The organism is Paenibacillus sp. PSB04, assembly GCF_025809195.1.
Classification (GTDB): Bacteria; Bacillota; Bacilli; order Paenibacillales; family Paenibacillaceae; genus Paenibacillus_AQ; species Paenibacillus_AQ favisporus.
Genome location: NZ_CP081301.1, coordinates 510,817 through 552,500, shown reverse-complemented (window position 1 = coordinate 552,500; position 41,684 = coordinate 510,817). Strand labels below are relative to the sequence as shown.

Below are 41,684 nucleotides of genomic sequence, written 5' to 3'. Positions count from 1 at the left end.
ACGAGGGGGCCGCAGTGAAAAGGCCCAAGCGACTGTTTAGCAAAAACACAGGTCTGTGCGAAGCCGCAAGGCGAAGTATACGGGCTGACGCCTGCCCGGTGCTGGAAGGTTAAGGGGAGCGGTTAGGGAGTAATCCCGAAGCTGTGAACCGAAGCCCCAGTAAACGGCGGCCGTAACTATAACGGTCCTAAGGTAGCGAAATTCCTTGTCAGGTAAATTCTGACCCGCACGAATGGCGTAACGACTTGGGCGCTGTCTCAACGAGAGATCCGGTGAAATTTTAATACCTGTGAAGATGCAGGTTACCCGCGACAAGACGGAAAGACCCCATGGAGCTTTACTGCAGCTTGATATTGGATTTGGGTACGATCTGTACAGGATAGGTGGGAGCCTTTGAAACCTGAGCGCCAGCTTGGGTGGAGGCGCCGTTGGGATACCACCCTGATCGTATCTAGGTTCTAACCTGGTACCGTAATCCGGTATGGGGACAGTGTCAGGTGGGCAGTTTGACTGGGGCGGTCGCCTCCTAAAGAGTAACGGAGGCGCCCCAAGGTTCCCTCAGAATGGTTGGAAATCATTCGAAGAGTGCAAAGGCAGAAGGGAGCTTGACTGCGAGACCTACAAGTCGAGCAGGGACGAAAGTCGGGCTTAGTGATCCGGTGGTACCGCATGGAAGGGCCATCGCTCAACGGATAAAAGCTACCCTGGGGATAACAGGCTTATCTCCCCCAAGAGTCCACATCGACGGGGAGGTTTGGCACCTCGATGTCGGCTCATCGCATCCTGGGGCTGAAGTAGGTCCCAAGGGTTGGGCTGTTCGCCCATTAAAGCGGTACGCGAGCTGGGTTCAGAACGTCGTGAGACAGTTCGGTCCCTATCTGTCGTGGGCGTAGGAAATTTGAGAGGAGCTGTCCTTAGTACGAGAGGACCGGGATGGACGTACCGCTGGTGCACCAGTTGTTCCGCCAGGAGCATGGCTGGGTAGCTACGTACGGACGGGATAAGCGCTGAAAGCATCTAAGCGTGAAGCCCCCCTCAAGATGAGATTTCCCAGTATGTAAGACCCCTTGTAGACGACGAGGTAGATAGGTTGGAGGTGGAAGTGCAGCAATGCATGGAGCTGACCAATACTAATCGGTCGAGGGCTTATCCAAAATATAAAACACAGATTCGTTTCGTATCTAGTTTTCAAGTGATCAAACACTTGAATTAAATATTGTTCCCTGATAGCTCAGTTGGTAGAGCACTCGACTGTTAATCGAGTTGTCACAGGTTCGAGTCCTGTTCGGGGAGCCATTATGGAGAGGTGTCCGAGTTGGCCGAAGGAGCACGATTGGAAATCGTGTAGGCGCCAAAAGCGTCTCGAGGGTTCGAATCCCTCTCTCTCCGCCATTATAGTTTGGCCCGTTGGTCAAGGGGTTAAGACACCTCCCTTTCACGGAGGTAACATGGGTTCGAATCCCATACGGGTCACCACTTTTATTGCTTGCATCAGGGATGAGAATCCAAAAAGGGTTCGTCGGAGCGTTACTTCGATAGCATATGCATCGCAGTCTCGAACGAAGTGAGAGTATCCCATACGGGTCACCACTTTAATTATTAGCTTCAGGGATGAGAATCCAAAAGAAAAAATGCTTGCCTTTTTAGTGGTTTATCTGCTAAGATATTAAAAGTGTTTCTTATGGAGGCTTAGCTCAGCTGGGAGAGCATCTGCCTTACAAGCAGAGGGTCGGGGGTTCGATCCCCTCAGCCTCCACCATGTATACTTTAAAGAAAATAAATATTTTTTAATGACGCGGGGTGGAGCAGTCCGGTAGCTCGTCGGGCTCATAACCCGAAGGTCGCAGGTTCAAATCCTGCCCCCGCAATTTATCTCCTTATTTATGGAGATACATAATTGGCCGTGGAACCGTGGTGTAGAGGCCTAACATGCCTGCCTGTCACGCAGGAGATCGCGGGTTCGAATCCCGTCGGTTCCGCCATTTATTTTCTTGAGAGTTTAGTTTGTTGCAATAATACTCTTGATAGAAACAAAATTAGGCTCGGTAGCTCAGTCGGTAGAGCAGAGGACTGAAAATCCTCGTGTCGGCGGTTCGATTCCGTCCCGAGCCACCATGAATTTAATAATAAGCATAAAAGCCGGTGTAGCTCAATTGGTAGAGCAACTGACTTGTAATCAGTAGGTTGGGGGTTCAAGTCCTCTCGCCGGCACCATATGGAGGCTTAGCGAAGTGGCCAAACGCAGCAGACTGTAAATCTGTTCTCGTACGAGTTCGGTGGTTCGAATCCATCAGCCTCCACCAGTTTTATTATAGGGGCATAGTTTAAAGGTAGAACAGCGGTCTCCAAAACCGTTAGTGTGGGTTCAATTCCTGCTGCCCCTGCCATTCGAAATACAGCTTCATATCTTTTATTATGGCGGTCGTGGCGAAGGGGTTAACGCACCGGATTGTGGCTCCGGCATTCGTGGGTTCAAGTCCCATCGATCGCCCCATAACTTATAATGACAATCTTGTTGGGGATTAGCCAAGCGGTAAGGCAACGGACTTTGACTCCGTCATGCATAGGTTCGAATCCTATATCCCCAGCCAGTTTAAGCGGACGTGGCTCAGCGGTAGAGCATCGCCTTGCCAAGGCGAGGGTCGCGGGTTCGATTCCCGTCGTCCGCTCCATTTGATTTCGGCGCCATAGCCAAGTGGTAAGGCACAGCTCTGCAAAAGCTTTATCCCCAGTTCGAATCTGGGTGGCGCCTCCATTAACTTCATATGCGCCCTTAGCTCAGCTGGATAGAGCGTTTGACTACGAATCAAAAGGTCAGGAGTTCGAATCTCTTAGGGCGCGCCATTTTTTTTAACTGAATATGCCGGTGTGGCGGAATTGGCAGACGCGCGCGACTCAAAATCGTGAGGGAAACCGTGGGGGTTCGAGTCCCTTCACCGGCATCATAGAGAAAAGCCTTGGAAAATATCCAAGGCTTTTTCTTGTATAGACTAACATTGTACACCGAGCCATCGTTCGTCGTTCGTTAATCCCTCATCCTGCAGTACACTTGCACTTCTCCTTCCAATCAGCCACCTGATGATATCCCGCTGAAAGGCGGCCATGATAATTCGTATTGCGTTTATTTGTATGACTGTATGATATTTAAAGATCCTCTGATCAATCCGTTCGTTCTACCATTACTCCCTTTGAACGTTTTCCCCATCCTTGTTTAAAGTTGATAAACCATTCCAGCCGGCTTTACCTGGGCTAAACAGGCTCAATGTTTCTTTAGTTAAGTGCCAAATCCCTTGCTCAGAGCCTCCAACGATTTCCTATTCCAAGCATTGTATAAGTAAACTGCTCATTGAAGTTCCATAGCGTGCTGATCATGCCCTATAAACGGGCAATTGGAGCTGCCAGTGGAGGATGTGGCTGCCGCGTTACATGCAGAAAAAGCTTGCTTCGTCTAAGGTCCGAGCCTTCCCCCGACTTAGGTCTAGGATTAAAAACCGTCTGGGGTCCGTTTTGGAAATCCCGGATTGAACCTAAAATAGAGTCATAAGGTTGATACAAACGAAAGGCGGTGACAATGCATGAGAACAAATAAAACTTCTGGTTGGGCGATCGTATTGATCGCAATCGGGGCACTGATGCTCCTGGGAGTATTCGCTCCATTATTCGGCAGGCTGATCGGATTGATCTTCCCGATCCTGATGATCGTGCTCGGCTATTATGGAATTCGCAGAGGTAAGGTGGTCATCGGTACGATTATCCTCGCATTCGGTGTCATGGGACTTCTGGCGAAGCTGTCCTGGATCATCGGACCGCTGCTGGGAATTGCCCTGGTAGTGTTCGGGATTATGCTGCTGAAAGGTAAGAAGTCGTCGAAGTGGATGTAACGGTAACAAAGAATTACCTTCAATAAATACAATCAAACGAATAGGCGATCACAGCTTATAAGGAGGGAGCAAAAACAGATGAGCGTATTTCGCAGGGTACGGGATATCACCGTAGCGACATTAAATGAACGTTTGGAACAAAGTCAGGACCCGGTACGGTTGATCGATCAGTTTTTGGCATCAACGCGTGACGATATTATGGAAGCCGAGAAGCTCGTTCAGCAGTACTCCGCTCACGTGAGACAGCTGAAGCAGCAAGTGGATCAGGCATCCAACATGAAGGAAAAGCGTGAGGAGCAGGCGCTGCTGGCTCTGAAGGCCGGCGAGGATCATCTAGCCAAGCTCGCACTGCAGGAAAAAATAATCTATGAAGAAAAGCTCGAGCAATACGGAGGACTGCTGGATACAACCCGCCAGTCGCTCACCGAGCTGGAAAATCAACTGAACGACCTGAAATTGGAGTACCAAACTGTGTACAGCAAACGTCAATACTACGCGGCACGGATGGAAACCCTCAGACTTCAGCAGCGGATGAATCAGCGCATGGAAGGTTTTGGCGGACAGGATGTTCCCAAGATGTTCAACCGTCTGGAAGACCGCATTTCCGATTGGGAATTTGAAGCACGCAGTCTGCGCGACCTGCGCCGCGGCGGTCAGGAACTGTTCGAGCAAGCCAGCGGAACGGTATCCAGCGTGCTGGAAAGGGAGCTGGCCCGCCTGAAGGAAAAGCTGAACAACAGCGGAAAGGAGTAACGTCATGAGCAAGCTATACCGATCGACCCGCGATAAAATGGTCACCGGTTTGTGCGGCGGTCTGTCCGATACCTTTGGCATCGATTCCACGCTGCTGCGGATCCTGTTTTTGATCAGTATCCCATTTACCGGCGGGACCACGCTGTTCATCTACTTTATCGCGGCTTTGGTCATCCCTAAAGAACCTACGACACCTTTTAATCCATATGGACCGGGACCGGGGGCAGCTGGGGGCGGATACTACGGCAATAGTATGGGGTCCGGCAGCTACTACGGCAACGGTCAGCAAGGCAACGGCGCTTATGGTGCCCAATCTTTTGACCCTAGAGCCAAATACAACGGTTCGCCTTACGGCGGAGGCAGACCGGGCGGATACAGCTCGTCCGCATCCGACCTGGACGCCATGATGGAAGATATCGAGAAGAAAGCCATGAAGAAAGAGCTTGAGGAATTGAAAAAAAAATTATCTAAGTACGAGAAGGGAGAAGTGTAAAACATGGGAGTATTTAAAAGAATTAAGGATATGACGAAAGCATCGGTGAACGAGGTATTGGATAAAGTTGAAGATCCGGTAATTATGCTGAACCAGTATCTGCGCGATATGGAGGCAGAAATCCATGACGCGGAAGTTACAGTAGCGAAGCAAATGGCCAATGAACGCCGCATGAAGCAGCGCGTGGAAGAAGCCGTGAAGATGGCCGGCCAACGTGAGGCACAAGCTGAACTGGCACTTCGTAACGGCCAGGAAGAAGTAGCGCGCAAGCTGCTCGAGGAAAAGATTTATTTTGACCAAAAACTGTCCGAGTACCAAGAACTGCACGCTCAATCCGAGGCACAAGCTAAAGAACTGGTACAGCAGCTCCATGACATGAAAGACGAGTTCTACAAAATGCGCAACAAGCGCAATGAGCTCGTAGCCCGTGCGCAAATGGCGAAAGCCAAAAAGCAAATGTCTCAAATCAGCAGCCTGCATACGATCGAAAGCGGCAGCGCGTCCCTTGGATTCCACCGCATGGAAGAAAAGATCATGCAAATGGAAGCTGAAGCCGATGTGATGCGTGCCCCTTACCGTCCGGATACATCCGCTTTCACCAGCCCGGTCGATGCGGAGAAGCAGCTGAAGGTGGAAGAACAGCTCAGCGCGCTGAAAAGCAAGCTGAACCCGCCGGCTGCCGCTCCTTCCAAATCGAATAAAGAATAAGTATTCAATTCTGCGGACAATATGATATGCTAGGAAGAATGGAATAAGGGCGCGAGACCTCATTCACATCTTCCTGGATCCCGGTGAAGCCATAAGGAGTGTGCCCGTCACAACCCTATGGCTTTTCCGGTCTTACTTTTCCGATAAACCAAGACATCATAAGGAGGTGCGGCATGGAAAAAAGAAATCGCTTCATTGCGCTGATTCTCATCGGGATCGGCCTTCTCATGCTCTTCGGCAGGTGGGTCGGCTTTTTTACCATCGTCGCCCTCTTATTCATTCTTATGGGAATTTATACGATTCGCGGCGGAAAAGTGAAGAGGGGCTACCGTCTTGTGGCGGTGGGCGCCATCCTGCTGCTGATTGATCATTTGCTGATCGTGCTGGGGATTGCGCTGATCTCCCTGGGATGGTTTTTTGTAAAGGCAAGGAAGGTACAGAACCGGGATGGGTACCTGCAGAAGCAGGGTTTTTCGGGGCATTACAATTGGGACCAGGTCCCTTGGGCTATGAGAAGCCAGAGCGTCTGGCATGTCATCAACGAAGCCGATCTGGATTTGTCGCTTGCGATCCCCGAGGAACACCGTACGGTGATGATGTTTCAAGGCATCATGGGGGATACGGACATTAAAATTCCGGAGTATTACGGGGTGGAGCTTGAAGTGTTCGTCCTGTTCGGCGCGATCGATTTCAGAGGGCACCGGGATAACGGCTTGATGAACCGTTTGAACTGGAAATCCCCTAATTATGAGACCAGCGAATACAAAGTTAAATTCCATATTTCCTACCTGGTAGGAGATGTTGATATTGATCTGTCATAGGAGGTGGGTTCCCTGATGAAAACCAGAAAACCGGCTAATATGGTCTCCCGGAGCATGGGCGAGGGGGCCCTTCTTTCTTTTGTTATGCTCCTGATCATTTTTTACGTACTTTATACATATGGTTATTTGGCCCCGTTTGATTCTTGGCAAAAAACGCTGCAGGCCGGTGCTACGCTGATCCTGGTTCCGATCGGTCTGGGAGCTATCTTCGGGTTCTATCAGAGCTATCGGGTAAAATTGAAGCTGGAACGGCTGCGGGAAACGCTGCTCTCCTGGGAAAAAGGGAACGTCGCCCGCTCCGTACCGGAGCTTGGCAGCGACGAGGTCGGGCGCCTTGGCGAGCAGCTTGGGCGCATCAGCAAAAAGTGGGAGGAGCAGGTCAACTCCCTTCAGCGCTTATCCACGAACAATGCCCAGCTGGCCGAGCAGGCGCGGATATCGGCGATCGTAGAGGAGCGCCAGCGGCTGGCCCGGGAGCTGCATGATGCGGTATCCCAGCAGCTGTTTGCGATATCGATGACGGCGACGGCCGTGGGGAGGACGCTTGAGAAGGATTTTGACAAGGCTCAGCGCCAGGTCGCGCTCATCGAAGAAATGGCCGCCGTGGCCCAATCGGAAATGAGAGCGCTGCTGCTGCATCTCCGGCCGGTCTATCTGGAAGGCAAACCGCTGGAGCAAGGCCTCGGTGAGCTGATCAAAGAGCTCAAAGTGAAGGTTCCGATGGAAATCGTGTTTGAAATGGACAAAGGCATCCACCTGGTAAAAGGAATCGAAAATCACCTGTTCCGCATCATCCAAGAGGCGATGTCTAACACGCTCCGGCATGCCAAAGCGGATAAGATGGAAATCCGGATTCACCAAAAGAAAGACATGGTCTGGGTCATGCTCCGTGACGACGGCCAGGGCTTTGAACTAAACGAGACAAAACAGGCCTCTTACGGCCTTTCCAATATGCAGGAACGCGTCAACGAAATCGGCGGATCGATCCAAATTATTACGGCGCCCGGCAAGGGTACGCGAATCGAAATTACCGTGCCGATTGTATCTGAAGACAAAGCAGGGAGTGAGGATCTTGGAAATGGAAACACCCTTGATTAAAGTGCTGCTCGTCGATGACCACGAGATGGTGCGGATCGGTCTGGCAGCCGTGTTGGGGACCGAGGACGGCATCGAAGTCGTCGGCGAGGCAGGCAGCGGGGAGGAAGGCATCCGCCTTGCCCGGGAATACAAACCCGACGTCGTCCTGATGGACCTGGTGATGGAGGGCATGGACGGGATTGAGGCGACGCGGCAGCTGCTGAAGCTGTACCCGGACTGCAAGGTGATCGTGCTGACAAGCTATTTGGACGACGAGAAAATGTACCCGGTTATCGAGGCCGGCGCATTCAGCTACCTGCTGAAGACGTCGCGCGCAAGCGAAATCGCCGACGCCATCCGCGCCGCGGCTCGCGGCCAATCGGTCTTGGAATCGCAGGTCGCCTCCAAGATGATGAACCGGTTCCGCCATCCGGAGGTGGAGGCCCCGGCGCACAAGGAGCTGACCGACCGCGAAATGGATGTGCTCCGCCTATTGGCGCAGGGCAAGTCCAACCAGGAAATCGCCGATGACCTCATCATTGGAATCAAAACGGTCAAGTTCCATGTGACGAACATCCTGGCGAAACTGGGCGTAGACGACCGCACGCAGGCGGCGATCTACGCTTACAAGAACGGTCTGGCGGAATAGTTGGGTTGAATCCAAAGCAAATTAGTCCATAGCAGATGAAAAGCCCCTGAGGAGCGGATAGCTTCCAGGGGCTTTTTTGGATCATAATGTGTAAGTTTTGAAGACCGCTAAATCAAAAACAGCAGCCCGAGGGTGGCCAGACTCAGCGCCAGGCCAGCTCCAAAGCCGAATCCATAGCCATACGGATAATAAGGATAGAAGGCGCGGACGGTGGCTTTTTCCGGAGCTTTGGCTATAGGCCCCTTAGCGCGTTTTTTATGGCCGCCCTTTACTTTGGCGCCGTGCAGTTGGGTGCCTTCCGGCCCGTTCAGAATAATATGGCCGTCTTTGCACTCGGTCAGCTTTCCGGTATATACTCTGCCGTCATACATACAGGCAGCGACCATTTTGCCGCAGTGCTGCCGAATATTTTCTTCTGTTAATGGGTAAATAGGGATCATGGAAGTGTGCGAACCTCCCTTATCATTTTTATTAACCAGTGTATTCATGGCCTATGGACGCGGCTATGGTCATTCACCCAATTTCGCCTATCGTACGGCTTTAGGTATAATCGCCCCGGAAACGGACATCCTTTTAGTAGATTGATAGATTTCCTGGTGAAGGGATGTATGAGGGATGATGGCAGTCCGGAGATGGGCAGGTTTAGGTTTGGCGGTATGTGTAGCGGCTTTGGTATGGATGGGGTATTTGTGGTACAGCGCGAATCAGACGTCGGCGCCGTCCCATCAAGATCCGGAAGAATTGCGCACCCTCTTGAAGCTGGGAAATGAAGTGGTAGACGTGCCGCAGCGTCTGGTTGTGAAGTGGCAGGGAGACTGGGAAGCCAACGGAAATCAAGATGCGTACGAGGCGGCTGAGGGGCTGTCCCAATCGCTGAATCTGCCGGGAGTACAGCAGCTGACGGAAGGCGGTCACTTGACGTACCGGGTCGTGGATACGAAAAATGGCGTTAACGTGCGGTTTAACTGGCAGGAGATTTCAGAGGATCGCAGTTATATTATTATTCAACTGGAGGCGGCTGGTGATGAGCAGCTGAGCGCCTTGACTGAACTCCAGTCGGAATACGGACAGGCATTGCACGAAAACGGCATCGATGCTGAATGGAATGCTTCTTTGCAGGGAACGGTTAAAGGGGAGCATACTGCCGGTTCGACCATGAAAGCGGTAGAGGATGGCATTTTCAGAAATATGGCGGCGACAAAAGCGGAATCCTACGAGGATGCGACTACGGTCAGCAACGCTTACGAGGTGCCTTCATTGCGGTCCGGCATTCAAAGCGGAGGGAAGGTTCTGAACATGCAGGTGGCGGTTCATGAGGATCAATCGACCGGCAGCAGCCGGGTGACGATCGGGCTTCCGGTCATTACGATTGAGTATTAGACCTGCCTGGCACGCAGAAAGAAATTTTTGATTTACCACGAAGTTAAACGGATAGCATCATGCTGATGAATGTGCTAAAATGACATCAATCATTTTATGCCACCAAATTATGGTGTAAAATCGGGATTTTGAAGAGACCAAAATACGACATAGAAAGAATGAGGAGCCATGACTGAAAATCAAAATCTTGAAGCACTCAAAACACCTGGTGCTGTATTTTTTATTTTCGGGGCAACCGGGGATTTGGCCAAACGCAAACTGTTTCCTGCCATTTATAGTTTGTACCGTGAAGGTAAATTAGCCGAGGATTTTGCGGTCATCGGCGTCGCGCGGCGTCCGCGTACCCAGGAGGAGTTCCGTGAGGACATCTTCCAGTCGATTCAGGAATTTTGCCGTTACAAGGCGGAGGACAACGACAATTGGAAGACGTTTGCGCAGCATTTTGAATATAAGTCCCTCGATATTAACAATGTCGACGGATTCCGTGAATTAAACGAACAGACGGTGAAGCTGGAGAAGCAGTTCGGCATACCGGGCAACCGCCTGTTTTACCTGGCCCTGGCGCCGGAGCTGTTCGGCAGCGTATCGTTTAACCTGCAAAAGGGCGGCATGCTGGATGCCGAAGGCTGGAACCGTCTCGTCATCGAGAAGCCGTTCGGCTACGATCTGAAATCGGCTGAAGAGCTGAACGAACAGATTCGCCAGGTCTTTAAGGAAGAAGAGATTTACCGCATCGACCACTACCTGGGCAAGGAAATGGTGCAGAATATCGAAGTGATTCGCTTCGCCAACGCGTTCTTCGAGCCGCTGTGGAACAACAAGCATATTGCCAACGTGCAGATTACGCTGAGCGAAACCGTCGGCGTTGAAGAGCGCGGAGGGTACTATGACCATGCCGGTGCACTCCGGGATATGGGACAAAACCATATGCTGCAGATGCTGACGATGATCGCGATGGAGCCGCCGAGCCGCCTGCTGCCGGAGGACATTCGTGACGAGAAGGTGAAGGTGCTCCGTTCGCTCCGGCCTTACGAGACAGCGGAAGAAGTGAAGAAGAATGTCATCCGCGGCCAGTACATCAAGGGCTCTGCCCGTGGTAAGGACCTGCCAGCCTATCGTGAGGAGGACAAGGTCGACCCGAATTCCAATACGGAAACGTATTTTGCGGCACGGCTGTTCGTGGATAATTTCCGCTGGGCGGGCGTACCATTCTATATCCGGACAGGCAAACGCCTCCCGGTCAAAACGACGGAAATCGTCGTGGAATTCAAGAGCATGCCGAACAACGTGTATTTGGGTAAAAAATACAAGCTCGAACCGAACCTGCTGGTTATCCGGGTGAACCCGATGGAAGGCATCTACGTAAAGATCAACGCGAAGAAGCCGGGCTCCGAAAACGAAATCGAGCCGCTCGCGATGGACTTCTGCCAGAGCTGCATGGTCGGCATCAACTCGCCTGAAGCGTATGAGCGTCTGCTGCATGATGCAGCCCGCGGCGAATCGACGTATTTCACCCGCTGGGATGAAGTGGCGTCGGCCTGGTCCTTCGTCGATAAAATCGCCGAAGCCTGGGCGCAAAATCAGGGTGATATCTCTTATTATCCTGCCGGGTCCTGGGGACCGAAGGAAACGGACGAACTGCTGAAAGCGGACGGCTTCCACTGGTGGCCGGTGAACGGCCAGGAAGAGGACAACGTCGTGTGGCAGATTGGCAAATAAAACCGTTGTGCCGGTGCTTGCCTTATGTTTCACTAAAGACATAGCCTGAAATGAAATCATCCTCATGCAGCCTCTGCATGGGGGTGATTTGCGTAGAGAATGTGATACAATAATAGACATGACTTTAGTGATGAAGGGAATAGTGAAATGAGCAAAGCGATAGATGATACGCTGCAGCAGGAAGTGGAGAAGCGCCGGACGTTCGCGATTATCTCCCACCCGGACGCAGGTAAAACAACATTAACGGAGAAGCTGCTCCTGTTCGGCGGCGCGATCCGGCTGGCTGGTACGGTCAAAGCGCGCAAAGCGAGCAAGCACGCGACCAGTGACTGGATGGAAATCGAGAAGCAGCGGGGGATTTCGGTTACTTCGTCGGTGATGCAGTTCGACTATAACGGACACCGGGTCAACATTCTGGACACCCCGGGTCATCAGGACTTCAGTGAAGATACGTACCGTACGCTGACCGCTGCCGACAGCGCCGTCATGCTGATCGACGTGGCCAAAGGGGTCGAGGCCCAGACGATCAAGCTGTTCCAGGTTTGCGCGAAGCGGGGCATTCCGATTTTTACGTTTATTAACAAGCTCGATCGGGAAGGCCGGAGTCCGTTCGACCTGATGGAGGAGCTGGAGCAGGTGCTTGGCATCCGCTCCGTGCCGATGAACTGGCCGATCGGGACCGGACGCGAGCTGTGCGGTGTTTACGACCGCATGAAGAATCAGGTCGAGCTGTTCCAGGGGAACGACCACTCGACTATTCAGGTACAGAAGGTGGAGGACTATAACGACCCGGTTATCCGTGAGATGGCGGGGGATTACCTGCACGATCAGCTGTGCCAGGACCTGGAGCTGCTGGACGTAGCGGGGGACCAATTTGACCTGGAAAAGGTACAAAAGGGCGAACTGACGCCGCTGTTCTTCGGCAGTGCGATCAACAACTTCGGGGTGCAGACGTTCCTGGAGAACTTCCTGCAGCTTGCCCCGCCGCCGGAGCCGCGCCGCAGCACGGCTGGTTTGATCGAGCCGACGAACGAGAAGTTCTCGGGATACATTTTCAAAATCCAGGCGAACATGAACCCGGCGCACCGGGACCGCATCGCCTTCATGCGGATCGTGTCCGGCAAGTTCCAGCGCGGCATGACCGTCAAGCATGTGCGGGTCGGCAAGGACATCAAGCTGTCGCAGCCGCAGCAGTTCCTGGCACAGGACCGCGACATCGTCGATGAGGCGTATCCTGGCGATATCGTCGGGCTGTTTGATCCGGGCATTTTCCGGATCGGGGACTCGCTGAGCCAAGGCAGCGAAATCGTCTTTGACGAGCTGCCGACGTTCTCGCCGGAGATTTTCTCCAAGGTAACGGTCAAGAACGCCCTGAAGCACAAGCAGTACCAGAAGGGCATCGACCAGCTGACGGAGGAAGGGACCATTCAGGTGTTCCATACGGTCAGCTTCGACGATACGATTCTCGGCGTTGTCGGCCAGCTGCAGTTCGAAGTATTCGAATACCGGATGAAAGGCGAGTACGGCGTGGATGTGCAGCTGCAGCGGATGCCGTACCAGTTCGCCCGCTGGATCGTGGATGACCAGATCGATCCGAGCAAATTCCGCATCAACTCGACGCTGGTGAAGGATAAGAAGGGCAACTATGTCGTGCTGTTTGAAAACGAATATGCGATGCGGACCGCGATGGAAAAAAATCCGACCGCGAAGTTTTTGGAGACGGCCCCTTAAGTCTGCTGAAGCTTCTGTAATATAGGAAATACCCCTCCGCTGTTTCCCAGCGGAGGGGTATTTGTCGTTGCGGTAAAAGCACCGGCGTCTTTGTTAAGTCAGTGGACCCGGCTTAATCGTCTTGAGGTGCTCATGAGCCACATGGACGAGCTCGTTCTGCTGCTTCGTGTCGATATTTTTCCACATCATCTCAAAGATCGCTCCGAGGCCAGGGAGCGCCTGCTCCGGACCGTCGACGGATCCTTCAATCATTTCACGAAGCTCGGCTTCATTGGAATCATGGACCTTATGGACAATGGCTTGGCGCAGGTCGAGAAGAATTGACATGATCGTTTTCCCTCCAGGCTAAAAAGTATGAACCCTTCACGTCAGAGCCGCCCGCTCCATATATCGGTGCGAACGACGTCCCGCTTCACCAGGGCTCAGTCTGAATTGTAATGATATTCTTTAGTAATGTGCCCCGAGGCAGGTGGCAAAATTCAAGTTTTTCACCTGCTGTGATATAATAATCAGGATAGACTTCTTATAGTCGTGGAGGTTAACATATGGCAAAAAAGCAGTACGCCGTCATCGGTATGGGGCGCTTTGGCTCCAGTGTTGCAAACACACTGAGCGAGATGGGGTTTGACGTGCTTGCCATCGATTCGGATGAACAGCGCACCCAGGCGGTATCGAATATGGTTACGCATGCCGTATCAGCGGATTCAACGGATGAAGAGGCGCTTCGTGCCCTGGGCATCCGCAATTTTGACGTGGTGGTTGTCGCCATCGGCGAAGACATCCAATCCAGTATTTTGACGACGCTCATCCTGAAGGATCTTGGGGTCGGAACGATTATCGTCAAGGCGCAAAATGAACTGCACGGCAAGGTTTTGCAAAAGATCGGCGCCGATAAAGTGATTTTTCCGGAGCGGGATATGGGCATGCGCGTCGCCCACCATCTCACTTCGCCGAATATTTTGGATTACATCGAGATTTCCGAAGACTACAGCATTTTGGAATTAAAGGCTTCGCAGGACATGGTCGGCAAAAACTTGAGGGAGCTCGACATTCGCGCCCGCTTCGGCTGCAACGTCATGGCGATCAAGCACGGTACAAAGATGGATATTTCGCCGTATGCCGATGCCCCGCTGAGCGAAGACGACGTACTCGTTATCGTCGGCGAGAAAAGCGATTTGACCAAGCTGGAGCTGGCTTATCCGAAATGATCCGATCCTCAGCGCGGGAGGACCTGGTGCTGGGGCAGAGGAGCAGTTTGACAGATGAATCATGAGAAGGACGGTTAAGGATGGACATCATTTCACCGCAAAATCCCCGGGTCAAGGAATGGGCACAGCTGCTCGAGAAGAAGCACCGGGACAAGCAGCATAAATATATCATCGAGGGCATTCATCTCGTGCAGGAGGCGCTGACGGCCGGGGCAGACCTGGAATGCGTCGCGTTTGACCTGGAGCAGGGGATTCCGTCCGAGCTTGCCCACCTGGCCGGCGGGGAATCTGCGGAGTGGATCGGCGTATCGCCTGCGGTAATCGCGAAGTGTACGGATACCAAGACGCCGCAGCCGGTTTTTGCCGTTGCACGGAAGGCCAAGACCGCAGCAGGGCTTGACGCCCTGATGAGCCGGGAGGGCAGCCTGGTCATCGTCCTGGACGGCGTGCAGGACCCCGGCAATGTCGGGACAATCATCCGCAGTGCCGATGCGGCTGGAGCGGACGGGGTCATTCTGGGGCGCGGGTCGGCCGACCTGTACAACCCGAAGACGATCCGCTCGACCATGGGGTCGCTGTTCCATTTACCCGTGGTGGAGGGTGATTTGATGGAGATCCTGCCGGAGGCAAAGCGGAGCGGCGCGCGGGTGATCAGCACCAGCCTGCAGGCGCAGGACACGTGCTACAGCTACGATTTCCGGCAGGGCTCCTGCTGGCTGCTCGTCGGCAACGAAGCCAAAGGGGTGTCGGAGCAGGCGCAGCAGCTGGTGGATGACGCGCTCATCATTCCGATGCGGGGGCAGGCCGAGTCGCTGAACGTGGCGATGGCTTCGACGCTGATGCTGTTCGAGGCGATGCGGCAGCGGCATTTTGCTTGAAGCTGCCTGCTCGAGAATATCAAAATAAAAGGCAAATCCGATCGGTGTGCGATGCGGAGCTGCCTTTTTTGCGTTTCGTTATACGCCCGAATAGGCCATAAATCCGCCATCAACGGGCACCACCGTGCCGGTGACAAAGCCTGAGGTCGTGTCGTCCACCAGCCAGAGCAGGGTGCCCAGCAGGTCTTCCGGAACGCCGAACCGGCGCATCGGCGTGTGGCTGATGATTTTATGGGAACGTTCGGTCAGGGACCCGTCCTCGTTCGTCAGCAGTTTCCGGTTCTGTTCTGTCAGGAAAAAGCCGGGGGCAATAGCGTTGACCCGGATGCCCGATTCGGCAAGGTGAACCGCCAGCCATTGAGTAAAGTTGTTAATCGCGGCTTTGGCTGCGCTGTACGCCGGCACTTTGGTCATAGGACTGGGTGCGCTCATGGAGGATATGTTCAGCACAACCGCGCCGGGACGGCCGATCATCTGCCCCGCAAAGACCTGGGTCGGAATGAGGGTGCCGATCATATTGAGGCCAAGCACGTTCTGGAATCCCTGGATGCTGAGATCAAAAAACGTCGTGATCCCTGGCTGTCCAAGGTGCTCCGGCTTATAGATCTCTTCCGTCGTGTTAGCACTGGGATGATTTCCACCCGCTCCGTTAATCAGGATGTCGCACGGGCCGAAGGCCTCACGGACCTGGCGCTCCGCCGCCTGCACGCTGCCGGGCTCCATCACGTCGCAGGCTACGGCAAGCGCCAGACCGCCTGCCTCGCGGATTTGCCGGGCAACGGCTTCGCCCTTTTCCGCCGTCCGGTTCAAAATCGCGACCTTCACCCCTTGGCGTCCGAGCTCCAGCGCCATCGCGCTGCAGAGAACCCCGGATCCGCCGGTAACAACAGCTGTTTTTCCGTGCAGGGCAGGGTGGTTAGGCAATGCTTTCATGCGTATCCCTCTTTTCTGCGGTAGGTTGAAGCTTCTGGTAGGCGTCCCACAGCCCCCAGAGATACATAATACCCATGGCGCGGTCATACAGGCCGTATCCCGGCCGGCACTGCTCGCCCCATAAATGTCTGCCGTGGTCCGGGCGGGCGTAACCAGTAAATCCGGTGTCATGATATGCCTTGACGATGCCCGCGATATCGACGGTGCCGTCCTGCGTCCGGTGCGAAGTCTCGATAAAGTCGCCGTTCTCATACACGCGCACATTGCGGATATGGGCAAAAGGAATCCGGTCCGCAAACTCATGGATCATGGCGATGATGTCGTTGTCCGGATTGGCCCCAAGGGAGCCGCTGCACAGCGTAATGCCATTGGATGGGCTGTCCACAAGGGAGAGCAGACGCCGCAGGCTGTCCTGGCCGGTAATAATACGCGGCAGCCCGAAAATCGGCCATGGCGGATCGTCCGGGTGGATGGCCATCGTAATGCCGCAGCGCTCCGCGGTTGGAATGACTGCCTTCAGGAAATAGGCGAGATGGTCCCATAGGTCCTCTGAAGTCACATTCCGATAGGCCTCAAACAGGGAGGTCAGATGCGCAAGACGTTCGGGTTCCCAGCCGGGCATCGTCAGGGAGCTGTTCTGGTTGATCGTCTGCACAAGGTCGAACGGGTCAATGCCGTGGATTTTGGATTTTTCAAAAAAGAGTGCCGTGGAGCCGTCCTCCAGCCGCTTGTAGAGTTCCGTCCGGGCCCAGTCGAACACCGGCATAAAGTTGTAACAAATCACTTTCACGCCGGCCTGCGCCAGCTTTTCGATCGTTTTGACGTAATTGTCGATATACTTGTCCCGGGTCGGCAGGCCCAGCTTAATATCCTCATGGACGTTAACGCTTTCCACCACGTCAATATGAAGGTGATGTGCTGCAGCTTGATCCCGAACAGCGATGATCTTCTCCATCGGCCATTCGTCTCCGGCCGGGACGTCATGAAGCGCCCACACGATCCCTTCGACACCGGGAATTTGTTTGATATGATCCAGCGAAACCGTGTCATTGCCTTCGCCGAACCAACGGAATACCATACGCAATCCCATACACCGCCTTGTCATTATGTTGTTTTGCAGAAAGAAGCTGCTGCCATTTCATCGGCACCATTGCCGGTACCGGTATGGCATGCTCCGGCGGCCTTGCTACACAGGCCAGCATGACTTACTTGAAATATTCCGGGTAGCGCTGTTTCAGGACCGGGAGGTTCGAAATGCTGAGGGTTAGATGCTCCTTCATGATCCGTTCGGCGAGGTCCGCATTCCGGCTGCGGATGGCTTGGATCATTTCCCGGTGCTGCTCAAACAGGTTCCCCCAGTGCGGATCCAACGACAGCCATAACACGCGGGTGCGGTTCAGATGCGCGTTCATCTGCTGAATGACGTTCCATGTGCCCATTTTCCGGACGCCCTCAAACAGGATTCGGTGAAAAGCCTCGTCGAGCTCAAACATTCGCTTGCCGTCAAGCTGCTTCATGCTCTCCTGCTGCATCACGAGATTGTTCTCCATCTCCTGCAGCTTGTCTGCGGGAAAGGACTCGCAGGCGAGACGGATGACGGCCTTCTCCAGCTGCTCGCGCATGAACCGGGCTTCCTCTACCATGTCCGGATCGATCAGCGAGACACGGGTTCCCCTTTGAGGCAGCACCAGCAGCAGGCCTTCCTGGGCCAGGCGTACGAAGCTCTCCCGAACCGGCGTCCGGCTGACGTGGAAGGTCAGGGACGTTTCTTTCTCGGACAGGGCCGTACCCGGGGGAAGCTCCAGGCTGACAATTTGCTGCTTGAGCTGTTGGTACACGAGATTTCCGGCTGAACCGGATTGGAGCATAATTTCATCCATTTCATGGATACCTCCTGACACTTCCATACTACCATACAAGTATGGTAGACGAAATGAAAATTTGTGACTGACCGACCTGGATATTTGAATGAAAAGCCAATATAATGCAGGCCCATAGGATTCGGCAGGTTCTACAAGCTCTGAAAACCCGTCATGAAAAAGGGCGTACAGGTTTGAGAGCCGGGTATAGGACAGAAAAAAGCCGGCGGACAAGTCCGTCGGCTTTTTAATCTGGCAGAGCGCTGCAACGATCGTGCGGGCATGAATCTTCTGTGTACATGGTGGTAGTTCGGCTAGCCGCAGTTTTCCGGAGTTACAGCGTTCGGTTATTTTACCGGCTGCGTAATGATCCGGTCCACGATGCCGTATTCCAGCGCTTCCTGGGCGGTGAGGAAGAAGTCGCGATTGGTATCCTTCTCAATGCGTTCGAGCGGCTGTCCGGTTCTCTCCGCGATAAAATCGTTGATCTTGCTTCGCAGCTTCAATATCCGGCGCGCCGTGATATCGATATCGGCAGCGGGGCCTTGGGCTCCGCCGAGCGGCTGATGCAGCATGAACTCGCTGTTGGGGAGGGCATAACGCATGCCCTTTTCCCCGGCAAGGAAGAGCACCGCACCCATGGATGCGGCAAGGCCCATGCAGATCGTGGTGACCTTCGGCTTGATGTAGTCCATCGTGTCCAAAATGGCATAGCCTGCCGAGGTAGAGCCCCCTGGGCTGTTGATATACAGGGATATATCCTTCTCCGGATCGTCGGCGGCCAGGAACAGCAGCTGTGCGATGATGCTGTTGGCCACCACGTCGTTCACTTCGGAACCGAGAAAAATAATCCGGTCCTTCAAAAGGCGCGAATAAATATCATAGGAACGCTCGCCAAGTCGGCTTTGTTCCACAACGTAAGGAATTGTGTTCATGTTCATGGCCTCCTTTATATGGGAAGGCACAAGGATCTACGCCGCACAGCGCAGGGACATACCCGTTCCGGAGGACATCCGTGTCCGGCCGAAACCGACCACTGGGGCCCGGTCCGTTGCCGGCTGCAGAGCTTCCATTAGGCGCTGGAGCAGCTCAGGCTTCTCCTGCCGGATGGCGGTCAGCAGGATATGGCGAAACTCCTCCTGCTCGACGTCCTTCCAGTGCGGGTCCGGTGAAATGGCTTCGCCGGTGTCTCCGCTGAGGTTGCGGCGCGCCCTGTGCAGTAGTGATTTGACTGTCGTTTCATTCAGTTCCAGCATGCTGGCGATATCCGACACCCGGCTCTCAAACACGTCCTTCAGCACGAACACCAGCAGCTGTTTTGGCGTCAGCTTCTCCATTAAGGTGTCGAGCCCGGACAGAAGCGTATCGATCGGGTGATCGGTTGATTGCTGCTCAACGATCGGTTCGGCTGACTCACGCGACCTTTTACGGACGAGATCGATCCAATGGTTGCGTGCAATGGTCATCATAAGCGGCAGGCTGGGCTGCCGCGGAGAAGACGGGTCTTTCAGGCAGAAGCGCAGCGTTTTATCGATGGTGTCATGTGCCAGATCTTCGGCATCCCAGCGGTTGCGGGTGACGCTCAGGCAGAATTTTTTCAAACTTGGGTACAGCTCCGAAATATCCTCGCGATGATATCCGGTGTCATGGAATTGACGGATTAACATGTTAATCACACTCCTGTAGAGGCCTCTATAGAGATAACGTTTGAACAGGGGGAAAAGGATACGGGATGCTCATTTTTTTAAAAATAACATGTTGAAAGGGGATTACGATCTTCCTCTAATGTTGATACCAGTATAACAAAATACGTAAGTGGTTGCTCCCTGGCAGGAGTGGGGCTTGCTCTTCTTTTTTGCCAAGCCCGGGCATATGCTGATAAGGTAACCTATGGCTTCGAAGGAGGGGTTCCGGCATGAAAAGAAGGGCCAGATGGCGCAGCAGAGGGGCGAGCAGGCCCCGGAGCCGGCGGAGGGTATGGCTGATCGGTGCATTGGTTTTTCTCATTCTTATGCTCCAGGGCTTCGCCTATGTCGAAAATCATCTGAAGCCGCCCATCATGTACCTGGCCAAAATCCGCATGAAGCAGATTGCGACCGACGCCATTAACGAAGCGGTGGCTGCGCAGGTGGCGGAGGGCGAGAACGCGGATGACCTGATCGATTGGAAAATGGATACGTCCGGCAAAGTGTCCGGCTTTATGCTGAATTACGCAGAGCATATGAAAATTACCTCAAGCACCTTTAAGGTGGTCCAGTCCACGCTGGAGGACAAACATAAGCTGGCCGAGAGCATTCCGCTGGGCCAGGCACTCGGCAGCCCGATCATTGCATCCTTCGGCCCCAATATTCCGATTCGGGTCGAGCCTCAAGGTGCGGTCAAGGTAGATCTGAAAACGAGAGAAAAAGATGCGGGGATCAATATGGTGCTCGTGGAGATTTACATTCATGTAACGGTCGAAGTGGGAGTCGTCGTGCCGTTCGACATGGAGCCGGAAATCGTCGATACGGAAATCCCGGTCTCCTACCTGATGGTCGTCGGCAACGTGCCGATGTATTATTACGACAGCAAGGGCACGCCGGTCGGGGAGAACGGGGCCGCGGCGCCAAGCATCGCGCTGCCCGGAGCCGGAGCGCAAAGCCAGCAAGGCGGAAGCCCGGCGGCCGGAAACCCGCCCAGCATCCATCCGGGAGGGGAAAACCCCGGAATAACGGATTCGACGAGCGGGGTCACGGGGGAGGCAGGGAAGCACTAAACGGCCTGGTATAGCAATATGAAAAAAGGGACCTCCCGAACACGCGGTTCAGGAGGATCCCTTTTTCTGTTTCAGCGCTTTGCGCTCTTCCATTTCCCAGTGGCGGAGGGATGGATAAGGATCGAACGACCATTCGACCAGGCCGCTGTCACGGTAGATGCCGTAGTGCAGATGCGGAGGGAATTTACCTTGCGTGCCGGGTTTCCCGTAGCCGGAGCTGCCGACCCAGCCGATCGTTTGTCCTGGTGTGACGATATCCCCCTGTTTGATGGACTTTTCAAACCCCTGCAGATGAGCGTAGTAATGGTAATGGTTGTCCAAATCCCGGATGCCGATGCGCCAACCGCCGAACGGGTTCCACCCCTTGAGCTCAACTACGCCATAGCAGGTGCTTCGTACGGGAACGCCGTAGTTCGCAAAGATGTCCGTGCCTTCATGGATCCGGTAACCACCCCAGCTCCGCCCGCTTCCCCAGGTGCTCCGGTACGAATAGCTGTTGCTGATGGGGAGAGGGAAGGCATGCCCCGATAAATCCAGCGTGCCGAATTTTTCATACAGCTTGGAGAATTGTTCGATCCGTTGAACCGAGCGGCTGTTATGGTAATATTCCCACATCGCGATGTTGAAATCTTCCTGTGATTTGCCGTACCGCTGCAAATAATTCGCCATGCTGTACAGCACATCAAGGTCGTTGTCGGGATCTGCCCGCCCGTCGCCGGAGCCGTCGCGGCCGTACCCGTCGAAGATGGAAATGGACCGCGGGTTATGATCGTTCAATTCCGGATTGAACACTCCCGACCAGGCCGGTTCCGTAATGAGGATGCCGGTGAGGCGCTCCGGGTGCTTGCGATCTTTTGGATGGGCTTTGGTCAAGGTCCGTTCGTACTGGTCGATCGCGGCAATCCTGTACCAAGGGATGTTGGTGGCCTTGCTGATCTTCGCATAGAGTGCCTTTCTGGACTCCAGGATTTCTGTCCGGCTCAGCTGGTCCAGCGATTTGGCGGCTTGGTTAGGCTCCGGAGCCGCCGGCTCCGCGTCCACCTTGCCTGGAAGGTGAAAGCAGCCCAGCAGCAGCGCCGATGCGAGTACACCTGTCAGCGAACGTTTGAGCCACCGTGTGTGCGGAACAATGTATTTCATCGGTTCTCTACCTCCTGCCAGTTTGATGCAGTCCTCGCTCAATATTCGGACTGGACCGACATAGCCTTAGAGTGAATCAAGAACCTCGAATTTATCCGTGCGTGGAAATGGAAGTATTTTGGCTGATTTCATGATATAATATGGAACATGCAGCAGCTAACCATGATAGCGAAAGAAGGTCAGAACATTGCCTACGAATACCATCAAGGAGCCAAAGCCGGATTGGATTCGCATCAAACTGACAACCGGTGACAATTACCAGGAAATCAAGAGCATGATGCGCTCTAAGACCCTTCACACGGTATGTGAAGAAGCACGTTGCCCTAACATATATGAATGCTGGGCCAATCGTACAGCCACGTTTATGATTCTCGGCGATATTTGTACGCGGGCCTGCCGTTTTTGTGCAGTCAATACAGGAAAACCGACGGAGCTGGATCTCCAGGAACCGGAACGTGTCGCTGAAGCGGCGGAGAACATGGGTCTGCGCCACTGCGTCATCACCAGTGTGGCCCGGGACGATCTGTCCGACGGAGGTGCGTCTATTTTCGCAGAGTCGATCAAGGCTGTCCGCAAGCGTCTGCCGCTGTGCAGCGTGGAGGTGCTGATTCCGGACTTTATGGGCAATTGGGACGCCCTGAAGACCGTAATGGACGCGAAGCCGGATATTTTGAACCATAACATTGAAACGGTGGAACGCATGTCGAATCGTGTGCGCGCCAAAGCGAAGTATGACCGCTCCCTGGAGCTGCTGCGCAGAGCGAAGGAAATGCAGCCGAACATTCCGACGAAGTCCAGCATCATGCTGGGAGTCGGCGAAGAATGGGATGAAATTTTGCAGGCGATGGACGACCTTCGCGCCGTGGATTGCAACATTATGACGATCGGACAATATTTGCAGCCTTCTCCACAGCATTTAAATGTGGTTAAATATTATCATCCGGATGAGTTTGCCGCTCTGAAGGAAGAAGGCATGAAGCGGGGATTCAGCCACGTGGAATCCGGACCGCTTGTGCGCAGCTCCTACCATGCCCATGAGCAGGTACAATCCGCTGCACAGCATAAATAGGCGCCATTATACGATAACCTCAGGCAGAAAGGCAGGGGTAGTTCATTGATTCTGATCGGCGGAAAAAATTATGAGGTGCTTAAAGATCATAAAGACGGTTGGAACCTTGAAGCCTTTCGTGAACGATACAGTGAAGTGCTGGACCGCTACGACTATATTGTCGGCGATTGGGGCTACAGTCAGCTCCGGCTTAAAGGGTTTTACCGGGATAAGCATCCCAAAGCAACCAAAGACACAGCCATTTCCGGCATGATGGATTACATTAACGAATACTGCAACTTCGGCTGCGCGTACTTTGTACTGCAGAAGAGCCGGGAGTCGCAGCCCAAAGAGAAAACAAAAAGCGGTTCCGTATAGGAGCCGCTTTTTGTTTTGCAATATAAAGTTCTTGATGCTGATTTATCCCAGAAAAGCTTCCCGTACCCGGTTCCAGAACGGGAACGGGCGGTATCTCGCAAAGCTGACCTTCTCCTTGGCGACCTGGCAGCGAACCGAGATGAGGTCGTCCACCTGCAGGTTGACATGATCGATGTAGAGTAAGAGCCGCTGCTCTTTGCGGGAGAAAATGTCGCAGTGATGGTGCTTGGGCAGCAGAAGGGGCGAGCCCATCGTCCGGAAGACGCGGTTGTTGATCGAAGCGATCTCTGCGATCTGCAGCGCCTCGATAGTCGGGTGCACCATGGCGCCTCCAAGACTTTTATTATATGCCGTGCTTCCGGATGGCGTGGAGACGCAGATCCCGTCGCCGCGGAACATTTCAAAGGTTTGGTCGTTGATGTCCACCTGGGCCACTACCGTTCCGTCGACGCCTTTCAGGGTGAACTCGTTTAAGGCGATATAGGAAGCGTTGCCCGATTTTCTATGAATTTCAAGTTCAAGCAGCGGATATTTGACGATTCGCGGACGAATGGAGCCCGAATTGGCCGCAGAGCTCATCAGTTCGATCAGCTGCGGCAGCTCGTCCGCTTTCCAGTCCGCATAGAATCCCAGATGTCCGGTGTGAACCCCTACGAAGGCAATGTCAGGAATATGGTCAATAAACGTATGAAAGGCATGAAGCATGGTGCCGTCCCCGCCGATGGAAATGACAATCTCCGGTGATTCGGCATCCAGCTGAAATCCCCGTTGCGCCGCAAGCTTATGGAACTGCTCGCTTAAATCCACGGATAACTGATCCCCGCGATCCAGAACATAGTATCTCAAGGGTGTAAGCTCCTTTGTAATGGGTTTATAAGAATCATAAACAATATCGGAGGATAACACAACGTCCATTTCATGTTCCGTGATCAGGAGGTCCGGCGAACGCCGCGCCACAAGGATTGAATCCAGCTGATCAGAAGGGAGAGCACCGTCATCCCGGCCAGCAGAATGCACAACAGGACGAGGCAGTCCCGGATGCCTTGGGCCGAGGCCAGAAAGCCGAAGTTTTGGCTTGCGAAAGCAGGCGCATCGGTATAACGTCCCATCACCGGTTCCCATAAAAACAGAACGAGGAAAGCAGCCACAAAACCATGGATCAAGCGCGCCATCATGAACGGCAAATAGCGCAGATTGGTGGCGTGCAGAATGCTCGCGATCTGGGCGTGCACGGAGAGCCCTCCCCAGGACAGGATAAAGGCTGCTGCAGCTGCTTTAAAGGGCAGCGGAACGGAGGAGGCGGCTTCACCCGCCGAACGGGCGCCCAGGGTAACCTCAAATAAGCCTCCAACGAGCGCTTCCGAGAGGGATGGAGGGAATTGGAGGGCCGTCAGGCCATTTTCCAGCAGACGATAGAAGAACGCCATAACCCCCGCTTCGGTAAGTATCTCTAAAAATACAGAGAAGAATACAACCAGTCCGCCCACGACAATAATAAGCTTCAGCGAAGATTCGACCGCCTGCTGGAGCAGCTCGCCCACGCTTCGGCCGTCGTTCATTCTGGCTTCATGCATAGCGTTAAACGCCCGCCGCAGCCGGCTGCCGCGAACCGGGGCTCCGGAAGCCGGGATTTCGGTCACCGAGCCCCGTTTGCCATGGAAACGCATGAGGAGGCCGATCAGAAAACCGCCGCCGTAATGGGAAAGCGCCAGAATGGTTGCGATTTTGGGATAATGAAAAAAACCGACCGATACGGCGCCGATCAGAAAAATCGGGTCCGACGACGTTGTGAAGGCCACCAGCCGCTCGCCTTCCTCCCGGTTGAGCATTTTCTGTTCCCACAGCTTGGCCGTCAGCTTGGCCCCGATGGGATAGCCTGACACATACCCCATCGCGGCTACGAATCCTCCGCTTCCGGGAATGCGGAACAGCGGCTTCATCAGCGGATCGAGCAGCGTGCCGAACAAGTGAACGATGCCGAAGCCCAGCATCATTTCGGAAATGATGAAGAAGGGAAATAACGACGGAAACAGGACGTCCCACCAAATGGCCAAGCCCCGCAGGGCGGATTCCAAATAAGGGCCGGGGTAACACAGCATCAGCACTAACAATCCGGCCATAGACGCAATCATGAGCGGTAAACCCAGCCTTTTTACGGACAAATTCGCAGCCTCCCTTCCGAATATGGGACATGAGAATCACACCTATGTTCCTAGATATTATGAATGTCATCGGACAAACAGTACAAAAAAGTTGGGAAAGCGTTTACAATAAGTGCTGTATTTTTGGTGGAGATATGGTAAAATATACAGTACAACAACTAACTTCATTTCAAGTTTAAAATATATGGATGGAGTGATGAGAACATGAGTATTGTCGCCGGTCTCCTTGTCTGCGCCTTCGTGTATGTCATTCGCGAATCACTGGTCCATCCCGGCGAAGAGGATTGGAGCAGTTACTGAACATGTCCTAAGGTGCTAAACTTACGTTTAGCGCCTTTTTTTGTGCATAGGGACTTGTCCTTCCGCGAGGCTCATGCAGAGGACTTGAGACCCTAATTTAAAGCTCAGATCCCACTTTGTGGGGTTATTTTGTTTTTGGTTTTTGATATAATGGAAATCATATGTACTTTGCATGTTGATGATTTATTCGAGTAAGCAGCGGCGTAAGGCCCGGAAAGAGACAAGCAGCGATGAGGACACTGGGCATGAAAGGAATGTATGGATGTGGCATTGGAACCTCTTTACTCCATTAATGTAGTATGCTGTAATTGCGAGCATCAATTTTCCACGTCACGGGTGCGTCCGAGCTTTAAGAAGGCCGTGCGTACGGATGCGGATTTTTGTGCTTATTATAACAACGAGAATCCCGACTATTATGTGGTCAGGGTATGCCCGAAGTGCGGTTTTGCGTCTACGGAGCATTCAACGGAACGGCTGAGCGATATGCAGAAGAAGCAGTTTGCCGAGAAAATCGGCAAGCGCTGGATCGAACGGGACTACAGCGGACACCGGGATTGGGAAATTGCGCTTGAGACCTACAAGCTCGCCTTGTTGTGCGCACAGACGATCGGAGAGAAGGATCGGATTATCGCAAGCCTTCTGCACCATATTGCCTGGCTCTACCGGTATAAGGGCGACGAGGAGCAGGAGCAGCGCTTTCTGAAATACTGCCTGGATTCTTATATCCGGGTGTATGAGCTGGAAGGCGTAGGAGCGAACAACGCGCGCTTGCTTTATTTGATTGGGGAACTGTATCGCCGGACAGGCGATTACCATCAGGCGGTCAAGTGGTTCTCCAGAGTCATCAATGATAAACATATCGTGGATTCAGCCATGATTCACGCTTCACGCGAGCAGTGGGGCGTGCTGCGGCAAGAGATGATGGACAAGCGAATGGAGCTGCCGGGCGAGATGAATCCCGCCTGAACGTAAAAACACGCCAAGGAGACCGTGTTCATCACGGCATGCCTTTGCGTGTTTTCTTTCCGGAGCAGATCAGCCGGTTCGATCAGCGAATATCCTGGTCGAACAGCAAATAATCGTTGTCCGTGTCAATGATATGGAGTCTGTTGTTGCAGCAGGGAAAGACGAGCAGCTTTTTCTTTCCTTCATGAATGCTGCGAAGCTCAGCCGGCTTAAGGGGCAGCCTCACATTGTTCGTTCCACAGAACGGACATTCATGTACATAGATATCGCCCATCACTTTGTCGTAAGGCCAGGTTCTCGAGAACGGAATCATGATTTGGTTCCTTCATCGCCGTCCTGCTTGCCGGCTTCTTCCTTGGCGAGCTCCGCCAGCTTCTGCAGCAGGATATGCTGCGGCATATGCATCAGGTGTTCCAGGGGAACCCCCAGCTTCTCGGATAGTTTCACGGCGGTCTCCGGTGAAATTTGCAATGGTCTCATGGTGAGTATCCCTCCTCTGTATGAATAAGCCCGTTTTGCCAGGCAGAAACATAAGGGTTTCGTCTTTATAGTTATACACCTTACCATGAGGCCAATCAAATAAAATAAAATTTATGATGAGAAAGGTGATTCGAACATGAACAAAGACCTGAAATTAACTTGGAATCTTGAATCCGTATTTCCGGGCGGCTCCGCTTCCGCCGAGTTCGATACCTTCCTTCACTCCCTGGAGCAGGACCTGAAGAGCCTTCAGGGCGAAATCAAGGCAGCCAAGGCGCCGGCGAGCCCAAAAGAGACCGAGTCGTTTGACGGGTTTATTGAAGCTCTGCAGGGCACGATTGCTCGCCTTTCCGAAGCCAGCGCGTTCGTCAGCTGCCTGCAGGCACAGAACCAGCAGGATAAGAAGGCCGTTCAGCTGGGCGGCCGCCTGGCGGCCCTTCGGGCGCTCATTAGTGGAATCATGACCGACTTTGACCACATTCTCCGCTCGACCGATGACGAGACGTTCGCGCAGTGGATCGGCCGGGATCAGGTGCGGCAGCTGGCCTTCGTCCTTAGCGAAAGCCGCGACCAAGCCCGCGAAATGATGAGTCCGGACATGGAGAGCCTCGCGCTCGATCTGGCCATTGATGGATATCATGGTTGGAGCAGCATGTATGATACGATCGTCAGCCATATCCAAATTCCGTTTGAAGAAAACGGCGAGACCGTGTCGTTGTCGGCCGGGCAGGCGGCCAATAAGCTGGACAGTCCGGACAAGGAGACCCGCGAGTCGATGTTCGTGAAGTGGGAACAGGCATGGTCGGACAAAGCCGACTTCTGCGGGGATACGCTGAATCACCTCGGCGGATTCCGCCTGAAGCTGTACGGACGCCGCGGCTGGGACGAAGTGCTGAAGGAGCCGCTTGAAATCAACCGCATGTCGCGTGAGACGCTGGACGCCATGTGGAATGTCATACAGGACAACAAACAGATGCTGCTGCAGTATATGGAGCGCAAGGCCAAGCTGCTCGGCCAGGACCGTCTGAGCTGGGTGGACGTGGAAGCGCCGATCAGCAAGTCTTCGGGCACCATTTCTTACCAGGAAGCGGCGGAAACGATCGTGGAGCAGTTCCGCAAGTTCAGCCCGCGCATGGCTAATTTTGCCGAAATGGCCTTCGACAAGTCCTGGATCGAGGCGGAAGACCGTCCTGGCAAGCGTCCTGGCGGGTTCTGCACCTCGCTGAAACTCAGCAAGGAGACGCGGATCTTTATGACGTTCAGCGGAACCGCGTCGAACGTCTCGACGCTGGCCCATGAGCTAGGACACGGCTATCACCAACACCTGATGAACGAGCTGCCGATTTTGAACCAGCGGTATGCAATGAACGTTGCAGAGACGGCATCTACCTTCGCGGAGATGATCGTATCGGACGCGATGGTAAAATCGGCTGCCGATGAGCAGGAGCAGCTGGCTCTGCTTGAAGACAAAATCCAGCGGAGCGTCGCGTTCTACATGAACATCCATGCCCGCTTCCTGTTCGAGACCCGTTTCTATGAGAAACGGAAGAGCGGTCTGCTCAGCGTTCAGGAGCTGAACACGCTGATGGAAGAAGCGCAGAAGGAAGCGTACTGCGATGCCCTGTCGTCTTACCATCCGCATTTCTGGGCGTCGAAGCTTCATTTTTATATTACGGGTGTGCCGTTCTACAACTTCCCGTATACTTTCGGCTACATGTTCAGCACCGGCATCTATGCACGCGCGCTTCAGGAAGGCGCGGGCTTTGCCGATAAATACGACGCCCTGCTGCGCGATACTGGCGTCATGACGGTGGAGGAGCTGGCGAAGAAGCACCTGAACGCCGATTTAACGGGCCGCGATTTCTGGCAGAGCGCGGCGGATCTGACGGCAGAGGATGTCAAGCAGTTCCTGGCCATGACCGACCATCTGGTGTAATCCAGCCGGACGGTTCGAACAAATGTAATAGAGTACGCCACACAAAAAGCAGTCCCCTGGGGTTCATTACGCCCCAAAGGGACTGCTTTTTTGATGATACATTAGTTTGGGAGACGCGGACTTGTTATATCGCATCGTAAGAAGACGACTGCTAAATGCATTCTTATGCGCTTGGAAAAGCAACATGGAATCGCTTTGTCAGATGTCCGCCCTCCGCAAAGTGCATCAAGCGGGGCATAGAGTTAGGACCGTCCGCGGATTTCCTGACGCAGGAACATGACGTACGAGATCGCAAAGCAGACCAGCGTCAGGGCGATCAGCCCGGTGACCTGCGGCCAGATCAGCAGCAGGCTCTGCCCGAAGGGGAGCGGGCTGTCAATCGCGCCGTAGGCCTGCTCCGTCGTGAGCGGACCCAGTGTACGCACCGTCGGCATCAGCAGCGTCGAGGTCGCCTCATTGAACAGCGTATACGGTGAAATCCGGCTCAGCCCGAGCATAAAGCTGACATGGTGGACCATGTCGTCCACCGAAGCCGTGTCGCTGTTAGGCGCAAGGCCCGAGGAGATCAAATTCAGGATCATATCGTAAAAGAAGCTGAAGAACAGCCAGACGGCGATACCCGACAGCGCCGATGTGGCAGGTTGGCGGAACTTAACCGAGAACAGGATGGATAAGTTCAGCCAGAATCCGATATAGACGATCGTGACGACCAGGAAGCTGAGGATTCTCAGCAGCTCCTCGAATGACGGCGGCAGTCCTACGATCAGAAAACCGAGGGCCAGCACGAGCAGCCCGAGGGAGAGAAACATGAAGCCGATGATGGTGAGCGATGCGATAAATTTGGCGTTCAGCAAATCGTCACGGTGAATCGGCTGCGCCATGATGCGGCTCAGGGTACCTTTGTTCCGCTCGCTGTTGACAGCGTCGAAGCCGAGGCCGATGCCAAGCAGCGGGCCCAGGAAGCCGATGAATCCGATAAACGACGGCAGGGTGCCGTCGGAGGTGGTGAACAGCTTCAGGATGACGAAATCGCTGTAGCCGTCCGTGGATTTGATAGCGTCCTGCAGGCTGTTCAGCGCCGTATACAGCGAGGCGACGCAGGTCAGGAAGATGATCGCCAGGAGCAGCAGGAAGCGCCAGCTCCGGACATGATCGGAAATTTCCTTGCGCACCAGGACGCGGAATGCCGCCGGGTTCGCATTCGCCCGGCTGAACCGCTCCCGGTCGGAGGGAGCAGTGCCCCGCAGCCGGCCGATGCCGTCCTTAAATGGGGTGCTGACCGTGTCCCAGGCTTTATTTAGCTGCTCTTTTAGAACGCTTGCTTCCAAGTTCCTCACCTCCCGCAAAATATCGCCGGTAGATTTCATCCAGGCCGTATTCCTTGCGCTGCAGCCCGTAAAGGGCCGCTCCCGACGCGACGACCGTCCGGGCGATCTCCGGACTGCAGTCGGCGTTGACGCCGATCTCCAGGCGCGTCCGATCTTCCACCGGTCTCATCGAGTCCTGATCCCCGCTCGCGATCCGAACGGAGCTGACCCCTTCCACGCTCTGAAGGTCAGCCAGCAGCGCATCATCCGCCCGGTCCACCTCGGCGGTGATCAAGAGCGGCGTATCGGTCAGCAGGACGCGGGACAGCGTCTCCAGGTTTCCTTCGGCCAGCAGCCTGCCGCTGACGAACAGACCGACGCGGTCGCAGATTTGCTGTACCTGGTGAAGCTGGTGCGAGGAGAGGAGCACCGTCAAGCCCTGGTCCCGGCTGAGGCCGTGGATCAGGCCGAGGAGCTCATCGATCCCTTTAGGGTCGATGCCGAGCGTCGGCTCGTCGAGGATGATGATTTCCGGCCGCTTGATCAGGACGTCCGCGAGTCCGAGCCGCTGCCGCATACCGCGGGAGTAATTCCCGGCCTTCTTATGGGCGGCATCCTGCAGCCCTACCTCCTTCAGCAGATCAAGCGAACGATCCTCCGCCTCTTTGTCGGAAATGCCGTTAAGGCGGGCGGTCAGCTTTAAGTTCTCAAGGCCGGTCCAGTCTTCGTAAAAACCGACGTCGTCCGGCAGGTAACCGACGCGGCGTTTGACTTCAATCGGCCGCCGCGTCGGATCCAGCCCCAGCACGTTGATGCTTCCGCCGTCCGGTTCGCTCAGGCCGAGAAGCATCAGAATGGTGGTCGATTTGCCTGCGCCGTTTGGGCCGAGCAGGCCGAAGATTTCCCCGCGGCGGATTTGAAGGGACAGATGGTCCACGGCTTTATGGGTGCCGTAGCTTTTGGTCAACTGCTGAATGTCGATGACTGTCTCCGCCAACGTTATCTCCTCCCGTATTTACGAATGAGTACATAGATGCCGCCTAAAATGACCAGGATGATCAGCACGCCGATCCAGCCCCACAGGACGGAGCCTTTGACAGCGACCCGGAAAGAGGCGTTGGATGAAGATTCCGCAGCCTGGGCGGTAATATCGGTTACATAGTCCCCGGCGATGGCTTTGTCGCTTGCGGTCAATTTGGCTTCCACCGTGGTGGACTTGCCGGCGGCGAGCTTATCGACCGTTTTGGGATTAAAGCTGACTTCCCAGTTGGTTGGCGCCGTGGAGGTGAAGTTGATGTTGGTCAGGTCGGCGGTACCGGTATTTTTGATCAGCAGCTCCACGGTTTTATCTCCGCCTGCCTTAATGTCGGTGCTTAACAATCCGCTTGGCGTCGTCAGTTCCATGCTGTATTTACCGGTGATGACGGCTTCGAGCTCCAGCTCGGAATTCGTTGTCTGGTTGGAAGCGCGGATCGGTATTTTAAAGGTACCCTGCGTCACGTTTTCAGCCGGCTTTACATCAACGGTAATGGATTTGTCAGCCCCCGGGTCCACTTCGACGGAAGAGACCTGTTTGCTGTCGGCCGTAAATGTTACGTCCCATCCCTTCTCAGCCTGGGCGGTTAACGCATACGTCTGCTTTTCGGCGGTGCGGTTGGACAGGTTCACCGAATAGGTAAAGGTCGCGTCGGAGTGTCCCTCCAGGTTGGCCTGATCGGTCGTCAGTTCGGTTTGATACGTGCCCTTTTCCGTGATGTTGACTGAAAGGGGCAGAGACGCGAGGCTGCCCGCCGACAGCGTAAAGCGATAGGTTCCCTTGTCGATTTGCATCGGAACCGTCACGTCCAGGGAGATCGTTTGCGATGAATCCGGCATGACCGAAATTTCGTTCAGGTCCCAGCCGCCGCCTGAAATTTTAGCCGTCCAGCCTTCGGGCAGATCGGTAACGGATATCGGGGCTGTAATGACGCTGCCGGAGTTGTTTTTCAGCTCCACGCTGTAATTCAGCGATTCTCCGGGGGGCACGGAAATGGAAGTGTAGGTAGTGTACAGCGTCAGACCTCCGGCTGCATGGACCGGACTTCCCGTGCTGGCGATCAGAAAGCCGATGCAGAGCATCAGCGCCAGGCCGGCATGTGTGATGATCCTCAAGAAACGTGTCATGAAACAGAACCCTCCTCAAGTGTGTTGGTGATCATCTGGAATACGAATGAAGAGCCACCACCGGATTTACCGGAAGATTAAAAGAAGATAAAAATTTGCTTAAAAAGGGATAAAATCACGGAAGAGGGGAGTCCGAACGCGAAATTCTTTTGCTAGAATGTTGCTGTAAAAATGGCGGCTAGCGCTCTCTTCGGGACCTTGGGTGCAGGGGGCAAGGCCGGATCAAGGGAATGAAGAGAATAAGGGGGGATACTCCATCATGCAGGACCGTCCTGAAGCGTGGTTGAAGGAAATTGCAGAGGGCTCGGCTCCGGCTTTCGACCGGTTCTATGATGCGTTTGCTCCGATGGTTTACCGGCTTGCGGAATACTGGATGAAGGACCGGGTGGAAGCGGAAGATGTCTGTCAGGAAATTTTTATCGAAGTGATGGAAAAAGCGGGGCACTACGATCCCGAAAGGGGCAGTGTGGAAGCGTGGCTGGCGGTTCGTGTCCGAAGCAGGGCGATGGACCGCCTCCGGCAAAAGCAGCGGATGGCCGCCCTGCAGCGGACGCAGGAAGAGTCGGCCGTTATGCGCTGGCAGCGGACGTTGGAATCGGCGGAGCTCGAAGCGTTCCGGCATCTGGATCAGGAGCAGGTGAGGGCGGCGCTGCGCAGCATTCCGCCCATGCAGCGAATGGCGCTCTACGGGAGCTATATGATGGAGCTGACGCACCGCGAGCTGGCTGAGAAGATGCAGAAGCCGGTCGGAACCGTGAAGTCGCTGATCCGCTACGGCATCAGGAATTTGCGCAGCAGATTGGAGCAGGGCCAAGTTACCCAGGCCGGCGAGGGAGGTGAACCGCATGCGGTTGTCCATTCGGGAAAATGGGAGCAATAATCCTGAAGGCTGTGCGGAGCTGCCCGAGGAAAAGCTGGTCGATTACGCGATGAAACAGCTGGATGAGCCGGAGCGTCTCCGCGTCGAGGAGCATGCCGCCGCTTGTTCCCACTGCAGGGAGCGCCTTGCCGAGTGGGAGATGGTGATGCAATCCGTTGAGCTGGCCGGCTCGGTAATGCGCGAGCCAGCCTCGGCTTTGGAGAGCCGGCCAACCGCTGCAGCGTTGAGCACGCCGCTGCCCGAGTCGCCGATACGGGCCGTGGGTGCCGAAGAGAAAACCGCATCAGAGGCGGATTGGCAGGCCCCCAGTGAGGTAGCTGGCCCGTTCGCGGCCTCTTCCGCAGCTCCTGGCCCGTCCGCCCGTCTGGGCCGCAAAATGCGGCTTCTGGCCCGGCTCCGTTCCCTGGAAAAAGGATTTGTCCGCCGGCGGCGTTACCTTGTACCTGCCGCAGCGGCAGCGATTGTTGCGGGCTGCGTCGTTGCCGGGCTGTTCTCCTTCAAGCATCGGGAGATGCCGTCCGCCGATTCTATCGATCAAGCTTTTACATCCAAAATCGCTGTGATGCAGTCGGCCAATTACGATCAGTACCGGATTCCGCCCGTTCCACCGCTTCACGGATCGGGCGGCGTGTGGATCGACCGGGATTCGGGTGAGATGCTGATCGTGATCGAAGGTCTTCAGCCACCGGAGGAAAAGGCCTACCAGGTATGGCTGCAGCATGAGCAGCGGTCGGTCAGCATGGGAATGCTGATGACGGGTATGCCCGAGGGTAAAGGTTATTATTACGGATACGGGGCTATGGACCCGGACCAAATTGTGATCAGTCTGGAACCTAAGGGCGGAAGCAGGGTTCCGACTGGACCCGAAGCACTAAGGGTGTCTGTCGATGATAGGGAGTAGCGCCAGCCCGGGGAAGCTCAAATGCCCCCGGGCTTTTTTTCTTTTCAGGTTTTATGTTAGCCCGGGATAGTCGCTTTAAGCCGACTGGTTTTAGGGTGATGGGATTATCGAAATGGATTTGGGGTAGTGTTCAATGGAGTTGATTCGTGGTTTTTCGCGCTCTTCTTGGAATAACCTTGGGGAAATCACATTTTGTCAAAATAACCAGAAATATAGCGATTTGTTGCCGAAAATAAAATTGCTTTAACGAAAATAATAGGAATTATTACCCAATTATGTTTGATGTTGTTGTATGATACTACATGCTGTCTTATAATGAGTCATAAGCCCTATGAGTTTTGGCGAATTTTGGAGAGGGGGAAAAAGATGATCAAAACCGAGCAGTTATCTTTGGCAAGGCAATTGGATTTAGTGTTTAAGGAACTGGAAGAAGAGCTGTCAGGACTATCATCCGGCACGGTGTTTGTGCAAATACGAAATAATGTCATTGGTAAATTTGGTATCCGGCATCATCCGCTGGAAGGACGGAACGGGGAAATTCATTCCCAGGATTCCGGACTGACTCCAGTACAGTACTCGTCTTTTCGTCTCATGGCTTTAGAAAGTTTAAAATACAAGCGCCATTGGACTCACGGTGAAATCAGCTACGAATTTACGATCCGGCAGGGGCTCATTGCGGTGGATGCCATCTTGGAATCCAACTATAACATGGCTAACCTGATGATCCGGTATCCGAGACATACATATCCTGAAACAGTAACAGAATTGTCGTAGTTCGTCGTGGACTTATTTTTATCATCCCTTCTTGCTTTTGTAGTATGACTTTATCCATGAATATCCGAATAGTTTGATTAGCACAGAAGACAGACCAGGCTTAGCGGAAGTTTTTATTGCGATTATTGAATGGTTAGCACCGCTGAAAATTTTATAAATCTATAATTGGAAAAAGGCAGCCCTTGGAATAATCCAGAGGCTGCCTTTTGTAGGCGGGGACGGCTCGCGCCGGGCCCGGCATCATGATATCAACGTATACAAATGCAGATTATTGGCCGGAACGACCCGATAATTGCTGCTCTGCCAGTTGTACCAGACGTTTTGTGATGTAACCTCCCAAAGAACCAGTCTCACGGGAAGTGTAGTTGCCCATGTATCCGTCTTGTGGCATTTGAACGCCAAGCTCTTGTGCAGCTTCAAGTTTCAGTTGTTGAAGAGCAGCGTTAGCTTGTGGAACCACCAGGTTGTTCGAGCGGCTTCCGCGTCCTTGGTTTTGACCTTGACCCATACCCATGTTTGTCACCTCCTTTGAACTTTATGGTGTTATTATGGTGCGAAAGATTTGAAAACATGCAGCAAGAAGGGAGATATAAATTGGTAAATAGAGGATAACGCAAAAAGGGCCGCACGCTTCAAGCAGCATGCAGCCCTGTTATTTTGTAAATTTGAAAATCCGCGTTTTCCTATGCCTGATTCTAAGGAGTCGGCTTAATGGTCTTCAGAAGGATAGACCATGTCCAGCGTCAGGTCCATCTCGACCGATGCCTTCGGCTCGATCCGGATCAGACCCGTCAGGTCCGGTCCCGCGGCAAGATTGGGCGCATCCGGCAGCCAGGTATATGGCTCGATGCACAAAAACTCGTCCGCTTCGCCTTTCGTATAGAGAACCCAATGCTTATAGTACTTCGGATCCGCCGAATACTTCAGTCCGTACCCGTCACTGCGCATCAGCAGGGCTTCCGCAGGCTGTCCTTCCCCGATGCGGAGCGGCGTGTCGAAGTTGGTCCCGGCCAGATTGAGTCCTTGATTGAGCTGATCGAGCGGTCCTAGCGGGAGGAGCTCGCCGGTCGTAATTAAATCCTTATCCAGCGCGTATTCCGCGCTTACAGGCAGGGTAAGCGTCCACTCTCCCGGCTGCCCGTCAAGCAAAAACCATGTATGAAAACCGATGCCGAAAGGTATCGGATGGTCCCCCATGTGGGTAACCTTTAAGTGTTGGGTCAGTTTGGACCCTTGAAGGCGAAGCGTCATTTCCAGCTTCAGCGGTGCGGGAAACTGCTCCATCCAGTGTGGATCGTCCGAGGTCAGGAACTCCGAGGTCACTGCACAGCCTTCTTCGTCTTCTTCGATATCGCTGACTCTCCAGGACTGTGTCCGGTGGAGACCGTGAATATGGTTGTCACCGGCAGTGTTCCGGTCGAACTGATACGATCTGCCTTCGTATTCAAAATGGCCGCCGCGGATCCGTCCCGGGGGAATCAGCATCGGCATGCCAAAATGGTAAGGTTTTTGCAGGTAGAATTCCAGATCGTTGTCATCAGGTCTCCGAACGACCTGCCGATTTAGGGTATGGTCCAAAATGGAAATGACATTGTTTCCAAGCGATGGCAGCAGTGTGACTTCAAGCTCACGGCTATGCAGGATATAGGTATCGTATCCGTTCCATTGCCCTTTGGTCACTTGTTTCATATCGTTGCTCCTTTTTCCTCTAAATTCATTTAGCCTTCAAATATCTAACCCATATCATAACAGATTTGATGGCGTTTCGTAAAAAAAGGGGTTTGACAATTCGACGATCTGAGCTTTATCATAGGCATTGCAAAAGGCTTTCAATGATTATGTAAACACGATGACAGGGACAAGTAAGCAAAGACGGCGTAACCTTCAGAAAGCCGGTGGTTGATGCGAACCGGTGGAGCCGATTTTGCCGAATGGACCCTTGAGTGCCGCGTTGAACGGAAGCAACCATGACTTCCTGCGTAGACCGGCCGGCGATTCCACGTTACGGAAGCAGAAAGGCTGACAGTTGTCGTTTCCACATGGGCGGCTTGCAGCAAATAAGGGTGGCACCACGGTCTCACGTCCCTTGCGGGCGTGGGGCCTTTTTTGTTTTTACCATTTTTAAAGTTGGAGGGATTGTTGATGAAAACCGTACTTTCCGGCATTCAACCCAGCGGCAAACTGACGCTCGGCAACTATATCGGAGCCATGAAAAATTTTGTGAAACTGCAGAACGACTATCAGTGCAATTTTATGGTCGTCGATCTCCACGCGATTACGGTACCCCAGGAACCCGAGGCGCTCCGGGAGCAGTCCGAGGCGGTAGCCGCCTTATTCATCGCAGCGGGCATTGATCCAAATAAGGCGAACGTGTATATGCAATCGCATGTTCCGCCGCATGCCGAGCTGGGATGGCTGCTGACGACGCTCACCTCGATGGGCGAGCTTGAACGTATGACCCAGTTTAAAGACAAATCGGCCGGCAAGGATTCCGTAGGAGCCGGATTGTTTGTCTATCCCGCGCTGATGGCGGCAGACATTCTGGTGTACAATGCGGATCTGGTTCCCGTAGGCGAAGACCAGAAGCAGCACTTGGAACTTGCCCGCGACCTGGCGGGACGCTTTAATCACCGCTTCGGCGACTATTTTACCATTCCGGAACCGTACATCCCCGAAGTGGGCGCGCGGATTATGTCGCTGGACGACGCTTCGAAAAAAATGAGCAAAAGCAATCCGAACCCGGGAAGCTATATCGCCCTCTTGGATCCGCCGGATGTCATCCGCAAAAAGATCAGCCGGGCCACGACCGATTCGGGAAAAGAAATCCGCTATGCACCGGATGAAAAACCGGAAATCAGCAATTTGATGAGTATTTACTCGCAATGCTCCGGCATGTCGCTGCAGGAAATTCAAGATAAATACGAAGGTCAAATGTACGGCGGATTTAAAAAGGACCTGGGAGAAGTCATCGTAGCGACGCTCGAGCCGCTTCAGCAAAAATATGACGAAATCCGCAAGTCCGGTCAAATTCATGATATTTTGGCGCAGGGCGCAGACAAAGCCATGGAGAAGGCATCCCGCACCGTGGCCGAAGTCAAAGAAAGAATGGGATTTCTCCCGGCCAAGAAATAACTTCCCCGGCGGCAGCGATGACTAGCCGCTTTACCGGTGATCGGGCTGCTCCAGCCGGTTCTTGCGGGCTTTGACCACAAAGCCCCACCCGATATTGAGAATTGCGAGAATGCCGAGCAGCACGGCTACCCAGCCGTTATAGCTGATGGAGACGGCGCATGCCATCAGAAGCAGGATGGACGAGGCAGCAAACCATAAAGACAAGCCTTTACTCATTGGCAAAAACCTCCATTTCATATATAGAAACTTTCTTGTATAACTGTGTCGCTGCGAGCCATACTAAGCTTGCAAGCTTGCATTTCAATAAGACGCAGAATTGAAGGGAGACTCTTATAATGGCTAGATCTCGTTCCAACAATCTGGTGGTACCTCAAGCAAACGCTGCACTGCAGCAATTGAAAATGGAAGCGGCTCAGGAACTCGGCGTTCAAATGCCGCAAGACGGATACATGGGCAACTACACTTCCCGTGAAACCGGTTCTCTCGGGGGATACATTACGAAACGTCTGGTTCAATTGGCTGAGCAACAACTTTCCGGCCAAGGCAGATAGTTCCATACAGGAAAGTATTTCGGGTCCGGAGCGCCGACAGGTGCTTCGGTCTTTGTCTTGCAACTACCGTGATTCTCTCTTATCCGGCAGCATCCGTCAAGAGGCAGGCTGTTTCCCGAACGCGGGGCGGCTGAAAAACATTACGACGGAAGGATAAAAGGCGTTACGGTAAAAAAGGGGTCTGCGGAATTTTTCCGCAGACCCCTTTTTATTATGCAATCCCCGCGGCGCTCAGCCTGAATTGATGGAGAGCCGCTTGTTCATTTTTTTGGAGCTCAGCCAGCCGACGTAAGTATTGATCGGCTGATAATTTTTATCCATGACGAGCACAGCGACGAACGGATACTGTCTCCGGTGCCGGTAGCGCACATCTGCCCAGCGGACCACATAGCCCCAGGGAAGCGGCTCGACTTCGGCCACCGCGAAGGAGGAGAAGTACAGGAAAGCTTCCACATCGGGATGCTTCCGCGAATGCTCGACCGCCGGATGGGACTCGGTGACGGCATGCTTTCTCCATTCGAGGGTATGCCCGTTCAGTACGCCGATCTGATAGCTGCCGTCCGGATGGGACTTGACGACATGCCACTTATTATAGGAAATGGTCGGAATGACGAAGTAACGTTCTCCCGGCTTACGGCTCTCATCCAGCCGCATCACTTCCCGGGTGCGCATCGAATGGGCGCCGGTCCGCCAAATATAATAAAACACCGTCAGGATATATACGACAGTGAACAGAGGTGCAGGATGTACCGCTCCTGTACTCCAGAGCAGAACGGCCAGGGCGTGCAGCGTGAAAATAAACGGGTCAAAAATATGAATGATGTTCCACGAAATCCACTTTTCCGTCACGGGCCTGAAGGCCTGGGTTCCGTACGTGTTGAACAGATCGCTGAACACGTGCAGACAGACGGCGATGCCGGTCCAGAGCACGATATGCCCGGATGGGACACCGCTGAACAGAAGGGACAGGATTCCGCTGATCAGAGCGGTCCAGATGACGAGAAACGGCAGGGAATGAGTAATTCCCCGGTGATTTTTAACATAGAGGGCATTGCTCTTGAACCGCAGCAGGCCGTCGAAATCCGGAGCCTGCGAACCGATGACAGTGCCCAGCAGCACCGCGGCGGCAAGCGTGGGACTCGCGGCAACCGCCGGATCGACGTAGGCGAGACCGGCCAGGCTGAGTCCAATCACAAAATGTGTGGCAGTATCCATTTACCATGTCTCCTTCTTGTTGTTCTTTATTCTATTGTAACAAACCCGGAAGCTGATTTCCTTTCCGGCAGAATGCCTCACTATAGTTACTACCCAATATTGGATGAATTTATTAGTGTTTGACCATACTATTACGTGTCGCTAATACGTGTCACTAAATTGTCAAAATGGTGAATGATTTTGGAGAGGATTGTCAAACACTTTTACCTTTTGATATGATAAACTTTATAGCGGAGGGCAAGTTCCTCCATAATGACAGAACTAAGGAGGATCTTAAGGCGTGGATAATCACTTGACTTACCAAGCTCCTTCGGATTCCGCAGCGCTTTCCATCAATCAAACGCCACCCAATCCATCGGCAACTTGGAAAGATTTTATCACATTAACTAAACCCGGTATTCTCCGGTCTAACTTAATTGCTGCATTTGCAGGTTTCTGGGTCGCATCCCAATGGGATATTCATATAGGCAAGATGATTCTGACTCTACTGGGAACTATGCTGGTTATGGCTTCCGCCTGTGTCTATAACAATTATTATGATCGTGAACTGGATATGAAGATGGAACGGACGCGTAAACGTACGCTTCCGGCCGGCCGCATAAAGCCAGCAGTTGTACTCTGGTATGCCTTTATTCTAGGTGTGCTGGGACTCGCTGACCTTTTTATTTTTTCAGGGGTTATGGCCGGCATCTTCGGGGTTATCGGTATGTTCGTCTATGGAGTCGTTTATACGATGTGGCTGAAACGGACGTCCACCTGGAGTACTTCCGTCGGCGCGATTTCGGGGGCTATGCCGCCGGTAATCGGTTATGTTGCCGTAACGGGTACGGTCGATATGGGCGCTGTTCTGCTGTTTGCGATGCTGTTCTTGTGGCAGCCGCCTCACTTCTGGGCTCTCGCCATCCGGCGTGTCGAAGAATACAGAGTGGCGGGATTCCCGCTGCTGCCGGTCGTCAAAGGCGTTAAGCGTACCAAGATTCAATGTATTCCTTACCTGGTATTGCTGGTTCCGGTACCGGTATTAATGTATGCATACGGCTATGTGGGCATTTACTTCATGATCATTTCGCTCTTGCTGTCCCTGATCTGGCTGTATTATGGCTTGAAGGGATTTACCGCCAAAGACGATGAAGCATGGGCTAAGAAAACGTTCTTCTTCTCGATAAACTACTTGACCTTGAGCTTGATCGCAATGATTTTGAACACAACTCACTAAGTTCTTACCCAGAATCCCATGGAATCATGGGATTCTTTTAAAAGGAAGAAATGAAAGCCTGTTCACCCGGGCTCAAGCGGGTCACCCGGCCGTCAGGGCGGATGGGCCGCGTCAGTGTTACATAACAAACTACTGCCTGTAGTCCTGGGGAGGCAGGGCGGCATCAAGATGTCCGCCGGCATAAGGGACAGCAGGAATCGTGATTAGGGAGAGGGGAACGAATTCGATGTTGAAGCGCTACAAATGGACATGGATTTTGCTGGTGGTGATCGTGATTGGAGCAGGGTACC

General features: G+C 53.6%; 42 protein-coding genes, 16 tRNA genes, 1 rRNA gene and 1 pseudogene (2 of these 60 only partly in view). 41 read left to right on the top strand and 19 right to left on the bottom strand.

The window, feature by feature from the left end:
* The 24 genes from K2F33_RS02960 to K2F33_RS02845 form a co-directional block, all read left to right on the top strand.
* Positions 1 to 1,154 (top strand): 23S ribosomal RNA (locus K2F33_RS02960) (it extends 1,774 nt beyond the left edge of the window).
* A gap of 66 nt (positions 1,155 to 1,220) precedes the next feature.
* Positions 1,221 to 1,296, top strand: a tRNA-Asn gene (locus K2F33_RS02955).
* Positions 1,297 to 1,300: 4 nt separating this feature from the next.
* Positions 1,301 to 1,392: transfer RNA gene (locus K2F33_RS02950), tRNA-Ser, on the top strand.
* A 9-nt stretch (positions 1,393 to 1,401) separates the two neighbouring features.
* A tRNA-Glu gene (locus tag K2F33_RS02945) sits at positions 1,402 to 1,476 on the top strand.
* Positions 1,477 to 1,683: 207 nt separating this feature from the next.
* Positions 1,684 to 1,759: transfer RNA gene (locus tag K2F33_RS02940), tRNA-Val, on the top strand.
* Between the two features lie 35 nt (positions 1,760 to 1,794).
* Positions 1,795 to 1,868 (top strand) — tRNA-Met (locus K2F33_RS02935).
* A gap of 37 nt (positions 1,869 to 1,905) precedes the next feature.
* A tRNA-Asp gene (locus tag K2F33_RS02930) sits at positions 1,906 to 1,982 on the top strand.
* A gap of 57 nt (positions 1,983 to 2,039) precedes the next feature.
* Positions 2,040 to 2,115 (top strand) — tRNA-Phe (locus tag K2F33_RS02925).
* A gap of 23 nt (positions 2,116 to 2,138) precedes the next feature.
* Positions 2,139 to 2,214 (top strand) — tRNA-Thr (locus K2F33_RS02920).
* 3 nt (positions 2,215 to 2,217) lie between these two features.
* Positions 2,218 to 2,303, top strand: a tRNA-Tyr gene (locus K2F33_RS02915).
* A 10-nt stretch (positions 2,304 to 2,313) separates the two neighbouring features.
* Positions 2,314 to 2,387, top strand: a tRNA-Trp gene (locus tag K2F33_RS02910).
* A 31-nt stretch (positions 2,388 to 2,418) separates the two neighbouring features.
* Positions 2,419 to 2,494: transfer RNA gene (locus K2F33_RS02905), tRNA-His, on the top strand.
* A gap of 22 nt (positions 2,495 to 2,516) precedes the next feature.
* A tRNA-Gln gene (locus K2F33_RS02900) sits at positions 2,517 to 2,591 on the top strand.
* Positions 2,592 to 2,597: 6 nt separating this feature from the next.
* Positions 2,598 to 2,672: transfer RNA gene (locus tag K2F33_RS02895), tRNA-Gly, on the top strand.
* 9 nt (positions 2,673 to 2,681) lie between these two features.
* Positions 2,682 to 2,755: transfer RNA gene (locus K2F33_RS02890), tRNA-Cys, on the top strand.
* A gap of 12 nt (positions 2,756 to 2,767) precedes the next feature.
* Positions 2,768 to 2,844, top strand: a tRNA-Arg gene (locus K2F33_RS02885).
* A gap of 18 nt (positions 2,845 to 2,862) precedes the next feature.
* A tRNA-Leu gene (locus tag K2F33_RS02880) sits at positions 2,863 to 2,942 on the top strand.
* A gap of 633 nt (positions 2,943 to 3,575) precedes the next feature.
* On the top strand, positions 3,576 to 3,881 hold the full coding sequence (locus K2F33_RS02875; RefSeq protein WP_076175192.1) for a LiaF transmembrane domain-containing protein: 306 nt from the start codon (positions 3,576 to 3,578) through the stop codon (positions 3,879 to 3,881).
* 78 nt (positions 3,882 to 3,959) lie between these two features.
* Positions 3,960 to 4,634 carry a PspA/IM30 family protein gene (locus K2F33_RS02870; RefSeq protein ID WP_076175189.1) on the top strand — a complete coding sequence of 225 codons (675 nt, stop codon included), beginning with the start codon at positions 3,960 to 3,962 and terminating at the stop codon, positions 4,632 to 4,634.
* 4 nt (positions 4,635 to 4,638) lie between these two features.
* Entirely contained in the window at positions 4,639 to 5,127 is a 489-nt protein-coding gene (locus K2F33_RS02865) for a PspC domain-containing protein (protein WP_089549872.1), read from the top strand.
* 3 nt (positions 5,128 to 5,130) lie between these two features.
* Positions 5,131 to 5,835: a PspA/IM30 family protein gene (locus K2F33_RS02860; RefSeq protein ID WP_263880961.1), complete on the top strand. Its 705-nt coding sequence runs from the start codon at positions 5,131 to 5,133 to the stop codon at positions 5,833 to 5,835.
* Between the two features lie 173 nt (positions 5,836 to 6,008).
* Positions 6,009 to 6,656: a cell wall-active antibiotics response protein LiaF gene (liaF, locus tag K2F33_RS02855; protein ID WP_076175183.1), complete on the top strand. Its 648-nt coding sequence runs from the start codon at positions 6,009 to 6,011 to the stop codon at positions 6,654 to 6,656.
* Between the two features lie 15 nt (positions 6,657 to 6,671).
* Positions 6,672 to 7,754, top strand: coding sequence for a sensor histidine kinase (locus tag K2F33_RS02850; protein ID WP_212982315.1), 1,083 nt, complete (start codon positions 6,672 to 6,674; stop codon positions 7,752 to 7,754).
* Positions 7,735 to 8,382, top strand: coding sequence for a response regulator transcription factor (locus tag K2F33_RS02845; RefSeq protein WP_212984569.1), 648 nt, complete (start codon positions 7,735 to 7,737; stop codon positions 8,380 to 8,382). The genes K2F33_RS02850 and K2F33_RS02845 overlap by 20 nt, the downstream gene beginning before the upstream one ends.
* Before the next feature lie 107 nt (positions 8,383 to 8,489).
* On the opposite strand, the gene K2F33_RS02840 is transcribed toward K2F33_RS02845, so the two are convergent.
* Positions 8,490 to 8,822, bottom strand: coding sequence for a hypothetical protein (locus K2F33_RS02840; RefSeq protein WP_263880960.1), 333 nt, complete (start codon positions 8,820 to 8,822; stop codon positions 8,490 to 8,492).
* A 175-nt stretch (positions 8,823 to 8,997) separates the two neighbouring features.
* Between K2F33_RS02840 and K2F33_RS02835 the strand changes: the two genes are divergently transcribed.
* The 3 genes from K2F33_RS02835 to K2F33_RS02825 all read left to right on the top strand — a co-directional run bounded on the left by K2F33_RS02835 (position 8,998) and on the right by K2F33_RS02825 (position 13,212).
* Positions 8,998 to 9,762, top strand: a complete 765-nt coding sequence (locus tag K2F33_RS02835) for a YwmB family TATA-box binding protein (RefSeq protein WP_263880959.1) — start codon at positions 8,998 to 9,000, stop codon at positions 9,760 to 9,762.
* Between the two features lie 168 nt (positions 9,763 to 9,930).
* A complete protein-coding gene (zwf, locus tag K2F33_RS02830) occupies positions 9,931 to 11,481 on the top strand; it encodes a glucose-6-phosphate dehydrogenase (RefSeq protein WP_076175175.1) in 1,551 nt (516 codons plus the stop codon).
* A gap of 147 nt (positions 11,482 to 11,628) precedes the next feature.
* Positions 11,629 to 13,212 (top strand): peptide chain release factor 3, encoded by a 1,584-nt coding sequence (locus tag K2F33_RS02825; protein WP_076175173.1) that lies wholly within the window; start codon positions 11,629 to 11,631, stop codon positions 13,210 to 13,212.
* Between the two features lie 93 nt (positions 13,213 to 13,305).
* Here the strand turns inward: K2F33_RS02825 and K2F33_RS02820 are convergent, their stop codons facing one another.
* Complete coding sequence (locus K2F33_RS02820; RefSeq protein WP_076175171.1) at positions 13,306 to 13,539, bottom strand: small acid-soluble spore protein SspI; 234 nt, start codon at positions 13,537 to 13,539, stop codon at positions 13,306 to 13,308.
* A 218-nt stretch (positions 13,540 to 13,757) separates the two neighbouring features.
* On the opposite strand from K2F33_RS02820, the gene K2F33_RS02815 reads away from it, so the two are divergent.
* Positions 13,758 to 14,420 (top strand): potassium channel family protein, encoded by a 663-nt coding sequence (locus tag K2F33_RS02815; RefSeq protein WP_076175169.1) that lies wholly within the window; start codon positions 13,758 to 13,760, stop codon positions 14,418 to 14,420.
* Between the two features lie 80 nt (positions 14,421 to 14,500).
* A complete protein-coding gene (locus K2F33_RS02810; protein ID WP_212982319.1) occupies positions 14,501 to 15,298 on the top strand; it encodes a TrmH family RNA methyltransferase in 798 nt (265 codons plus the stop codon).
* Between the two features lie 78 nt (positions 15,299 to 15,376).
* On the opposite strand, the gene K2F33_RS02805 is transcribed toward K2F33_RS02810, so the two are convergent.
* The 5 genes from K2F33_RS02805 to K2F33_RS02785 form a co-directional block, all read right to left on the bottom strand.
* Positions 15,377 to 16,231: an SDR family oxidoreductase gene (locus tag K2F33_RS02805; RefSeq protein WP_263880957.1), complete on the bottom strand. Its 855-nt coding sequence runs from the start codon at positions 16,229 to 16,231 to the stop codon at positions 15,377 to 15,379.
* Positions 16,215 to 17,315, bottom strand: coding sequence for a mannonate dehydratase (gene uxuA, locus K2F33_RS02800; RefSeq protein WP_263880956.1), 1,101 nt, complete (start codon positions 17,313 to 17,315; stop codon positions 16,215 to 16,217). Before uxuA ends, K2F33_RS02805 begins: the two co-directional genes overlap by 17 nt.
* Positions 17,316 to 17,436: 121 nt before the next feature.
* Entirely contained in the window at positions 17,437 to 18,111 is a 675-nt protein-coding gene (locus K2F33_RS02795) for a GntR family transcriptional regulator (RefSeq protein ID WP_089549878.1), read from the bottom strand.
* Between the two features lie 326 nt (positions 18,112 to 18,437).
* Positions 18,438 to 19,031, bottom strand: a complete 594-nt coding sequence (gene clpP / locus K2F33_RS02790; protein ID WP_256993080.1) for an ATP-dependent Clp endopeptidase proteolytic subunit ClpP — start codon at positions 19,029 to 19,031, stop codon at positions 18,438 to 18,440.
* Positions 19,032 to 19,061: 30 nt separating this feature from the next.
* Entirely contained in the window at positions 19,062 to 19,757 is a 696-nt protein-coding gene (locus tag K2F33_RS02785; RefSeq protein WP_089549879.1) for a sigma-70 family RNA polymerase sigma factor, read from the bottom strand.
* Positions 19,758 to 20,005: 248 nt separating this feature from the next.
* On the opposite strand from K2F33_RS02785, the gene yunB reads away from it, so the two are divergent.
* Entirely contained in the window at positions 20,006 to 20,845 is an 840-nt protein-coding gene (gene yunB, locus K2F33_RS02780) for a sporulation protein YunB (protein ID WP_212982325.1), read from the top strand.
* 48 nt (positions 20,846 to 20,893) lie between these two features.
* On the opposite strand, the gene K2F33_RS02775 is transcribed toward yunB, so the two are convergent.
* Positions 20,894 to 21,985: a M23 family metallopeptidase gene (locus K2F33_RS02775; protein WP_263880955.1), complete on the bottom strand. Its 1,092-nt coding sequence runs from the start codon at positions 21,983 to 21,985 to the stop codon at positions 20,894 to 20,896.
* 187 nt (positions 21,986 to 22,172) lie between these two features.
* Between K2F33_RS02775 and lipA the strand changes: the two genes are divergently transcribed.
* Entirely contained in the window at positions 22,173 to 23,054 is an 882-nt protein-coding gene (gene lipA, locus K2F33_RS02770; protein ID WP_234489770.1) for a lipoyl synthase, read from the top strand.
* Between the two features lie 45 nt (positions 23,055 to 23,099).
* Positions 23,100 to 23,411, top strand: coding sequence for a YutD family protein (locus K2F33_RS02765; protein WP_076175150.1), 312 nt, complete (start codon positions 23,100 to 23,102; stop codon positions 23,409 to 23,411).
* 42 nt (positions 23,412 to 23,453) lie between these two features.
* Here the strand turns inward: K2F33_RS02765 and K2F33_RS02760 are convergent, their stop codons facing one another.
* On the bottom strand, positions 23,454 to 24,257 hold the full coding sequence (locus tag K2F33_RS02760; RefSeq protein WP_076175238.1) for an NAD kinase: 804 nt from the start codon (positions 24,255 to 24,257) through the stop codon (positions 23,454 to 23,456).
* Positions 24,258 to 24,340: 83 nt separating this feature from the next.
* Positions 24,341 to 25,573: a sporulation integral membrane protein YlbJ gene (ylbJ, locus tag K2F33_RS02755; RefSeq protein WP_076175148.1), complete on the bottom strand. Its 1,233-nt coding sequence runs from the start codon at positions 25,571 to 25,573 to the stop codon at positions 24,341 to 24,343.
* Positions 25,574 to 26,137: 564 nt separating this feature from the next.
* On the opposite strand from ylbJ, the gene K2F33_RS02750 reads away from it, so the two are divergent.
* Positions 26,138 to 26,839, top strand: a complete 702-nt coding sequence (locus tag K2F33_RS02750; RefSeq protein ID WP_263880954.1) for a DUF2225 domain-containing protein — start codon at positions 26,138 to 26,140, stop codon at positions 26,837 to 26,839.
* Positions 26,840 to 26,921: 82 nt separating this feature from the next.
* Here the strand turns inward: K2F33_RS02750 and K2F33_RS02745 are convergent, their stop codons facing one another.
* Together K2F33_RS02745 and K2F33_RS02740 are read right to left on the bottom strand one after the other, a co-directional pair.
* Positions 26,922 to 27,152 carry a hypothetical protein gene (locus K2F33_RS02745; RefSeq protein ID WP_076175144.1) on the bottom strand — a complete coding sequence of 77 codons (231 nt, stop codon included), beginning with the start codon at positions 27,150 to 27,152 and terminating at the stop codon, positions 26,922 to 26,924.
* Entirely contained in the window at positions 27,149 to 27,319 is a 171-nt protein-coding gene (locus tag K2F33_RS02740) for a YycC family protein (protein ID WP_076175142.1), read from the bottom strand. The genes K2F33_RS02745 and K2F33_RS02740 overlap by 4 nt, the downstream gene beginning before the upstream one ends.
* A 136-nt stretch (positions 27,320 to 27,455) precedes the next feature.
* On the opposite strand from K2F33_RS02740, the gene K2F33_RS02735 reads away from it, so the two are divergent.
* The gene (locus tag K2F33_RS02735) at positions 27,456 to 29,255 is read left to right on the top strand and encodes a M3 family oligoendopeptidase (RefSeq protein WP_263880953.1); all 1,800 of its coding nucleotides are present in this window, start codon (positions 27,456 to 27,458) and stop codon (positions 29,253 to 29,255) included.
* A gap of 242 nt (positions 29,256 to 29,497) precedes the next feature.
* On the opposite strand, the gene K2F33_RS02730 is transcribed toward K2F33_RS02735, so the two are convergent.
* From K2F33_RS02730 to K2F33_RS02720, 3 genes and pseudogenes are all read right to left on the bottom strand, one after another.
* Positions 29,498 to 30,583 carry an ABC transporter permease gene (locus tag K2F33_RS02730; RefSeq protein ID WP_412973963.1) on the bottom strand — a complete coding sequence of 362 codons (1,086 nt, stop codon included), beginning with the start codon at positions 30,581 to 30,583 and terminating at the stop codon, positions 29,498 to 29,500.
* A pseudogene (locus K2F33_RS02725) lies at positions 30,549 to 31,502 on the bottom strand (ABC transporter ATP-binding protein); the annotation flags it as partial. The pseudogene K2F33_RS02725 and the gene K2F33_RS02730, both read right to left, overlap by 35 nt.
* 59 nt (positions 31,503 to 31,561) lie before the next feature.
* The gene (locus K2F33_RS02720) at positions 31,562 to 32,725 is read right to left on the bottom strand and encodes a COG1470 family protein (RefSeq protein WP_089549887.1); all 1,164 of its coding nucleotides are present in this window, start codon (positions 32,723 to 32,725) and stop codon (positions 31,562 to 31,564) included.
* 259 nt (positions 32,726 to 32,984) lie between these two features.
* On the opposite strand from K2F33_RS02720, the gene K2F33_RS02715 reads away from it, so the two are divergent.
* The 3 genes from K2F33_RS02715 to K2F33_RS02705 all read left to right on the top strand — a co-directional run bounded on the left by K2F33_RS02715 (position 32,985) and on the right by K2F33_RS02705 (position 35,280).
* Entirely contained in the window at positions 32,985 to 33,605 is a 621-nt protein-coding gene (locus tag K2F33_RS02715) for an RNA polymerase sigma factor (protein ID WP_076175134.1), read from the top strand.
* The gene (locus K2F33_RS02710; protein ID WP_263880951.1) at positions 33,571 to 34,506 is read left to right on the top strand and encodes an anti-sigma factor; all 936 of its coding nucleotides are present in this window, start codon (positions 33,571 to 33,573) and stop codon (positions 34,504 to 34,506) included. Before K2F33_RS02715 ends, K2F33_RS02710 begins: the two co-directional genes overlap by 35 nt.
* A gap of 366 nt (positions 34,507 to 34,872) precedes the next feature.
* The gene (locus tag K2F33_RS02705) at positions 34,873 to 35,280 is read left to right on the top strand and encodes an O-methyltransferase (RefSeq protein WP_076175130.1); all 408 of its coding nucleotides are present in this window, start codon (positions 34,873 to 34,875) and stop codon (positions 35,278 to 35,280) included.
* A gap of 268 nt (positions 35,281 to 35,548) precedes the next feature.
* Here the strand turns inward: K2F33_RS02705 and K2F33_RS02700 are convergent, their stop codons facing one another.
* Together K2F33_RS02700 and K2F33_RS02695 are read right to left on the bottom strand one after the other, a co-directional pair.
* On the bottom strand, positions 35,549 to 35,788 hold the full coding sequence (locus K2F33_RS02700) for an alpha/beta-type small acid-soluble spore protein (protein WP_076175232.1): 240 nt from the start codon (positions 35,786 to 35,788) through the stop codon (positions 35,549 to 35,551).
* 200 nt (positions 35,789 to 35,988) lie between these two features.
* Positions 35,989 to 36,969 carry an aldose 1-epimerase gene (locus K2F33_RS02695; protein ID WP_263880950.1) on the bottom strand — a complete coding sequence of 327 codons (981 nt, stop codon included), beginning with the start codon at positions 36,967 to 36,969 and terminating at the stop codon, positions 35,989 to 35,991.
* A gap of 453 nt (positions 36,970 to 37,422) precedes the next feature.
* On the opposite strand from K2F33_RS02695, the gene trpS reads away from it, so the two are divergent.
* Complete coding sequence (trpS, locus tag K2F33_RS02690; protein ID WP_076175126.1) at positions 37,423 to 38,412, top strand: tryptophan--tRNA ligase; 990 nt, start codon at positions 37,423 to 37,425, stop codon at positions 38,410 to 38,412.
* 30 nt (positions 38,413 to 38,442) lie between these two features.
* On the opposite strand, the gene K2F33_RS02685 is transcribed toward trpS, so the two are convergent.
* Complete coding sequence (locus K2F33_RS02685) at positions 38,443 to 38,628, bottom strand: hypothetical protein (protein WP_212970526.1); 186 nt, start codon at positions 38,626 to 38,628, stop codon at positions 38,443 to 38,445.
* A gap of 119 nt (positions 38,629 to 38,747) precedes the next feature.
* On the opposite strand from K2F33_RS02685, the gene K2F33_RS02680 reads away from it, so the two are divergent.
* Positions 38,748 to 38,963 (top strand): alpha/beta-type small acid-soluble spore protein, encoded by a 216-nt coding sequence (locus K2F33_RS02680; protein WP_076175122.1) that lies wholly within the window; start codon positions 38,748 to 38,750, stop codon positions 38,961 to 38,963.
* Positions 38,964 to 39,194: 231 nt separating this feature from the next.
* On the opposite strand, the gene K2F33_RS02675 is transcribed toward K2F33_RS02680, so the two are convergent.
* Positions 39,195 to 40,178 carry a metal-dependent hydrolase gene (locus K2F33_RS02675; protein WP_116231829.1) on the bottom strand — a complete coding sequence of 328 codons (984 nt, stop codon included), beginning with the start codon at positions 40,176 to 40,178 and terminating at the stop codon, positions 39,195 to 39,197.
* A 280-nt stretch (positions 40,179 to 40,458) separates the two neighbouring features.
* Between K2F33_RS02675 and cyoE the strand changes: the two genes are divergently transcribed.
* Both cyoE and K2F33_RS02665 read left to right on the top strand, forming a co-directional pair.
* A complete protein-coding gene (gene cyoE / locus K2F33_RS02670) occupies positions 40,459 to 41,394 on the top strand; it encodes a heme o synthase (protein ID WP_076175118.1) in 936 nt (311 codons plus the stop codon).
* 226 nt (positions 41,395 to 41,620) lie between these two features.
* On the top strand, positions 41,621 to 41,684 hold the 5' end (the start) of the coding sequence (locus K2F33_RS02665; protein WP_076175116.1) for an SCO family protein. 548 nt of this gene lie beyond the right edge of the window; only the first 64 of its 612 coding nucleotides appear in the window; its start codon is at positions 41,621 to 41,623; the stop codon falls past the right edge of the window.

Bases quoted from the DNA above. Each gene is read 5' to 3' on its own strand.
- K2F33_RS02875 (WP_076175192.1), top strand. From the start codon at position 3,576: ATGAGAACAAATAAAACTTCTGGTTGGGCGATCGTATTGATCGCAATC.
- K2F33_RS02870 (WP_076175189.1), top strand. From the start codon at position 3,960: ATGAGCGTATTTCGCAGGGTACGGGATATCACCGTAGCGACATTAAAT.
- K2F33_RS02865 (WP_089549872.1), top strand. From the start codon at position 4,639: ATGAGCAAGCTATACCGATCGACCCGCGATAAAATGGTCACCGGTTTG.
- K2F33_RS02860 (WP_263880961.1), top strand. From the start codon at position 5,131: ATGGGAGTATTTAAAAGAATTAAGGATATGACGAAAGCATCGGTGAAC.
- liaF (WP_076175183.1), top strand. From the start codon at position 6,009: ATGGAAAAAAGAAATCGCTTCATTGCGCTGATTCTCATCGGGATCGGC.
- K2F33_RS02850 (WP_212982315.1), top strand. From the start codon at position 6,672: ATGAAAACCAGAAAACCGGCTAATATGGTCTCCCGGAGCATGGGCGAG.
- K2F33_RS02845 (WP_212984569.1), top strand. From the start codon at position 7,735: ATGGAAACACCCTTGATTAAAGTGCTGCTCGTCGATGACCACGAGATG.
- K2F33_RS02840 (WP_263880960.1), bottom strand. From the start codon at position 8,822: ATGATCCCTATTTACCCATTAACAGAAGAAAATATTCGGCAGCACTGC.
- K2F33_RS02835 (WP_263880959.1), top strand. From the start codon at position 8,998: ATGATGGCAGTCCGGAGATGGGCAGGTTTAGGTTTGGCGGTATGTGTA.
- zwf (WP_076175175.1), top strand. From the start codon at position 9,931: ATGACTGAAAATCAAAATCTTGAAGCACTCAAAACACCTGGTGCTGTA.
- K2F33_RS02825 (WP_076175173.1), top strand. From the start codon at position 11,629: ATGAGCAAAGCGATAGATGATACGCTGCAGCAGGAAGTGGAGAAGCGC.
- K2F33_RS02820 (WP_076175171.1), bottom strand. From the start codon at position 13,539: ATGTCAATTCTTCTCGACCTGCGCCAAGCCATTGTCCATAAGGTCCAT.
- K2F33_RS02815 (WP_076175169.1), top strand. From the start codon at position 13,758: ATGGCAAAAAAGCAGTACGCCGTCATCGGTATGGGGCGCTTTGGCTCC.
- K2F33_RS02810 (WP_212982319.1), top strand. From the start codon at position 14,501: ATGGACATCATTTCACCGCAAAATCCCCGGGTCAAGGAATGGGCACAG.
- K2F33_RS02805 (WP_263880957.1), bottom strand. From the start codon at position 16,231: ATGAAAGCATTGCCTAACCACCCTGCCCTGCACGGAAAAACAGCTGTT.
- K2F33_RS02795 (WP_089549878.1), bottom strand. From the start codon at position 18,111: ATGGATGAAATTATGCTCCAATCCGGTTCAGCCGGAAATCTCGTGTAC.
- clpP (WP_256993080.1), bottom strand. From the start codon at position 19,031: ATGAACATGAACACAATTCCTTACGTTGTGGAACAAAGCCGACTTGGC.
- K2F33_RS02785 (WP_089549879.1), bottom strand. From the start codon at position 19,757: ATGTTAATCCGTCAATTCCATGACACCGGATATCATCGCGAGGATATT.
- yunB (WP_212982325.1), top strand. From the start codon at position 20,006: ATGAAAAGAAGGGCCAGATGGCGCAGCAGAGGGGCGAGCAGGCCCCGG.
- K2F33_RS02775 (WP_263880955.1), bottom strand. From the start codon at position 21,985: ATGAAATACATTGTTCCGCACACACGGTGGCTCAAACGTTCGCTGACA.
- K2F33_RS02745 (WP_076175144.1), bottom strand. From the start codon at position 27,152: ATGATTCCGTTCTCGAGAACCTGGCCTTACGACAAAGTGATGGGCGAT.
- K2F33_RS02740 (WP_076175142.1), bottom strand. From the start codon at position 27,319: ATGAGACCATTGCAAATTTCACCGGAGACCGCCGTGAAACTATCCGAG.
- K2F33_RS02735 (WP_263880953.1), top strand. From the start codon at position 27,456: ATGAACAAAGACCTGAAATTAACTTGGAATCTTGAATCCGTATTTCCG.
- K2F33_RS02720 (WP_089549887.1), bottom strand. From the start codon at position 32,725: ATGACACGTTTCTTGAGGATCATCACACATGCCGGCCTGGCGCTGATG.
- K2F33_RS02715 (WP_076175134.1), top strand. From the start codon at position 32,985: ATGCAGGACCGTCCTGAAGCGTGGTTGAAGGAAATTGCAGAGGGCTCG.
- K2F33_RS02710 (WP_263880951.1), top strand. From the start codon at position 33,571: ATGCGGTTGTCCATTCGGGAAAATGGGAGCAATAATCCTGAAGGCTGT.
- K2F33_RS02705 (WP_076175130.1), top strand. From the start codon at position 34,873: ATGATCAAAACCGAGCAGTTATCTTTGGCAAGGCAATTGGATTTAGTG.
- K2F33_RS02700 (WP_076175232.1), bottom strand. From the start codon at position 35,788: ATGGGTCAAGGTCAAAACCAAGGACGCGGAAGCCGCTCGAACAACCTG.
- K2F33_RS02695 (WP_263880950.1), bottom strand. From the start codon at position 36,969: ATGAAACAAGTGACCAAAGGGCAATGGAACGGATACGATACCTATATC.
- trpS (WP_076175126.1), top strand. From the start codon at position 37,423: ATGAAAACCGTACTTTCCGGCATTCAACCCAGCGGCAAACTGACGCTC.
- K2F33_RS02685 (WP_212970526.1), bottom strand. From the start codon at position 38,628: ATGAGTAAAGGCTTGTCTTTATGGTTTGCTGCCTCGTCCATCCTGCTT.
- K2F33_RS02680 (WP_076175122.1), top strand. From the start codon at position 38,748: ATGGCTAGATCTCGTTCCAACAATCTGGTGGTACCTCAAGCAAACGCT.
- K2F33_RS02675 (WP_116231829.1), bottom strand. From the start codon at position 40,178: ATGGATACTGCCACACATTTTGTGATTGGACTCAGCCTGGCCGGTCTC.